Source organism: Serratia sp. NA_13 (assembly GCF_052691735.1).
This window is the reverse complement of sequence record NZ_JBQZFV010000001.1, coordinates 689,645-742,984: the sequence shown is the minus strand read 5'-3', so window position 1 is coordinate 742,984 and position 53,340 is coordinate 689,645. Positions and strand designations below refer to the sequence as shown.

General features: G+C 54.2%; 51 protein-coding genes, 2 pseudogenes and 1 riboswitch. Of the genes and pseudogenes, 26 read left to right on the top strand and 27 right to left on the bottom strand.

Annotated elements, in window-relative coordinates; genetic code table 11:
* Nucleotides 1-38: 38 nt before the first annotated feature.
* The 5 genes from mntP to manX all read right to left on the bottom strand — a co-directional run bounded on the left by mntP (nucleotide 39) and on the right by manX (nucleotide 4,304).
* The gene (gene mntP, locus ACUTSU_RS03450) at nucleotides 39-608 is read right to left on the bottom strand and encodes a manganese efflux pump MntP (RefSeq protein ID WP_445650615.1); all 570 of its coding nucleotides are present in this window, start codon (nucleotides 606-608) and stop codon (nucleotides 39-41) included.
* Between the two features lie 11 nt (nucleotides 609-619).
* A riboswitch (yybP-ykoY riboswitch) is annotated at nucleotides 620-803 on the bottom strand.
* 220 nt (nucleotides 804-1,023) lie between these two features.
* Entirely contained in the window at nucleotides 1,024-1,482 is a 459-nt protein-coding gene (locus tag ACUTSU_RS03445) for a DUF986 family protein (protein ID WP_445650616.1), read from the bottom strand.
* Nucleotides 1,483-1,618: 136 nt separating this feature from the next.
* Nucleotides 1,619-2,461 carry a PTS mannose transporter subunit IID gene (locus ACUTSU_RS03440; protein ID WP_445650617.1) on the bottom strand — a complete coding sequence of 281 codons (843 nt, stop codon included), beginning with the start codon at nucleotides 2,459-2,461 and terminating at the stop codon, nucleotides 1,619-1,621.
* 15 nt (nucleotides 2,462-2,476) lie between these two features.
* The gene (locus ACUTSU_RS03435; protein ID WP_445653768.1) at nucleotides 2,477-3,277 is read right to left on the bottom strand and encodes a PTS mannose/fructose/sorbose transporter subunit IIC; all 801 of its coding nucleotides are present in this window, start codon (nucleotides 3,275-3,277) and stop codon (nucleotides 2,477-2,479) included.
* A 55-nt stretch (nucleotides 3,278-3,332) separates the two neighbouring features.
* Nucleotides 3,333-4,304: a PTS mannose transporter subunit IIAB gene (manX, locus tag ACUTSU_RS03430; RefSeq protein WP_445650619.1), complete on the bottom strand. Its 972-nt coding sequence runs from the start codon at nucleotides 4,302-4,304 to the stop codon at nucleotides 3,333-3,335.
* Between the two features lie 576 nt (nucleotides 4,305-4,880).
* Between manX and ACUTSU_RS03425 the strand changes: the two genes are divergently transcribed.
* Entirely contained in the window at nucleotides 4,881-6,425 is a 1,545-nt protein-coding gene (locus ACUTSU_RS03425) for a TerC family protein (protein ID WP_445650620.1), read from the top strand.
* 17 nt (nucleotides 6,426-6,442) lie between these two features.
* On the opposite strand, the gene ACUTSU_RS03420 is transcribed toward ACUTSU_RS03425, so the two are convergent.
* From ACUTSU_RS03420 to pabB, 4 genes are all read right to left on the bottom strand, one after another.
* On the bottom strand, nucleotides 6,443-8,059 hold the full coding sequence (locus ACUTSU_RS03420) for an EAL domain-containing protein (protein WP_445653767.1): 1,617 nt from the start codon (nucleotides 8,057-8,059) through the stop codon (nucleotides 6,443-6,445).
* Nucleotides 8,060-8,327: 268 nt separating this feature from the next.
* On the bottom strand, nucleotides 8,328-9,692 hold the full coding sequence (sdaA, locus tag ACUTSU_RS03415) for an L-serine ammonia-lyase (RefSeq protein ID WP_445650622.1): 1,365 nt from the start codon (nucleotides 9,690-9,692) through the stop codon (nucleotides 8,328-8,330).
* A 443-nt stretch (nucleotides 9,693-10,135) separates the two neighbouring features.
* On the bottom strand, nucleotides 10,136-10,714 hold the full coding sequence (locus ACUTSU_RS03410) for a CoA pyrophosphatase (protein ID WP_445650623.1): 579 nt from the start codon (nucleotides 10,712-10,714) through the stop codon (nucleotides 10,136-10,138).
* Nucleotides 10,711-12,084: an aminodeoxychorismate synthase component 1 gene (gene pabB, locus ACUTSU_RS03405; protein WP_445653766.1), complete on the bottom strand. Its 1,374-nt coding sequence runs from the start codon at nucleotides 12,082-12,084 to the stop codon at nucleotides 10,711-10,713. The genes ACUTSU_RS03410 and pabB overlap by 4 nt, the downstream gene beginning before the upstream one ends.
* 490 nt (nucleotides 12,085-12,574) lie before the next feature.
* On the opposite strand from pabB, the pseudogene ACUTSU_RS03400 reads away from it, so the two are divergent.
* Both ACUTSU_RS03400 and ACUTSU_RS03395 read left to right on the top strand, forming a co-directional pair.
* Nucleotides 12,575-13,248: pseudogene (locus ACUTSU_RS03400) on the top strand (glycosyltransferase); the annotation flags it as partial.
* Between the two features lie 63 nt (nucleotides 13,249-13,311).
* Nucleotides 13,312-13,557, top strand: coding sequence for a YoaH family protein (locus ACUTSU_RS03395; protein ID WP_445650625.1), 246 nt, complete (start codon nucleotides 13,312-13,314; stop codon nucleotides 13,555-13,557).
* Nucleotides 13,558-13,590: 33 nt separating this feature from the next.
* Here the strand turns inward: ACUTSU_RS03395 and purT are convergent, their stop codons facing one another.
* Complete coding sequence (gene purT, locus ACUTSU_RS03390; RefSeq protein WP_445650626.1) at nucleotides 13,591-14,769, bottom strand: formate-dependent phosphoribosylglycinamide formyltransferase; 1,179 nt, start codon at nucleotides 14,767-14,769, stop codon at nucleotides 13,591-13,593.
* Nucleotides 14,770-15,010: 241 nt separating this feature from the next.
* On the opposite strand from purT, the gene dbpA reads away from it, so the two are divergent.
* From dbpA to yebF, 4 genes are all read left to right on the top strand, one after another.
* The gene (gene dbpA / locus ACUTSU_RS03385; RefSeq protein ID WP_445650627.1) at nucleotides 15,011-16,393 is read left to right on the top strand and encodes an ATP-dependent RNA helicase DbpA; all 1,383 of its coding nucleotides are present in this window, start codon (nucleotides 15,011-15,013) and stop codon (nucleotides 16,391-16,393) included.
* 88 nt (nucleotides 16,394-16,481) lie between these two features.
* Entirely contained in the window at nucleotides 16,482-16,805 is a 324-nt protein-coding gene (locus tag ACUTSU_RS03380) for a YebG family protein (RefSeq protein ID WP_445650628.1), read from the top strand.
* A 39-nt stretch (nucleotides 16,806-16,844) separates the two neighbouring features.
* Nucleotides 16,845-17,153, top strand: a complete 309-nt coding sequence (gene yqfB, locus ACUTSU_RS03375) for a N(4)-acetylcytidine aminohydrolase (protein WP_445650629.1) — start codon at nucleotides 16,845-16,847, stop codon at nucleotides 17,151-17,153.
* Nucleotides 17,154-17,223: 70 nt separating this feature from the next.
* Complete coding sequence (gene yebF, locus ACUTSU_RS03370) at nucleotides 17,224-17,583, top strand: protein YebF (RefSeq protein ID WP_445650630.1); 360 nt, start codon at nucleotides 17,224-17,226, stop codon at nucleotides 17,581-17,583.
* 94 nt (nucleotides 17,584-17,677) lie between these two features.
* Here the strand turns inward: yebF and ACUTSU_RS03365 are convergent, their stop codons facing one another.
* From ACUTSU_RS03365 to mdtH, 5 genes are all read right to left on the bottom strand, one after another.
* A complete protein-coding gene (locus ACUTSU_RS03365) occupies nucleotides 17,678-18,241 on the bottom strand; it encodes a lipoprotein (protein WP_445650631.1) in 564 nt (187 codons plus the stop codon).
* Between the two features lie 138 nt (nucleotides 18,242-18,379).
* On the bottom strand, nucleotides 18,380-20,020 hold the full coding sequence (locus tag ACUTSU_RS03360; RefSeq protein WP_445650632.1) for an ABC1 kinase family protein: 1,641 nt from the start codon (nucleotides 20,018-20,020) through the stop codon (nucleotides 18,380-18,382).
* 28 nt (nucleotides 20,021-20,048) lie between these two features.
* Nucleotides 20,049-20,696 (bottom strand): glutaredoxin 2, encoded by a 648-nt coding sequence (gene grxB, locus ACUTSU_RS03355; protein ID WP_445650633.1) that lies wholly within the window; start codon nucleotides 20,694-20,696, stop codon nucleotides 20,049-20,051.
* 129 nt (nucleotides 20,697-20,825) lie between these two features.
* The gene (locus ACUTSU_RS03350) at nucleotides 20,826-21,074 is read right to left on the bottom strand and encodes a hypothetical protein (protein ID WP_445650634.1); all 249 of its coding nucleotides are present in this window, start codon (nucleotides 21,072-21,074) and stop codon (nucleotides 20,826-20,828) included.
* An 86-nt stretch (nucleotides 21,075-21,160) separates the two neighbouring features.
* Nucleotides 21,161-22,366 carry a multidrug efflux MFS transporter MdtH gene (gene mdtH, locus ACUTSU_RS03345; protein WP_445653765.1) on the bottom strand — a complete coding sequence of 402 codons (1,206 nt, stop codon included), beginning with the start codon at nucleotides 22,364-22,366 and terminating at the stop codon, nucleotides 21,161-21,163.
* A 344-nt stretch (nucleotides 22,367-22,710) separates the two neighbouring features.
* Between mdtH and rimJ the strand changes: the two genes are divergently transcribed.
* The 4 genes from rimJ (at nucleotide 22,711) to murJ (ending at nucleotide 26,521) form a co-directional block, all read left to right on the top strand.
* A complete protein-coding gene (gene rimJ / locus ACUTSU_RS03340) occupies nucleotides 22,711-23,295 on the top strand; it encodes a ribosomal protein S5-alanine N-acetyltransferase (RefSeq protein WP_174353424.1) in 585 nt (194 codons plus the stop codon).
* 9 nt (nucleotides 23,296-23,304) lie between these two features.
* Nucleotides 23,305-23,946 (top strand): YceH family protein, encoded by a 642-nt coding sequence (locus ACUTSU_RS03335; RefSeq protein WP_445650636.1) that lies wholly within the window; start codon nucleotides 23,305-23,307, stop codon nucleotides 23,944-23,946.
* Complete coding sequence (locus tag ACUTSU_RS03330) at nucleotides 23,943-24,863, top strand: Gfo/Idh/MocA family protein (RefSeq protein WP_445653764.1); 921 nt, start codon at nucleotides 23,943-23,945, stop codon at nucleotides 24,861-24,863. Before ACUTSU_RS03335 ends, ACUTSU_RS03330 begins: the two co-directional genes overlap by 4 nt.
* 122 nt (nucleotides 24,864-24,985) lie before the next feature.
* The gene (gene murJ / locus ACUTSU_RS03325; protein ID WP_445650638.1) at nucleotides 24,986-26,521 is read left to right on the top strand and encodes a murein biosynthesis integral membrane protein MurJ; all 1,536 of its coding nucleotides are present in this window, start codon (nucleotides 24,986-24,988) and stop codon (nucleotides 26,519-26,521) included.
* Nucleotides 26,522-26,718: 197 nt separating this feature from the next.
* Here murJ and argS read toward each other — a convergent pair whose 3' ends face one another.
* A complete protein-coding gene (gene argS, locus ACUTSU_RS03320) occupies nucleotides 26,719-28,449 on the bottom strand; it encodes an arginine--tRNA ligase (protein ID WP_445650639.1) in 1,731 nt (576 codons plus the stop codon).
* Nucleotides 28,450-29,350: 901 nt separating this feature from the next.
* Between argS and ACUTSU_RS03315 the strand changes: the two genes are divergently transcribed.
* Nucleotides 29,351-29,914 (top strand): VOC family protein, encoded by a 564-nt coding sequence (locus tag ACUTSU_RS03315; RefSeq protein WP_261413644.1) that lies wholly within the window; start codon nucleotides 29,351-29,353, stop codon nucleotides 29,912-29,914.
* On the opposite strand, the gene ACUTSU_RS03310 is transcribed toward ACUTSU_RS03315, so the two are convergent.
* Complete coding sequence (locus ACUTSU_RS03310) at nucleotides 29,911-31,062, bottom strand: MalY/PatB family protein (protein WP_445650640.1); 1,152 nt, start codon at nucleotides 31,060-31,062, stop codon at nucleotides 29,911-29,913. The genes ACUTSU_RS03315 and ACUTSU_RS03310 overlap by 4 nt on opposite strands.
* A gap of 101 nt (nucleotides 31,063-31,163) precedes the next feature.
* On the opposite strand from ACUTSU_RS03310, the gene cutC reads away from it, so the two are divergent.
* Together cutC and ACUTSU_RS03300 are read left to right on the top strand one after the other, a co-directional pair.
* A complete protein-coding gene (gene cutC / locus ACUTSU_RS03305) occupies nucleotides 31,164-31,922 on the top strand; it encodes a copper homeostasis protein CutC (protein ID WP_445650641.1) in 759 nt (252 codons plus the stop codon).
* Nucleotides 31,923-32,097: 175 nt separating this feature from the next.
* Nucleotides 32,098-32,220, top strand: a complete 123-nt coding sequence (locus tag ACUTSU_RS03300) for a hypothetical protein (protein ID WP_445653763.1) — start codon at nucleotides 32,098-32,100, stop codon at nucleotides 32,218-32,220.
* 59 nt (nucleotides 32,221-32,279) lie between these two features.
* Here ACUTSU_RS03300 and cmoB read toward each other — a convergent pair whose 3' ends face one another.
* The 5 genes and pseudogenes from cmoB to ACUTSU_RS03275 form a co-directional block, all read right to left on the bottom strand.
* On the bottom strand, nucleotides 32,280-33,251 hold the full coding sequence (cmoB, locus tag ACUTSU_RS03295) for a tRNA 5-methoxyuridine(34)/uridine 5-oxyacetic acid(34) synthase CmoB (protein ID WP_445653762.1): 972 nt from the start codon (nucleotides 33,249-33,251) through the stop codon (nucleotides 32,280-32,282).
* Complete coding sequence (gene cmoA / locus ACUTSU_RS03290; RefSeq protein ID WP_445650644.1) at nucleotides 33,248-33,991, bottom strand: carboxy-S-adenosyl-L-methionine synthase CmoA; 744 nt, start codon at nucleotides 33,989-33,991, stop codon at nucleotides 33,248-33,250. The genes cmoB and cmoA overlap by 4 nt, the downstream gene beginning before the upstream one ends.
* A 102-nt stretch (nucleotides 33,992-34,093) precedes the next feature.
* The gene (locus tag ACUTSU_RS03285; RefSeq protein ID WP_135316887.1) at nucleotides 34,094-34,489 is read right to left on the bottom strand and encodes an MAPEG family protein; all 396 of its coding nucleotides are present in this window, start codon (nucleotides 34,487-34,489) and stop codon (nucleotides 34,094-34,096) included.
* A 102-nt stretch (nucleotides 34,490-34,591) separates the two neighbouring features.
* Entirely contained in the window at nucleotides 34,592-35,407 is an 816-nt protein-coding gene (locus tag ACUTSU_RS03280; protein WP_445653761.1) for a DUF72 domain-containing protein, read from the bottom strand.
* Between the two features lie 74 nt (nucleotides 35,408-35,481).
* Nucleotides 35,482-35,794: pseudogene (locus ACUTSU_RS03275) on the bottom strand (isochorismatase family protein).
* 202 nt (nucleotides 35,795-35,996) lie between these two features.
* Between ACUTSU_RS03275 and ACUTSU_RS03270 the strand changes: the two are divergent.
* From ACUTSU_RS03270 to ruvB, 7 genes are all read left to right on the top strand, one after another.
* Nucleotides 35,997-36,227, top strand: a complete 231-nt coding sequence (locus tag ACUTSU_RS03270) for an FmdB family zinc ribbon protein (protein ID WP_445653760.1) — start codon at nucleotides 35,997-35,999, stop codon at nucleotides 36,225-36,227.
* Between the two features lie 83 nt (nucleotides 36,228-36,310).
* Nucleotides 36,311-38,101: an aspartate--tRNA ligase gene (gene aspS, locus ACUTSU_RS03265; protein ID WP_445650646.1), complete on the top strand. Its 1,791-nt coding sequence runs from the start codon at nucleotides 36,311-36,313 to the stop codon at nucleotides 38,099-38,101.
* The gene (nudB, locus tag ACUTSU_RS03260; protein WP_020827265.1) at nucleotides 38,101-38,547 is read left to right on the top strand and encodes a dihydroneopterin triphosphate diphosphatase; all 447 of its coding nucleotides are present in this window, start codon (nucleotides 38,101-38,103) and stop codon (nucleotides 38,545-38,547) included. The genes aspS and nudB overlap by 1 nt, the downstream gene beginning before the upstream one ends.
* A gap of 19 nt (nucleotides 38,548-38,566) precedes the next feature.
* On the top strand, nucleotides 38,567-39,310 hold the full coding sequence (locus ACUTSU_RS03255) for a YebC/PmpR family DNA-binding transcriptional regulator (protein ID WP_044551837.1): 744 nt from the start codon (nucleotides 38,567-38,569) through the stop codon (nucleotides 39,308-39,310).
* A 73-nt stretch (nucleotides 39,311-39,383) separates the two neighbouring features.
* Nucleotides 39,384-39,905, top strand: a complete 522-nt coding sequence (ruvC, locus tag ACUTSU_RS03250; RefSeq protein WP_004945529.1) for a crossover junction endodeoxyribonuclease RuvC — start codon at nucleotides 39,384-39,386, stop codon at nucleotides 39,903-39,905.
* Between the two features lie 112 nt (nucleotides 39,906-40,017).
* Nucleotides 40,018-40,632 carry a Holliday junction branch migration protein RuvA gene (gene ruvA, locus ACUTSU_RS03245; RefSeq protein WP_445650647.1) on the top strand — a complete coding sequence of 205 codons (615 nt, stop codon included), beginning with the start codon at nucleotides 40,018-40,020 and terminating at the stop codon, nucleotides 40,630-40,632.
* 20 nt (nucleotides 40,633-40,652) lie between these two features.
* Complete coding sequence (gene ruvB / locus ACUTSU_RS03240) at nucleotides 40,653-41,657, top strand: Holliday junction branch migration DNA helicase RuvB (RefSeq protein ID WP_445653759.1); 1,005 nt, start codon at nucleotides 40,653-40,655, stop codon at nucleotides 41,655-41,657.
* 71 nt (nucleotides 41,658-41,728) lie between these two features.
* On the opposite strand, the gene znuB is transcribed toward ruvB, so the two are convergent.
* On the bottom strand, nucleotides 41,729-42,514 hold the full coding sequence (znuB, locus tag ACUTSU_RS03235; RefSeq protein WP_445650649.1) for a zinc ABC transporter permease subunit ZnuB: 786 nt from the start codon (nucleotides 42,512-42,514) through the stop codon (nucleotides 41,729-41,731).
* Nucleotides 42,511-43,269, bottom strand: a complete 759-nt coding sequence (gene znuC / locus ACUTSU_RS03230) for a zinc ABC transporter ATP-binding protein ZnuC (RefSeq protein ID WP_445650650.1) — start codon at nucleotides 43,267-43,269, stop codon at nucleotides 42,511-42,513. Before znuC ends, znuB begins: the two co-directional genes overlap by 4 nt.
* Before the next feature lie 77 nt (nucleotides 43,270-43,346).
* Between znuC and znuA the strand changes: the two genes are divergently transcribed.
* The 3 genes from znuA (at nucleotide 43,347) to lpxM (ending at nucleotide 46,770) form a co-directional block, all read left to right on the top strand.
* Nucleotides 43,347-44,312 (top strand): zinc ABC transporter substrate-binding protein ZnuA, encoded by a 966-nt coding sequence (znuA, locus tag ACUTSU_RS03225; protein ID WP_445653758.1) that lies wholly within the window; start codon nucleotides 43,347-43,349, stop codon nucleotides 44,310-44,312.
* A 21-nt stretch (nucleotides 44,313-44,333) separates the two neighbouring features.
* Nucleotides 44,334-45,656, top strand: a complete 1,323-nt coding sequence (gene mepM, locus ACUTSU_RS03220) for a murein DD-endopeptidase MepM (RefSeq protein WP_445650652.1) — start codon at nucleotides 44,334-44,336, stop codon at nucleotides 45,654-45,656.
* Between the two features lie 145 nt (nucleotides 45,657-45,801).
* A complete protein-coding gene (gene lpxM, locus ACUTSU_RS03215; RefSeq protein WP_445653757.1) occupies nucleotides 45,802-46,770 on the top strand; it encodes a lauroyl-Kdo(2)-lipid IV(A) myristoyltransferase in 969 nt (322 codons plus the stop codon).
* 61 nt (nucleotides 46,771-46,831) lie between these two features.
* Here the strand turns inward: lpxM and ACUTSU_RS03210 are convergent, their stop codons facing one another.
* The 3 genes from ACUTSU_RS03210 to ACUTSU_RS03200 form a co-directional block, all read right to left on the bottom strand.
* Nucleotides 46,832-47,716, bottom strand: coding sequence for a leucine-rich repeat domain-containing protein (locus tag ACUTSU_RS03210; RefSeq protein ID WP_445650654.1), 885 nt, complete (start codon nucleotides 47,714-47,716; stop codon nucleotides 46,832-46,834).
* 106 nt (nucleotides 47,717-47,822) lie between these two features.
* Nucleotides 47,823-49,265, bottom strand: a complete 1,443-nt coding sequence (gene pyk / locus ACUTSU_RS03205) for a pyruvate kinase (protein ID WP_012145494.1) — start codon at nucleotides 49,263-49,265, stop codon at nucleotides 47,823-47,825.
* A 187-nt stretch (nucleotides 49,266-49,452) separates the two neighbouring features.
* Complete coding sequence (locus ACUTSU_RS03200; RefSeq protein WP_445650655.1) at nucleotides 49,453-50,325, bottom strand: MurR/RpiR family transcriptional regulator; 873 nt, start codon at nucleotides 50,323-50,325, stop codon at nucleotides 49,453-49,455.
* 353 nt (nucleotides 50,326-50,678) lie between these two features.
* Here ACUTSU_RS03200 and zwf point away from each other — a divergent pair, with 353 nt between their 5' ends.
* Together zwf and ACUTSU_RS03190 are read left to right on the top strand one after the other, a co-directional pair.
* Nucleotides 50,679-52,154 (top strand): glucose-6-phosphate dehydrogenase, encoded by a 1,476-nt coding sequence (zwf, locus tag ACUTSU_RS03195; protein WP_445650656.1) that lies wholly within the window; start codon nucleotides 50,679-50,681, stop codon nucleotides 52,152-52,154.
* Between the two features lie 151 nt (nucleotides 52,155-52,305).
* Nucleotides 52,306-52,947: a bifunctional 4-hydroxy-2-oxoglutarate aldolase/2-dehydro-3-deoxy-phosphogluconate aldolase gene (locus ACUTSU_RS03190; RefSeq protein WP_445650657.1), complete on the top strand. Its 642-nt coding sequence runs from the start codon at nucleotides 52,306-52,308 to the stop codon at nucleotides 52,945-52,947.
* Nucleotides 52,948-53,340 lie beyond the last annotated feature (393 nt).

Genomic DNA, 53,340 nt, shown 5'->3' with positions numbered 1-53,340 from the left:
ACCTGCCATTGGCAGGTTTTTCTTTGGGTTCAGCGCTATCAGGCCAGATAGCCCAAATGCTCCAGCAGGATATTGAAGCCGATACCGATTAACACCACGCCGCCGAGGATTTCCGCGCGCTTGCCGAGCAACGGCCCGATAAAGCGGCCAATCATCATCCCCAGAGTGGCCATAATCATGGTAGCGCAGCCAATGGCCATGGCGGTATGGACAATATTCACCTGCAGGAAGGCCAGGCCGACACCGATAGCCATGGCGTCGAGGCTGGTAGCGATGGCGGTGGCGACTAATAGCCAGAAGCCGTGACGCTTCACTTTTTCCACTTCGTCAGGCCGGTTCCTGATGCCTTCGACAATCATGCGCATACCGAGAATAAACAGCAGCGAGAAGGCGACCCAGTGATCCCATTCCATAATGTATTGGCTGGCGAACAGGCCGATGCCCCAACCGATAATCGGCGTAATGGCTTCTACCACGCCGAAGATAAGTCCGGTGCGTAGCGCTTCGCGAAAACGGGGTTGATGCAGGCTGGCACCTTTGCCAATCGATGCGGCGAATGCATCCATAGACATGCCAAAAGCGAGAATGAGTGTAGCTGACAAGTTCATGTTGAATAACCTCGGCCGGGCGGCTCCATATACACGTAACCCACCCCCAACCATACGACGGAGTTACGTGTCTATGGTCTCGCCAACCTGACCTGGCTGCCCGTACCACGTTTTAATGTATAAAACGAGTATGTTGATACGGGCGTTTCTGGTGTTTTATTGCCCAGAAACCGGCTACTCCCCAATGACGGCGCAACCATAGCATATTAATTCCGTTACCAACAACTCTTATTCCCCATGGGTATTTTTTTTAAATTGATAATAGCTTCCATTAATGAATTGTATAAGAAGGAATATAATGTAGGCGAGTGCAACAATATTGCGTGAATAACCATCAGGTAGCCATGTGTGCTGATGATTATTTATCCGCATGCAGCGCAGGGCTATCAGGGGTTGGGGCTGATTTTTTCTTTACTCACTGATTTTCAACAAAAAAGTGGTAAATTTTTTCAAGGTCGTCTAATTGAGTGACCTGAATCAATAATCGACGCTGCTCAAGATCTATCACCAGAATGCCATCCTCGGATAAATTCATGGCCTTAATCCGGTTATAATCAATAAAGGCATTGGCATAAAAGAAACCTTGCGCTTTAAACAACATCTTGGGCCAGCGGATATAAGAAATATAAATTGCGAACAGTGCTAAAGAAATAAGCAGCCAGGTGGTTAATACCGCACCTTGGGTAGCGACATTTCGGTAGAGCAAAATGGCGAGCAGGCCGACAAAAATCAGGCAATCAATCCGATTCCGGCGCTTCAACTGCACCTTGAGCAAGGTTTTGCCCTTCAGCAGGTTCATGCCGAACTCGTCGTAAATCGCATACAGCAGCATCAGCACGGTGAAAATCAGTAATACGCCATCGGTCAGCGACATCTTTCAACTCCACAAATAAAAAACCGGGGGTTTCCCTGATGCCAGTCTTAAGCGAGCGTTTCCCTCTCCTGGGGGGAGAGGGGACAATATCGCCTTAACTGACCGGCAGTAAGGGGGCCCCCGGCGGTTAAAACGCTTACAGACCCAGCAGACCTACCCAATAGCCGAAGATACCGATGACGAAGAAGCCGATGATGATCAACAACGCATTCACTTTCCTGCGCAACAACCACATACAGCCGAAGGTCAGCAGCAGCGGCACCAGGCCCGGCATCAACTGGTCGAGGATGGTTTGCACGGTGGTCACCGTGGTATGACCGGTCTGGTCAGTGATCTTCGACACCACCAGCGGGATATTCACGTGCGTCCACTTGTTGACCAAAGCCCCCATAACAAACAGGCCAAGAATGGACGCTCCTTCCGTCAGTTTTTGCAGGAATCCGCCGCCCATATCATTAACGATATCCACCCCTTTGCGATAACCGTAGGCCACGCCGTAATAGCGGGTCAACAGGCGTACCAGGTTGAACAGGACGAAGAACAAAATCGGGCCCAGCAGGCTGCCACTCATGGCAATACCGGCCCCGAGTGCGGCAAATACCGGACGTACGGTACCCCAGAAAATTGGGTCGCCGACACCGGCCAAAGGCCCCATCAAACCGACTTTGATACCGTTGATGGCCGCATCGTCGATAGGCGCACCGTTAGCGCGTTGTTCTTCCATCGCCATGGTAACGCCAAGCACCGGCGCCGCCACGTAAGGGTGGGTGTTAAAGAACTCCAGATGGCGCTTGATCGCCTGCTTGCGCTCGTCGTTATTTTCAGGATACAGGCGACGGATCACCGGCACCATTGAGAAGCAAAAACCCAGTGCCTGCATACGTTCGAAGTTCCATGAACCCTGGAACAGATTCGAGCGCATAAACACACCGCGAATATCGGCCGGCGTGAGTTTCTTTTGAGCTGTTGTATCAACCATTTCTCTCACCTATTCCTAGTCGAGTTCGTTATCGAGGTCGTTGGCATTTGCCGGGCCAGCCTGGACTACCTGAGACTTGTTGTATTTCGGGCTGAGCTGGATATACAGCACGGCCATCACCACGCCGATCACGCCGAGGGCGACCAGGTTAAAGTTGGTGAAGGCGGCAGTAACGAAGCCGAGGTAGAAGAATGGCATCAGGTAGCCGGCACGCATCATGTTGATCACCATGGCGTAACCTACCACCACGATCATCCCGCCGGCGATGTTCAGGCCGCTGGTGACGACTTCTGGGATCGAGTTAAGCAGCGCGTGAACGCCAGAGGTGCCTACCGAGATAGCGACAATAACTGCCGGGATGGCAATACGCATCGCCTGCAGCAGCAGGGCAGAGATATGCAGCCAGGTAATGGCCCGCAAACTGCCTCGCTCCGCCGCGCTGTCTGCCGCGTGCTGGAAGGCCACGGTCAGGGTACGTACGATGATGGTCAGCACTTGCCCGGCCGCCGCCAGCGGAATGGCCAGGGCGATACCGGCCCCGACGTTTTGTCCGCCGGCAATAACCAGAATGGTGGAAATGATTGACGCTAATGCCGCATCTGGCGCTACCGCCGCACCGATGTTCATCCAGCCCAGGGCGATCATCTCCAGCGTACCGCCGATGATGATACCGGTTTTCATGTCACCGAGAATTAAACCGATCAGGGTACAGGCGACCAGCGGACGGTGGAACTGAAACTCGTCGAGAACGGAACCCATCCCGGCGATACAGGCAACGATAAATATCAGTACAATCTGAAGAGTGGTAATCTCCATTGCACTTCTCCTATGACCAAAGATCTCTGAGTAAAATAATTATTGGCTGTCGCCATTAATTGAGTTTGTTAATCAGGTCCATCATTTTTAACCGACTGTCGGACGAGACTTTACGAACTTCCAATTCAATACCGCGCTCGTTTAATTTCTTAAACGCTTCGATATCTTTTTCGTCAACCGAGACGGCATTGTTCACCTGGGTTTTACCCTGGCGGAACGCCATACCGCCGATATTCACCGACTTGATATCCACGCCGGCTTCCACCAAACGCCAGACATCGGTCGGGTTGGTGAACAGCAGCATCACGCGATCGCTGGCATATTTCGGGTTGTTCCATACCCGGATGGCTTTCGCCACGTCGACCACGTGTGCGGTGACGCCCGGAGGGGCAACCTGAGTCAGCAAGGTTTTGCGAACGTGGTCGGCGGCGACTTCGTCACTGATCACGATGATGCGGCTAACGTTGGTTTCCTTGGTCCAGCGGGTCGCGACCTGACCGTGGATCAGACGGTCATCGATACGGGCCAGACCGATTTTCATATGATCATTGGGACCCAGCGGCACCTGAGGGGCGGTGGGTTTTGCGGTGGGAGTACTTTGTGGTGCCGCGGGCTTAACACTCTCTTCGGCCGGTTTTTTCAGCGCTTTCACGCCTTCACGGCCGGTTTCCAACGCCAGCGCGACCAGTTCGTCAAAGCCAGGGTTATCGTCTCGTGCCATGAAGGTTTCAACCAGCATCGGAATGTTAACCCCGGTGACGACCTCATAGTTTTCTTTATCGACGGCGATGCGGCTGGCCGCGTTGAACGGGCTGCCGCCCCAGGTATCCACCAGGAACAGGACGCCACCACTGGTGTCTAGTCCGCTGATTTTACCCTTGTATTTCTCGATTAACGTTTCGGCATTTTCACCGGGGACGAAATCTATAAAAGCGACGTTATCCTGTTCGCCTAATAGCATTTCCGTAGTCTTCAGCAATTGTTCTGCTGCGGTCCCGTGTGTGCCGATGATAATAGCTATTGCCACTCGCTACCTCCTCATTGAACTTCATGCACGGATGGTGTGTAGGTTCAGTTCATTTTATTGCTGGCGGTCACTTCCGTGGTATCAGATAAATTATGGTAGAAATTTGGAAACCCGCCGTTAACATTTCTCGCGCAGTTTCAAAAGCCTGTGTGCGTGAGTCCACGTCAGCGCCATTTATTTTAGTGAGTGAAAAAATAAATTTTGTGACATTGCTCTGCTATTGATCGCTAGGATTACTCCTAGCCCGGTGTTTGCGGAATTAAACAACAGAGCTGTTACAAGACGGTGCAGAAGGTAAAAAAGCTTCTTTGCCGGCCCAAAAATTCCTGCTAGAGTATTTCTTCTTTCATATTCAGGAGTGAAGGGCCTCAGCCCACCCTATGGACTGTCACCGAAGTTACTGTTTTTCAAGGTTCCACCCGCCACCTGCTGGCGTAGTACAAATCATACGGCCGCTCGGCCACTCCCCGGTACTGCAATCCCGATATCTTGCTATTTCTGTCCGCGCCTTTGCTGCGTCGGCATCGTCACGCCTGAGCACCGCTCGGCCATCCTGTCTTTTTTTCGGAGTCTGATATGGAATTTTTAATGGACCCCTCAATTTGGGCTGGGTTACTGACACTGGTGGTATTGGAAATCGTACTGGGTATCGACAACCTGGTGTTTATCGCCATTCTGGCCGATAAACTGCCGCCGAAGCAGCGTGATAAAGCACGCATACTCGGTCTGTCGCTGGCGCTGTTTATGCGTTTGGGCCTGTTGTCGGTGATTTCCTGGATGGTGACGCTGACCACGCCGCTGTTTAGCGTTGGGGAGTTCAGCTTCTCCGGCCGTGACTTGATCCTGCTGTTCGGCGGTGTGTTCCTGTTGTTCAAAGCCACCATGGAGCTGCACGAACGGCTGGAAGGGCAAACGCATCAGGATGGTGCCAACCGAGGCTATGCCAAATTCTGGGCGGTGGTGGTACAGATTGTGATCCTTGACGCCGTGTTCTCACTCGACGCGGTAATTACCGCGGTGGGCATGGTGAACGACCTGCCGGTCATGATGACCGCCGTTGTCATAGCCATGGTAGTGATGCTGGTGGCTTCCAAACCGCTGACCAACTTCGTTAATGCGCATCCTACTATTGTGGTGCTGTGCCTGAGCTTCCTGTTGATGATCGGCCTTAGCCTGATCGCCGAAGGCTTTGGTTTGCATATCCCTAAAGGTTACCTGTATGCCGCGATTGGTTTCTCGATTTTGATCGAGCTGTTTAACCAAATTGCCCGCCGTAACTTTATCAAACATCAGGCTCATCGTCCGATGCGTGAACGCACCGCAGAGGCGATCATGCGCCTGATGGGGCAGCAGCGCGCGCAGCAAATGGACGAAGCGGCACCGTTACCGGTGAATGAAACCTTCGCCGAGGAAGAACGTTATATGATCAGTGGCGTGTTGACACTGGCCTCGCGTTCACTGCGTAGCGTGATGACGCCACGTACCGATATTTCATGGGTGGATTGCGATCGTTCCCGTGAAGAGGTGCGTGAACAACTGCTGGATACGCCGCATAGCCTGTTCCCGGTGTGCCGCGACTCGCTGGATGACATTATCGGCGTGGTGCGTGCCAAGGATCTGCTGGTGGCAGTCGAGCGGGGCGAAGATATCGCCGAGTTTGCTGCGCGTACGCCACCGATTGTGGTGCCGGACACCATGGACGTGATTAACCTGCTGGCGGTATTGCGCCGTGCCAAGGGACGCCTGGTGGTGGTCACCAATGAATTTGGTGTTGTGCAGGGGCTGGTCACGCCACTGGACGTGCTGGAAGCCATTGCCGGTGAATTCCCGGACGAGGATGAAACGCCGGATATCGTGGTGGAAGACGCCAGTTGGCTGGTGAAGGGCGGCGCCGATCTGCACTCACTGGAGCAGGCGCTGAACTGCGACGATCTGGTCAGTCCGACGGCGGACTTCGCCACTTTGGCGGGCCTCCTGCTGTCCCACTACGGCCAAATGCCGGCTGTGGGCGAAACGGTGGAGCTTAACCACCTGCGTTTCGAAGTCGTTGCCCTGTCCGAGTACCGCATTGAACTGGTGCGTATTACCAAAGTTGAACCTCACGACGAGGAGCATCAGTAACCTACGGGCCGGAGGCATCACGCCTCCGGCTTGCTTTCCTGCTCCTTCTGCTGTTCTTCCCGCTGATTTGCCGCCCGCAACCGAGACTCATACTGCTGTAACCACAATGGAAAGACATTGATGGGCATTGGCTTGGCGAAATAGAATCCCTGCAATGAATTGACCTCGCGCGAGCGCAGATAATCGGCCTGCTCAGCGGTTTCTACCCCTTCAGCCACCAGTTTCAGCTTAAGCCGTTGTGCCAGAGTAATGATGGTATCGGTGACGGTGGCGTTAATCGCATCGGTACCTATGGCGGCGGTGAAACCCCGGTCGATTTTCAATACGTCAGGGCTGAGTTTTTTCAGGTAGCTGAGTGAACTGTGCCCGGTGCCAAAGTCGTCAATCGCCAGCATGATGCCCATTTCCTTCAGCGTTTTGATCTGCTCGTAGTGAATTTCCGACAGGGCGGTGCGCTCGGTCAACTCGAGCATCAGCGAAGGCATCGGATGGGCGGGAAGCCACAGGCGGCGGATATCATCGATAATGGTCACCTCGTTGAAATGCTCAGCCGCGACGTTGATGCTGATATAAAACGACGGGCGTGGTGGGAACAACTGCAGGTTTTCCACCACGGTATTCATCAGGTATCGGGTCAGGGCGATGATCAAGCCATGCTGTTCCGCCAGCGGGATAAACACGTCGGGGGAGATCCAGCCCTGGCGCTTGTTTTTCCAGCGCAGCAGCATCTCGACCCCGACACAGCGGCCGGTTTCAGCATTGATGATGGGCTGACAGTAAACGCGGAATTCGCGGTGGGAAATGGCGTGGCCAATGTGATACGACAGGCTCATGCGATTAGCGGTGAGCAGATACACCACATAGGCCGCCAGCAGGCTGATCAGCAACGAGAGAGGGATATGACGTGGCAGCGCCGCCAGCGCCAGCATGCTGGCCTGCGGGCCGAACAGTGAAATAGAGAACGGATACTTGGTAGATTTTGCGGTATAGCGCAGGTCAGTGGTCAGGGTATCGCTACGCAAGATTTCCCGGCGACCGTATTCCAGGCTGTAGTTGCCGACGTTCAGCACCACCCGCTGCGCGTAGGGTTCTTGAGGTTCTAACAGGAAGTTCGCCAATAGCTCAATATTGAACACGTGCAACACGCCGTTACTGTGGTTATCAGGCTGCGCGGGAGTCCACATGATCAGGGTCGGCACGCCTTTGGTGACAGCGAGTGAAGGTCGTAACACCAGCTTCGTGCCAGCGTTTGCTACGCTGGGCAAAATAGCGCTGAAAACGTACTGACGGGTGCCAAACAGGCTGGAACAGTAAATAACTCCGTCCTTAACCAGCAGCATTGCCCTCAGGGCCTGGTTTTGTGCGGCGCGAAAACGCAGCGTTGGCATCACCTCTTCACAGGTGGAGCCCAGCAGGGGCATAGAGCGCTCGGCCTGTTGTTTTGCCGGTGTCAGCAGATCGTTAATCTTGGCGACGGTACGGGTGGCGAGCACCTGCCGGTTTTGTTCAATAGTGCCAATTTCTTGATAATAACGGGTGTAGAGCGATAACAGCAGAATAGCCAACCCGACCGCACCGGCCAGTAGCCAACGGTAATAGCGGTATTTGGTCACGGCAAGTTGGGTCATCAACATCGCTAAATCCTTGTTCGGTAAGCCAGTCCAGAATCACCGTCAGGCCAAACTGCCCTAAATGATACTTGGCTAATTCTAGCCTGTCGTTATACAAGAGTGATGTTAACCCAATAAATTATTTAAATTTAGTGAAACAGAGGGCTAAATTGCCGGTTAACTGTGGGATAGGGTTTTGAATCTCAATGTGACGTTGTCACTAAAAGGGACAATGATTTGACTGACTCAAGGGCAGAAAGAAAAACCCCGCCGGAAAGGCGGGGTTAGAGGGTCAGTCACACTGCACTTTGATCGCCAGACCGCCGCGAGAAGTTTCGCGGTATTTGGCGTTCATGTCTTTACCGGTTTCATACATCGTTTCGATCACCTTATCCAGCGAGACACGTGGCTCACTGGTACGACGCAGCGCCATACGCGCCGAGTTGATCGCTTTCACCGAAGCAATGGCATTACGTTCAATGCAAGGAACCTGAACCTGGCCGGCAACCGGGTCACAGGTCAGCCCCAGGTTGTGCTCCATGCCGATCTCAGCCGCGATGCAAACCTGCTCCGGGCTGGCACCCAGCAGTTCGGCCAGACCGGCTGAGGCCATTGAGCAGGCCACGCCCACTTCACCCTGGCAGCCCACTTCGGCACCGGAGATAGAGGCGTTCATTTTGTACAATGCGCCTACTGCGCCCGCGGCCATAAAGTAACGGATATAAATATCCGGGCTGACGGATTCAATAAAGTGGTCATAGTAAGCCAGTACGGCAGGGACGATGCCACAGGCACCGTTGGTCGGCGCGGTGACGACTCGCCCGCCGGCCGCGTTCTCTTCGTTGACCGCCAATGCGAACATGTTGACCCAGTCAATCACGTTCATCGGATCGTTGGACAGCTTGTCGGAAGACACCAGCATGCGACGCAGTGCGGAGGCACGACGTGGCACACGCAGTGGCCCCGGCAGGACGCCCTCGGTGTTCAACCCGCGATCGATACAGGCGCGCATGGTCTGCCAAATGTTGCCGAAGTAGGTTTCGATATCCTGCTTGCTGTGCAGCGCCAGTTCGTTCTGCATTACCAGACCAGAAAAGGACAGCCCGGTATCACGGCAGTGGGCGAGAATATCACGAGCAAAACTGAACGGATAAGGGACGCTCAACTCGTGCGCGTCGGCTTTGCCGAAGTTCTCTTCGTCGACGATAAAACCGCCGCCGAGTGAGTAGTAAGTCTTGCTGTAAACTTGTTTATCCCCGGCGAAGGCGTGGATCTGCATGCCGTTCTCATGCAGCGGCAAATTGTCGCTGCGGAAAACCATGCCGCCGTCACGCGGGAAATCAACCTCATGCAAGCCGTTGGCCAGCATCAGGCGTTGACGTTGTTCTACATCGCGAATAAAGCCCGGGATGCTATCGATATCAACGGTGTCGGGCATATTGCCCGCCAGGCCGAGAATGATAGCGATATCGGTATGGTGACCTTTACCGGTCAATGAGAGTGAGCCGTAAACATCTACGGCAACACGCGTGATAGAAGGCATCAGGCCTTGATTTACCAGATCGTCGACAAACTGTTTGCCGGCTTTCATCGGTCCAACCGTATGAGAGCTGGACGGGCCGATGCCGATCTTAAACATGTCGAAAACGCTAATCACGCTAAAACTCCTTAGAGGCATATTGTTATGGCTGCAGCGGTTAAAAACCGAGCAGGGAACAGCGATATTGTAAAAGGGCCGCACGGGTTTGGCTGCCTTTTTCGCATGAAATAAAATAATCCTTGGTGTTAGTTTTTACTGATTGCCGCAGGCATTTGGCCGTTCGTAGAACATCCGTTGCCTAAACTCGGTTAATGGCAATCGCGCCAGCTTCCGCTGCTGAACGCGGCCAGCTTAAACCCTGCTGAAATAGTGGTTTATTCCGGACTGCGGTATTTTACAGGTATTTCGTAAGGTTGAAGAGAGGGTTTACAGATTTTTTAAAAATCTGATAGCCAGAAAGGTAGTTTAAAAAGCAAACCAATGAAGTGATGCCGATCGCTTTACCCACGCCTGTTGAGCAGGTAACCGTTTGGCTTGTGATGGGCATCACAGTATTGGCGTTAAATGCTGACCTGTTGTGCCAGTCGTCGAATGATGGCGGCGGTCAATCCCCAGACAAATTGGCTCTGATACCAGGACAGGTAAATGCGGTGTGAATGACCGGCGCGGTGAATATCCAACGGATAATAGCGCGAAAGCGTCAGCGCTTCGTGCAGCGGCATTTCAAAAACCTCGGCCACTTCGTCTTCATTGGCGAAAAATTGCACATCGGGTGAAATCAAGCCAACCACCGGGGTCACCTGAAAACCGGTGCTGCTGTCGAGAGGGGCCAGTTGACCCAGAATGGTCACGGCCTGAGGTGGGATAGCCACTTCTTCCTGAGCTTCACGCAGGGCGGTGATAATCGCCGAGGTGTCTTCAGCATCGGTTTTGCCGCCCGGAAACGCCACCTGGCCCGGATGCTTGCGCAGCGAGTCGGCGCGGCGGGTCAGTAACAGGGTAGGTTCGGGGCGGCAGATAATCGGGATCAGCACCGCTGCGGGCCGAACGTTATGTGAAATCTGCGATGCCTGTGGCAGTTGCAGCTGAAAGCGGCTGATAAAGGCTTCCAGCGAGGCTGGATAAGTGGGTTGGTTCACGAAGCGATAAACTCCCCCAGTTGCGGCAGAATGCGACCGACCTTATCAAAGGCTTCCTGATATTCCGCCTGTTCCTGGCTATCGGTAACGATACCACCGCCGGCGGAACAGTAAATACGGCCGTTTTCGGTGATCAAGGTGCGGATAGTGATGTTGGTGTCCATGGTGCCGCAGGCGCTGATATAGCCGATGCTGCCGCAGTAGGCGTTTCGTCGCTGTGGCTCCAGCTCTTCAATAATCTCCATAGCTCGTACCTTGGGCGCCCCGGTAATGGATCCGCCAGGGAAACAGGCGCGCAACAGTTCGGTCGCCGGAGTGTGTTGCGGCAGGGTGGCGGTGATGGTGCTGACCAGATGATGTACTGCCGGGAAGGGTTCGACCACAAACAGTTCGGGAACCTGCACGCTGCCCGGTTCGGCGACGCGGCCGATATCATTGCGTAGTAGATCGACAATCATCAGGTTCTCCGCACGGTCTTTGCTGGAGTTTGCCAGGCGTTGTGCCTGTTGCGCATCCTGCCCGGCATCGGCCAGTCGCGGCAGGGTGCCTTTGATCGGGCGGGTTTGAATATGTTGGTTCTCCAGCCACAAAAAGCGCTCGGGTGAAACGCTCAGCACGGCGTTATCCGGCAGGCGCAGGAAGGCAGAGAAGGGCGCGCGGTTGCTGGCGCTCAATTGCTGAAAGGCTTGCCATTCATCGCCCTGATAATCGGCAGCAAAACGTTGCGCCAGATTGATTTGATAACAGTCGCCACTGCGAAGGTAATGCTGAATACGCTGGAACTTTTCCCCGTATTGCCGCCGCGTCATATTGGCCTGCCAGGAGCTGGTCAGGGTAAATGCCGACCGGGGCGCAGACTGCTGATTGCGGAGCCACTGCCAGCGCTGTTCCCCATTACCATAGCTGAGTAACGTCAGCGTCTGTCGGTGGTGATCGGCTATCACCGCCCAGTCGTAAATACCGACCGCCATATCGGGCAGCTTGATATCTGCCTGTGCCCGTTGCGGCAGTTTTTCAACCCGGCGGCCCAAATCGTAACCGAACAATCCGAGGGCACCGCCCTGGAACGGCAGGCAGGCATTCACATCCGGATGCAGGTTCAGCTGTTCCAACTGCTGTTGTATCAGGCTGAAAGGGTCTTCCGGCGACTGCCAATGCTCTTCACCGCAACGGATATCGGTAATGGGGCCGCGAGTGGTCAGGGTTGCACAGGGTTGCGCCACCAGAATATCGAAACGGTTATGTGAGTGTTCGGCAAAACCGGAATGTAGCAACATCGCCCAGGGCTGTGAGGCCAGCGGGGCAAACAGCTCCAGCAGGGCGGTGCGGGTGTAGGGTAAAGACTTAAGATTCGGTGCGGTTGCGCTCATGGGCCTCATAAACCTAACTGACGGGGCGGCGGTTTCTGACGGCTATTCTGCCATATTCAACCGGTTGACGCATGCTCTGGCATCAGGCGTATAAGCACAGTTCTTATAAACGATGAGTAAACAATTGTGCAAATGAAGCATTTTTTGCGAATTTGGCTATAATCCAATAGGTTAAAACGACACCAGCGAACGGTTGAGATAATTCTTGGATCGGGTGGTTTCAATTTCTAATTCTAAATTTCATTATTAGTTTCATCCAGTTATTTTTTTGCTTGTTATCACTCGTCTGTGCATGTGCAGATCTTAAAATATAAATGGTAACAAGACGTATTTTTGCCCCTGCGAAGTCCAAGGGGCAGTGCCTTATTTAATTTAATTGCCCCCTGATACTTTAAAAAAAATAGAAATATTCATTCGTTACTTTTTGCGAAGAGCTGCCTATGCCCCTAATGCTGAGTGTCATAGTCCCGTGGCACAATGTGGGTGAACTGTTGATGTCATGCAGTGTAACGGTGAACGGTATTTCACCGACCAGGATGAACTGCAGCCGATTATTCCGCTAAAGCGATTAGGGGATACCGTTGTTATTAGCGGCGTGCAATGGCTGGAGCGTGCGTTAAAATCAATAAAGTTTATTCATGTGGTCTGGTTGGCGGTATATCGCCTTGATTTTATTAAGCAGCACAGGTTGTATTTCGAACCGGGTTTGCATCATCAGGATATTCCCTGGACTACTGAAGTGATGTTTAATGCACAGCGGTAAAATACCTTAGCAAAGCGCTGTATCGCCAGCGGGTGCACGGCCAGTCGATCAGTAACCGCCGCCGTACGGGCAAGGCAAACGTTGAGTATCAACGCCATTACATAAAAATAGTCGCCATGCTGGTGGCATTGAATCGGCGTTATGCCGATAAAATTGCCATCCGCCCGGCTTTCCACTGGCAGATTACCCGTGAAGCCCTGGACATTTGCCACAGCATTCGTCGTGAGCCCGAGCTGGCGGCCTAGTGTCGCATCACCGATGAGTTCTTTCAGCTTGGCATCGATCGGGCGATGGTTGATAACGCGCGCGGCCTTAAACAGGGATGGCACGTTATTCTCTGGCTTCAACGCCTGAAGCAGTGGCGACATGACGATCCTTGTTCACTGCAGGCTACTGAATAACAGGCGTTGGGATCCGCCGCTTTAAGGCGTATACTCAGCCTCCATTTTGCCGGAGAGAAACACATGCTTGCAGGTATGCCGTCACTGAGTCATCTAGAGCAGCAGGAAGCTGCAGATCGTATCCATCTGTTGATGGAACAAGGCATGAGCAGTGGTGAAGCCATCGCGCGCGTCGCGCAGGAAATCCGCGAACAACATCAGGGTGACCAGGTTAGCGTCATGTTCGATGACGAAGACGACAATGAAGAGTATCAGGAACGGCCGGATGACCAGGCTGATGATGACTCGGAAGAAGACGAAAACTATTGATGTTGTCGGGGCCGGCAAACCGGCCCCAAAGCATTACCCTTCAATCACCACCGCAGCGGCGGCCCGTTTGGCCGATTCCACCGCCAGCTCTACATTTTCTGCCGTTGCCAGTGCAACCCCCATCCGACGTTGACCGTTAATTTCCGGCTTGCCGAACAAACGCAGTTGATTGTGACCGACCAGCGCGCGATCCAGACCGCTAAAACGTAAGTCACTGCTGATTAGCTGTGGCAGGATCACCGCCGAAGCAGAAGGGCCAAACTGGCGAATGGTGCCAATCGGCAGACCGAGGAAGGCGCGAACGTGTAGCGCAAATTCGGACAGGTCTTGTGAAATCAGGGTCACCATGCCGGTATCGTGCGGGCGCGGTGATACCTCACTGAAGATAACTTCATCGCCACAGACAAATAATTCAACGCCGAACAGGCCAAAACCGCCCAGCGCCTTCACCACATTTTCTGCAATCGCCTGTGCACGACTCAGCGCCAGGTCACTCATCTGCTGAGGTTGCCAGGATTCGCGGTAATCGCCGTCCTCCTGACGATGGCCGATCGGCGCGCAGAAATGCACGCCATCGACTGCGCTGATGGTCAGCAGGGTTATTTCAAAATCAAATTTCACCAGCCCTTCAACAATCACCCGGCCACCGCCAGCACGACCGCCTTGCTGGGCGTAATCCCAGGCGGTTTTCAGCTGTTCCGGGTTGCGGATCAGGCTTTGGCCTTTGCCGGAAGAGCTCATCACCGGCTTGATGATGCACGGGTAGCCGATTTGCTCGACCGCTTGTCGGAAAGCCTGCTCGCCATCGGCAAAGCGATAGCTGGAGGTGGGCAGCCCGAGGGTTTCGGCAGCCAGGCGGCGGATGCCTTCGCGGTTCATCGTCAGGCGCGTTGCCTCGGCACAGGGCACCACGCGGTGTCCTTGCTGTTCCAGTTCAACCAGCATGCTGGTGGCGATGGCCTCGATCTCCGGCACGATATAGTCAGGACGTTCCTGCTCGATCACGGCTTTCAGCGCGTTGCCGTCCAGCATGTTAATCACGTGGCTGCGGTGTGCCACATGCATGGCAGGGGCGTCAGCATAGCGATCAACGGCGATGACTTCGAGGCCTAAACGCTGGCATTCGATAGCCACTTCTTTACCCAGCTCGCCGGAGCCGAGCAACATAACGCGGGTGGCGGATGGGCGCAGGGCGGTTCCAATAGTTAACATAGTCTCGTACCTGGATCTGTGGAGTGTAATGCGGACTGATAATGGCCCAGCAGTATATACGAAAACGTTTGCGTGTGCAGCCGGGGGCTATGGGACTGTCGTTATGATGGTCAAAAGCCACCCTTACCGGCTTTTTTTATGCCTGAAATCCGTAATTCACCCTATCTCTGTTATCATCTGCGGCTGATTCGGTGCTGCCTTGAGCGCGCCGCCATTCCATTTGCCATAAAGAGTTATCGCCGTGAGCACAGTATCTTTTTCTTCCCTGCCGCTGCCAGCCGAACAGTTGGCCAACCTCAACGAACTGGGGTATGCCGAAATGACACCGGTGCAGGCCGCCGCACTGCCCGCCATCCTGAATGGGCAGGACGTACGTGCCAAAGCAAAAACCGGCAGCGGTAAAACGGCGGCGTTCGGCATCGGTTTGCTGGACAAAATTAACGTAGCTCAGGTGGCCGCGCAGGCGTTGATCCTGTGCCCGACGCGTGAGCTGGCTGACCAGGTGAGCAAAGAATTGCGCCGTTTGGCGCGCTTCACCCAGAACATTAAAATTTTGACCCTGTGCGGCGGCCAGCCGATGGGGCCGCAGCTCGACTCGCTGGTGCATGCCCCGCATATTGTGGTGGGGACGCCGGGGCGCATTCAGGAACACCTGCGCAAGAAAACGCTGGTACTGAATGAACTGAAAGTGCTGGTGCTGGACGAAGCTGACCGCATGTTGGACATGGGGTTCGCCGATGACATCGATGACGTGATCAGCTATACGCCGTCACAGCGCCAAACGTTGTTGTTCTCGGCAACCTATCCGAGCGGTATCGAACGTATCAGCGCACGCGTCCAGCGCAGCCCGTTAAATGTGGAAGTGGACGACGGTGAAGAACAAACCACCATCGAACAACGCTTCTATGAAACTACCCGCGATCAGCGTCCGGCGGTGCTGGTGTCGGCAATCCGCCATTACCAGCCTTCTTCCTGCGTGGTGTTCTGCAACACCAAGCGTGATTGTCAAAGCGTGTATGAAGCGCTGGAAGCTCGCGGCATCAACGTGCTGGCGCTGCATGGCGATCTGGAACAGCGCGATCGTGACCAGGTGCTGGTGCGTTTTGCCAACCGCAGTTGCCGGGTATTGGTGGCAACCGACGTCGCCGCGCGTGGCCTGGATATCAAAGAGCTGGAGCTGGTAGTCAACTACGAGTTGGCATTTGATCCGGAAGTGCACGTACACCGCATCGGTCGTACCGGCCGTGCCGGTTTGAGCGGCATGGCGATCAGTCTGTGTACACCGCAGGAAATGACGCGCGCACACGCCATTGAAGACTATTTGCAAACCAAGGTTAAGTGGGCGCCGGTATCTGAGCTGAGTGGGGCAGGGAATACCACGCTGGAAGCCGAAATGGTCACCCTGTGCATCGATGGTGGTCGCAAGGCCAAAATCCGTCCGGGCGACATTCTTGGCGCATTGACCGGCGATGCTGGGCTGACAGCGGCGGAAGTGGGCAAGATCGACATGTTCCCGGTGCATGCCTATGTGGCGATCCGCAAGGAAAGCGCCCGAAAGGCACTGCAACAGCTTCAGCAGGGTAAAATCAAGGGTAAGAACTGCAAGGTGCGATTGTTGAAATAAGTCGCGTCAGGGGTGTACTTGCATACCTGCGTAAAATCACCTTATACTGTATAAAAATACAGTATTCTAACCTTTGAGGAATGCACACATGGCCGTTGAAGTTAAATATGTGGTGGTGAGAAACGGTGAGGAAAAGATGACTTTCGCAACCAAGAAAGAAGCCGACGCTTACGACAAAATGCTGGATCTGGCGGATAACCTCGGTGAATGGCTGCAGCAGTCACCCCTGACTCTGGATGATGAGCAGCGTGAAGGGTTGAGCTTCTTCCTGGCGGAGAATAAAGACGTACTGGGGCAAATTCTGCGTGGCGCTGCGCCGACAGAAGCGCCTAAGAAACCCGTCAAAGTGAAAACGGAAAAATCTGTCGCTACCACTAAAGAGGGGGCTGCGTCAGAAAAGCAGGCAGCATAATGACTTATGTTGCGGTAATGTGATGAAAAAGGGTCTAGAATGAGCCGTGGAATAACTTTCTTCAGTCGCTTCGAGCCAGATATTTTGGCTGGCCGCAAGACCATTACCATTCGGGATGCCGGTGAATCTCACTTTCAACCCGGTGAGGTATTGCGCGTTAGCCGTAATGAAGACAACGTGTTTTTCTGCCAGATTGAAGTGCTGTCAGTCACCCCGGTGCGTCTGGACGGGTTAACCGAGCAGCATGCCCGGCAGGAGAATATGTCGCTCAGCGAACTGAAGCAGGTGATCAAGGAAATCTATCCGGGGCTGGATGAGCTGTTTGTCATCACCTTCGCCAAACGCTGATCTTTAGCCAGACCAGTTGTGAGCCAAGGGCCAGCGCCTGCGGATAGCGTTAATCACAACTGGAGGGAATATGAAAACAACGGGACTAAGTTTGGCGGTAGCACTGTTGGCCATGGCGGGGCTAACTACCCCGGTGCAGGCACAGGAGCAACGTAGCGCCAAAGTCGCGCAATGCGCGGGTCTGCAACCAACGGACGTTGCCGCTCAGGTGAAAAGCGATTTTCTGCAAAACCGCATCACGCGCTGGGAAGCAGATAAAAAGCTGCTGGGCACGGCTACCCCGATAGCCTGGATCAGCCCGGAAGCCATTACCGGTAAAGATGCCGTCTGGCAGGTTCCTTTAACGGTTCGCGGCACCAAACAGGATAAAACCTATAACGTGGTCCTGGACTGTAACGCCGGCAAGATTACCTACAGCGAACCACAGTAATAGCGCAAGTTTCAGAGGGAGGCCTGTATTGGTTACCTGACTGGAAATACTCAGCCCGCCTTATCAGCGGGCTTTTTGTTGCAAACTGTGGGGCTTAGTCGGTGAACGGGATCACTAGTTCGCCCGGTTTCACTTCCAGTCCTTTCGCCAGTTTCTTGGCCATCGCCTCGGTTTTACTGTTATCCGGGTTCAGCACGTAGGCCGGTTTTTGGTCGAAGTAGGATTTCAGCGACTGGTTCAGGTAAGGCGTCAGCGCTTTCATTACCGTCTGCATTTTCTCCGGCTGCACGCTATAGTCGGTCAACTCCATGTCCTTCAGGAATACCGCGCCTTGCTCACGGTCATAGACCGGCTGTGCCTTCAGCGTCAGCTTCAGATCCGCAGTCTGCGGGCCGAGGATCGAGGTAATATTCACTTTAGCATCGCCGGAAAGGGTGACTTTGCCCGGTTCGCTACGGCCAATTTGGCTCTGTAACTGCGTCAGCACGATATTGGCGTTCACTAATCCCGGCACGCCGATCTGCTTCTGATAATCATTATGCTTTTGCAGGTAGTCGTTCACTTCCTGCTCGCTAAGTGTGTATTGGGTCAGCTGGTTGCAGCCGACCAATGCGCCAACAAATGCCAGGGCTGCAACACCCATCATAATTTTTTTCATAAGTACTCACGTGTAGGGGGCCTATCTATCCGCCCTGATTGATATGGGCGCAGTATACCTCGGCCCTTTCGGAACTTGGGATAATATTGATAATGCGCGGGAAATTTGTCACGACCTATCGGATAACGCCGAAACTGCTCAGCGGCGTAAACGCAATGCCAGCAACAATACGCCCCCCAGACAGGCTAACGCACCCAATGTCGGAAACAGCGGGATGCCCCAAAGCCGCACCGAGGATTGCATCAGGTAGGGCGCCAGGCCCAGCGTGAAGGCAGCGGTCACTATGGCAATGGCCAGGGTGACTGCTGCCCGCTCCAGTGCCTGGCTTAACTGGCTGATGTTCTTGAGGTTGATATCGGCGCTGATTTGCCCGCGCTTTAGTCGGCGCATCAGCAGACGCAGGGTTTGTGGAAGTTCTTCGCTTGCGTCCAGTGCTTCACCGCCCAGGGCCAGCATCCTTCGACGCACAGCTTCAGGGGTGTAACGCTGCAGCATCACCTGTTGCAGCATCGGTTTTAGGGTGGCGATGATGTCGAAATTGGGATCCAGCCGGTGCAACACGCCATCTGCGGTGATTAACGCCTTGAACAGCAATACCAGATCCGGTGGCAGCGCCAACTGATGTTCACGCGCCATCACCAGCAGATCGGTCAATGCCTTACCCAGCGTCAGGGTTGCCGAAGCCTGCTTATCGAGAAAGTTTTGCGCCGCCAGTTCCAAATCCAGCAGATCCAGAGGATCGCTGTCCGACCAAGCGATCAAGGTATTGACGATACCGCCGGACTCTCGTTCGGCAATCGCCTGCAGCAACAGCAGCAACTGATTACGCCGCCGTTCGGAAAGTTGGCCGACCATACCGAAATCGATAAAGCCGACGCGGTTATCCGCCAGCGCCATCACGTTGCCCGGGTGCGGATCGGCGTGATAAAGCCGGTGCTCCAGCACCATTTTCATAAAGGCTTTAGCGCCGCGCTGTGCCAGAAGCGGGCCATCAAAGCCGGCGGTTGCCAATTGCTGTGGATTTTCCGGCGCGATGCCGGGCAGAAACTCCTGTACCAGCAGACGTTTTGACGACCATTGCCAGTAAATTTTCGGTATCACTACCTCGGGCTGTTGAGCAAATTGCTGAGCCACCCGTTCACAGTTATTACCTTCGTGAGTCAGGTCCAGTTCGTGATTAAGCGCGGTTGCCAGCGCTCGTACCATTTGGCGCGGCCGGTAGCGGGCCAGTGCCGGACTTTGCTGTTCCACGGTTTCCGCCAGATAGGCAAGCAGGCGCAAATCGGCGTGAATGGTTTTTGCCAGACCAGGGCGCAATACCTTGATCACCACGGCTTCACCGCTGTGCAAACGGGCGCGATAAATCTGTGCCATCGATGCGGCGGCTAGTGGGGCTTCATCAAACTCGGCGAACAGCTGGCGTGGGTCACCACCCAAATCGGCGGTAATTTGCGGTGCCAGTTCGCTCCAGGCCAGGGGTGTCGCCTGGCTGTGCAGGCGATCCAGTTCGTCGGTCCAGCTTGAGTCCAACAGGTCTGAGCGGGTCGCCAGGATCTGGCCGAACTTGACGAAGGTTGGCCCCAGCGCTTCCAGTGCGGCGCGCAAGCGTTGTGGTAAGGTTTGGTTATCCTGTGGCTCACCGCCGCCTTCACCGCCGCTTAGCAGGGTGCTCAGGCCCAGCAGGCGAATTACATCCTGCAGGCCGTAGCGGATCAGTACCGCAGAGATTTCTTTCAGCCTCGCCCGATCGCGGGCGGTAACCAGCACCATTTTCAACATTTGCGCGCTATATCCTAATTGCGGGGGATCACTGTTCCATATCGAACAGCAGCGGAATATCACTGCGCTGCGCCATACGGTTACGATAGGCTTCTACGTTATCCGGCAGCGTAAGCCCGGCGACGATCGACAGCGAACGCAGCAGTGGGAATAGGTGAATATCGTCTTCCGACAGGGTACCGTTCACGGCATCAGGGGAGTCTATCAGCCCGGAAAGCATCTGGAGATCGGCTTCCAGTTGAGCGATTAGATCGGCGCTGTCGGCAAGGTGCGGGGAGAAGTCACCGATTGAAGCCTGTTTTTTGTCGGTAAAATACTGGCGTGCGCTTGCTGTGGCGAACTCTTCGAAATCCGCGTTGGCAAAGCGTGGCAGCAGCAAGTTGAGGCTGTAGCTACCGACCCGCTGTAGCCAGTCGGCGATCGCCGGGTTGATTTTACCGGTCAGCAGGGGTTTACCGTCGAGTTGATCGACGTAATGCACGATATCCATGCTTTCCGGCAGGTAACTGTCGTCGTCTTTTTGCAGAATGGGGGCCATTTTCTTGCCAATCATGCCGATCGGCGTCGCTTCATCATCGTTGAGTAGGGTGACCAGGCGGACGGGCAGATTTTTCAGGCCAAAAATCATGCGGGCTTTAACGCAGAATGGGCAATGATCGTAGATAAACAGTCTCATGCTTGCTCCGGTTGTCAGGTTTTAACAGCAATAGTTATCACAGCATACTGAGATTGTCGCGAAGAGTTCTTGTTGGAAGGTGCGTTATTGTTGAATGGCCCGCGCAAAGTACGGGGGCCAAAGCAGGCGTTATTTTTTGGTTGGAACGGAGTTGATCACTTCTATCAGATGGATACGCGCCTCTTCCAGATCGATTTTATCCCGTTCGTTGCTGGCGTGGACTATCTGCAACTGCTTGATGATGTCGCTCTTCAGGTCGGCATTTCCCGCAATGATATGGGCCAGCGCTTTTTCTACCAGGGTTGAGCGCGCGTACAGCATGCGCAGGTTCAGTACCATGTGCTCCAGTAACTGCGGTAATTTTGATTCATCGGTCATCGCCAACTTCTCCTGTTTATGCTTTTACTATCAGGATAGCAGCTATGGAAAATTTGGCTGATTTTCTGGCAACTTAGAGAAAATCCTTAGCCCCCCGAGGCAATCACCGGTGCGCTGCTGCGCGGGTTGAACTGCCAGTAAAGTGCGAACAGGGTAATAAAGCCTGTGATACCCAGCAGTAGCCACGGCAGTTCCGGCATGTTCAGCGAGTGGCCGGTGTCGTACATCCAGCCGCCGCCGGTGTAACCCAGTGCGCCGCCCAACGCCAGCCCCAGGCGGCTGAACCCCATGTAGCTGCCGCGTGCGCGTGGATCGGCCAGCGAGGCACTGAGGGTTTCACGCGCTGGCTCGGCGATGATGGAACCGAGATAGAAACAGCAGATCAGGGTAAAGACGCCCTGCAGGCTGGTTGCCAGCCCAACCGGTATCAGGCTGAGGGTCATGAGCAGCAGACCGGCCATCAATCGCTGTTCCAGCCGAAAACGTTTTTCGCTCCAGCGAGCCAGTGGGTACAGCAGCGAAAGCGACAGCGCGGCTTCGATGGCATACATCCATTTTACCGCCGTGGGTGAACCGGCGATTTCATTGACCACGATCGGCAGCATCAACATCACCTGCACCGACAGCATATAGTAGCCGGTCAGCGTCAGCACGTAGGTCAGGAAACGGCGGTCACGCAGTACGCGCATCATGCCTTCCTTCATCGGGGTGCGGACCGTAGAAATACGGTATGCCGGCAGCAGCCAGGCGTTCCAGCACGCGGCCAACACGAAAATGCCTGCGCCGACCCAGCAAACGAAGTGGAAATCATATTGCAGCAGCCAACTGCCGATCAGGGCGCCAATCACCGCCCCGGCACTGTCCTGCATCATTAACAGGGAGTAAAAACGGCCACGCTCATGCGGACGAGTGAGCTTAATCACCAGCGCGGTGCGTGGTGGGTCAAACAAGGTGCCACCGAGGGCGGAAAGGGCGCAGGAGAACCACAGCAACCAGGGTTGATCGGCCATTGCCACGGTGGCGAAACCGGCCGCGCGCATCAGCATGCCAGTGACGATCATCGGTTTGGCACCAAATCGGTCGGCGATTGCTCCGCCAAAAATGCCCAATCCCTGTTGGATTAATTGCCGTAAACCCAGTGCGGCACCGACCACCACGGCCGCCCAGCCAAGCTGATCGACAAAGCGAATCGAAATAAGTGGAAAGACAACAAAAAAACCTAAAACCACTAACAGGTTATCGAGTAATAGAAAATACTTACCCAAGCTCCGAGCTTGCGATACCAGAGACATGCTTCACCACGGGCAATTAAGGGGAGAGGAGTGCGACCGCCCTAGTTTGTACCCATTCCCGGATTGCCGATAGGGGCGAGGAAGATAATATTTTTTTATCGTCAATACGTTACCTGCACGGCAAAACAGCACGAAAATAGCCGTAAAACGGCCAATCGCTTATTTACTGAGCTGTCGGGATTTTACCTCCGGGGCAGGCTACGGTTATATTAAATGAGGGTAAGTGCGGTTCTGCGCCGCTGTTTAAAAAATAATGGCCCAGGATAGGTTCGTCGCAGGATGAATATCCAGACATGCGCCCAATAAATACTTCTTATCGAACCGTTCTGACCGCGGGGGAAATGATGTTTGGCTATCGCTCTGCATCACCAAAAGTACGCCTCACCACCGACCGGCTGGTTGTCCGTTTAGTTCATGAACGCGATGCCTACCGGCTGGCGGAATACTATGCCGAAAATCGAGCCTTTCTTAAGCCTTGGGAACCGGTTCGGGATGAAAGCCATTGTTATCCTTCCGGCTGGCAGGCACGGCTTGGGATGATCACCGAAATGCAAAAACAGGGCAGCGCCTACTATTTTATCCTGCTCGATCAGGAAGAACATGAAGTGCAGGGCGTGGCGAACTTCAGCAATGTGCTGCGTGGTTCTTTCCATGCCTGTTTCCTCGGTTATTCATTGGCCGAAAAATGGCAGGGGCAAGGACTGATGTATGAAGCGCTGCAGTCCGCAATCCGCTATATGCTGCGTCAGCAGCGAATGCATCGCATTATGGCCAACTACATGCCGCACAATCAGCGCAGCGGCGCGTTGTTGACCCGCCTGGGATTTGAACGTGAAGGCTATGCCAAGGATTATCTGCTGATCGACGGGCAGTGGCAGGATCACGTACTGACGGCATTAACCAATAAAGAATGGCTACCGCCACGCTGAGGCCAGAAAATGAAATATGAATTAAGCGCTAAAGAAGCCAGGGTAATTGGTTGCCTGCTGGAAAAGCAGGTGACTACCCCGGACCAGTATCCCCTTTCTCTCAATGGCATCCAGCTTGCCTGCAACCAGAAAACCAACCGCGAACCGGTGATGGAGCTGACGGAAAGCGAAGTGCAGCAAATTCTCGACCTGTTGCTAAAGAAACATTTTCTGCGCACCCTCAGCGGCTTCGGCAATCGAGTGGTCAAATATGAGCACCGTTTCTGTAATTCGGAGTTTGGTCAGCTAAAACTGTCTGCCGCCGAGGTGGCGGTGGTTGCCACCTTGTTGCTTCGTGGCGCGCAAACTCCCGGTGAACTGCGCACTCGCACTAACCGTATGCATGAGTTTAATGACGTTACTGAAGTGGAGCAGGTGCTGACGAATCTGAGCGCCCGAGAGGATGGCCCCTTTGTGGTGCGTCTGGCGCGCGAGCCGGGCAAGCGTGAAAGCCGGTTTATGCATTTGTTCTGCGGCCAGATTGACGAGGAACCGGCAGAAGCAGCTCCGGCCAATGACACTGAATTGAGCCAGCGCGTCAGCGTATTGGAAAACGAAGTGGCACAGTTAAAACAGCAAGTGCATGCGCTTTTGCTGCGGGAGAGCGAATGACTAAATTACGTGTTGGCGTCGTGGGGTTGGGCGGTATTGCGCAAAAAGCCTATTTGCCGATCCTGAGTCAGGCAGCGGACTGGACGCTGGTCGGCGGTTTCTCCCCCAACCAGCAAAAGGCGCAACCGCTTTGCGACAGCTATCGGATGGCCTGTTTTTCCGGGCTGGACACTTTGGCTCAGCAATGCGATGCCGTTTTCGTGCACAGCAGTACCGCCAGTCATTTTCAGGTTATTAGCGAATTACTGCGTTACGGCGTTCATGTCTATGTCGACAAGCCGCTGGCGGAGACGGTTGAACAAGGCGAGCAGTTGATCGCCCTGGCTGAAAAGCAGGGCAAAACGCTGATGGTGGGTTTTAACCGTCGTTTTGCGCCGTTATATCGTCAGTTGAAGCAACAGATGCAGCAACCGGCCTCGGTTCGCATGGATAAACACCGTGCCGACAGCGTCGGGCCAAATAGCCTGCGCTTTACCCTGCTGGACGATTATCTGCACGTGGTGGATACCGCGCTGTGGCTGGGTGGCGATGTGGGAAAATTACTCAGCGGTAGCTTGCGAGCCACGGCGGCCGGTGAGTTGATGTATGCCGAGCATCATTTTGAGTGCGGTGAAACGTTGGTGACCACCAGTATGCATCGCCGCGCCGGCAGCCAGCGCGAAAGCGTGCAGGCAGTAACCGATGGCGCAGTCTATCAGTTGAGCGATATGCGCCAGTGGCTGCGGGAAGACTCACAAGGTGTGCTGGAGCAACCGGCGCCAGGCTGGCAGACCACTCTGGCACAGCGCGGCTTTGACGGTGCAGTTCGTCATTTTATTACTTCTGTCAGCAACCAGACGCAGCCGGAAACCGCCGGAGAACAGGCGATTGCAGCTCAAAGGGTGATTGAAAAACTGTTGTGCGATACCGGCTTATAAGGTAACTCCATGTAACATATGGCGGTAGCTATTCTGCCGGGGATGAGTAAACTTAGCCGATAGTTTTACTGACGCCTGCTGATGCAGGCGTCGACATTTACAAGGCACATCAGAAAAACCACATGAACCTACTAAAATCGTTGGCCGCCGTCAGCTCTATGACGATGTTTTCGCGGGTGCTGGGCTTTGCTCGTGACGCTATCGTGGCGCGGGTATTTGGCGCCGGAATGGCAACAGATGCCTTCTTCGTGGCGTTCAAGCTGCCTAACCTTCTGCGGCGTATTTTTGCCGAGGGCGCATTTTCTCAAGCCTTTGTACCGATCCTGGCCGAATATAAAAACCAGCAGGGTGACGAGGCGACACGTACCTTTATTTCCTACGTTTCTGGTCTGTTGACGCTGATACTGGCGTTGGTCACGGTGTTGGGTATGCTGGCCGCCCCCTGGGTTATCTACATTACCGCTCCGGGTTTTGTCGATTCACCGGACAAATTTGCTCTGACGTCATCATTGCTGCGCGTTACCTTCCCCTATATTTTGCTGATTTCGCTGGCTTCGCTGGTCGGCTCGATCCTCAATACCTGGAACCGTTTCTCGATCCCGGCGTTTGCGCCAACCTTGTTGAACATCAGCATGATCGGTTTCGCGCTGTTTGCCGCGCCATACTTCAATCCACCGGTGATGGCGCTGGCCTGGGCGGTGGTGGTCGGTGGGGTACTGCAGCTGGGTTATCAACTGCCGCACCTGAAGAAAATCGGCATGTTGGTACTGCCGCGTATCAAACTTGGTGATGCCGGGGTATGGCGTGTGATGCGTCAGATGGGGCCGGCAATTTTTGGCGTTTCGGTTAGCCAGATTTCACTGATCATCAACACCATTTTTGCCTCGTTCCTGGTCTCGGGCTCGGTTTCCTGGATGTATTATGCCGACCGTCTGATGGAGTTTCCTTCCGGGGTGTTGGGTGTGGCATTGGGCACTATTTTGTTGCCGTCGCTGGCAAAAAGCTTCTCCAGCGGTAACCACGACGAATATTCCCGACTGATGGACTGGGGGCTGCGTCTGTGCTTCCTGCTGGCGCTGCCGAGTGCTATCGCGCTGGGTATTTTGGCCAAGCCGTTGACCGTTTCGTTGTTCCAGTACGGCAAGTTCAGTGCCTTTGATGCCGCCATGACTCAGCGTGCGCTGGTGGCCTATTCGGTCGGGCTGATGGGGTTAATCGTGGTTAAGGTGTTGGCGCCAGGATTCTATTCACGCCAGGACATTAAAACGCCGGTTAAAATCGCCATTATCACGCTGATTTTAACCCAGGTGATGAACCTGATGTTTATCGGTCCACTGAAACATGCCGGGCTTTCGCTGTCGATTGGTCTCGGGGCCTGCCTTAACGCTTCGCTGCTGTACTGGCAGTTGCGTAAGCAGAAGATTTTCCATCCCCAGCCGGGTTGGGCGATGTTCCTGACCAAGCTGATGATTGCGGTAATGGTGATGTCGGTGGTGCTAGTCGGTGTGATGTGGCTAATGCCGGCCTGGGATCAGGGCAATATGCTGGAGCGCTTGCTGCGTCTGGCGGTCGTGGTAGTCACCGGCGTGGTGGCTTACTTTGGCGTATTGGCTGGATTGGGCTTCCGGCCACGCGACTTCGCCCGCCGGGTGGCATAAACGGATATTGCCGTTGCCAAAGCATAAAAAAGGGTCGCCTCTCGGCGACCCTTTAGGTTGCTGACAAAGCAGGAAAAAGCGTGGTTTTTCCTGCTTTTTGTTTATCGGCCTCTACTCGCTCTGGGCAGGAATGAGGTTTGTCATCAGTCTGAAGGGTCGCCTCTCGGCGACCCTTTTTCGTATTCAACCCCGAGAGGTTACATACGTTCGACGGTTTCGATGCCCAGCGTATCCAGACCGGCTTTCAGCGTTTTGGCGGTCAACAAGGCCAGTTTCAGGCGGCTCTGACGCGCTTCTTCGCTGTCCGCATTGAGGATCTGGCAGTGCTCGTAGAAGCCGGAGAACAGGCCCGCGAGGTCATACAGGTAGCTACACATCACGTGTGGGGTGCCTTCGCGCGCTACTGTGGTGATCACTTCTTCAAACTGCAGCAGACGGGTTGCCAGCGTGATTTCACGCTCTTCGGTCATCACCAGTGGCAGGGTCAGATTGCTTTCATCGACACCGGCGCGTTTGAACACCGAGGCAACGCGGGTATAGGCATACTGCATATAAGGTGCGGTATTGCCTTCAAACGCCAGCATGTTGTCCCAGTCGAAGATGTAATCGGTAGTCCGGCTTTTCGACAGGTCGGCGTATTTTACCGCACCGATGCCAACGGCATTGGCCAGGCTTTGCATTTCTTCTGCCGGCATATCCGGGTTTTTCTCGGCGATCAGTTTACCGGCGCGATCCACCGCTTCATCCAGCAGATCGGACAGTTTCACCGTGCCACCTGAGCGGGTTTTGAACGGCTTGCCGTCTTTACCCAGCATCATGCCGAACATGTGGTGTTCCAACGACAGCGAGTCCGGTATATAGCCGGCTTTGCGCACGATGGTCCAGGCCTGCATCAGATGTTGGTGCTGACGCGAGTCGATGTAATACAGCACACGATCGGCACCCAGCGTTTCATAACGGTATTTGGCACAGGCGATATCCGTAGTGGTGTACAGGTAGCCACCATCCTTTTTCTGGATGATGACACCCATTGGCTCGCCGTCTTTATTCTTGTATTCATCGAGGAATACCACGGTGGCGCCTTCGCTTTCCACCGCCAGCCCCTTGGCCTTGAGATCGGCAACAATCCCCGGCAGCATCGAGTTGTACAGACTTTCACCCATCACGTCGTCTTCGGTCAGGGTGACGTTCAGACGGTTATAGGTCAGCTGATTTTGCGCCATGGTAATGTCGACCAGCTTGCGCCACATCTTCAGGCAGTACTGATCGCCGCCTTGTAGTTTTACCACATAGGCGCGAGCGCGCTCGGCAAAATCGGCGTCTTCATCGTAGTGTTTCTTTGCTTCACGGTAGAACTGTTCCAGGTCGGACAGAGCCATATCGCTGGCGTTCTCGTTCTGCATTTTTTCCAGATAGGCGATTAACATGCCGAACTGGGTGCCCCAGTCGCCAACGTGGTTAGCGCGGATCACCTTATGGCCCAGGAACTCCTGGGTACGTGCGGCGGCGTCACCGATAATGGTGGAGCGCAAGTGGCCAACGTGCATTTCTTTCGCCACGTTGGGGGCAGAGTAGTCAATAACGATAGTCTGTTGCTTGACCGGTGCAATATCCAGTTTTGGCGCACTCAGCACGCGATCGGCTTGCTGGGCAACCCATTGGCTGTTCAGGAAAATATTGATAAAGCCGGGACCGGCGATTTCCACTTTGCTGGCGACGTCGCCGAGGTCAAGCAGTTGCACCACTTTTTCCGCCAACTGGCGCGGCGGCATGCCGAGTTTTTTGGCGACGGACATCACGCCATTGGCCTGATAATCACCGAACTGTGCTTTTGCTGATTGACGGACCTGCGCTTCGCAATCGGCTGGAGCGCCTGCGGCAATCAGCGCCTGGCTGACTTTATCTGAAAGAAGAACCTGAATATTCACCGGGTTACCTTAATGACGAACGAGGGGCCGTATGCCATGCCCCTGCGGGATTCAAAGGTGGTTTTTTTGGCTGCGCGTCAACACGGCGGCCCACCACAAAACAGCCTGTAATTGTAACTGATTTGATGGGTTACGTCAGCAGTTGGCGTGGGAGGATTGGGGGAAAGTCTTGGTTCATTAATGCCCGTCTACAATGAGTGACGGAGGCAGAGTGAACGGCATACGAGAAAAACATGGATGGGATAAAATGGAATCAGCAGAACTAGTGTTTTTTGTTTCGGCGGCCGACATCCAGCGTGTTATTGCGACGTGATTTAAAATGACGATATATCGCATAGGCAGCAATAACTACCAATAGCAAAGAAACTATTAAAAGGAACATAAATGATTATCTCTGACTCAATTTTCACTAAAGTAGCTCAATTGATATTTCCAAGCAATTACCGTACTCTTGTTTAGGAAGAATCTCATGCTGGTTTTATTGCAAAGTCTTTAGTTAACAGGTGGTTGGTTTTTATTTTTGAATGGATGTTCATTCCTGGGTGTTTTTGCCACGTATGAATTAACTATTTCTTAAGCATTTATGAATGTTGGCAGTGGTGAATTATTTTGCTTAATAAGTTAGCAATATTTTCAGTGCTCTGGTCATAAGAAAAAACTATAAACTTATGCCATAGCCTTTTTCGGGAATTAAAGGTTGAAAAAGTAAAATCTGCAGTGTAATAAAAACGCGAAAAATTATTCTTTTGTGCTTTTTATGTTCAACAAATAGCCACTTTATCTTGGCGTTCTAGTTGAGAGCAAAAAATATTAACTTGCCGCGTCAGCCGGGTGGCTAGCAGCGCCTCAGCCGTGTAAATTACACCTCCTGAAAATCGCTTTCCGCAGTATCGAGGACGCTATGACCACTTTCCCGGCGATGGCCGAACTTAACGATTTAGCGCTGGATTTACCCCGCTTTGAACTGGCGTTGAGCCGGTTCGCCGAAAAACTGCATTTAGATTTGTCCCAGTTTACTGCGGATCATATCTCGGTACGTTGCCATCAAAACACCACGGCCGATCGCTGGCGGCAGGGGTTTGAACACTGTGGCTCACTGTTGTCAGAATCGATGATTAATGGCCGTCCTATATGCTTGTTTGATCTCCAGCAACCGCTCAAGGTCGGGCCATGGTTGATCGACTGCGTGGAGCTGCCCTATCCCGGCGATAAACGTTATCCGCACGAGGGCTGGGAACATGTGGAGCTGGTGCTGAGTGGCGAACCGGCCACTTTGTATGCGCGGGCGTTAAGCCATCTGCCCGATGAAGCGTTGCTGGCTCCTGGGATTAAATTGAAGCAGAGTTCACCACAGGGTGAGGGCGAACGTTTACCTAACCCGACACTGGCGATCACCGATGGGACTGTGACTATCAAATTTCATCCTTATTCCATCCGGGAAATCGTCGCCAGCGAGCAAGCCTAATTTGGCATCAGCGCCTGGGTCGCCAGCATCATGCGATCCAGCGCCTGACTCAGCAGTTCGCGCCGGCAACCAAAATTCAAACGCACAAAATGGCGGCTGCCAAAATCCAGCCCCGGACTTAACCCGACGCCAGCCTGTTCAAAAAAGGCGTGCGGGTTATCGACCTTCAGTTGGCTGCAGTCGATCCAGGCCAGGTAAGTGGCTTCGATGGGTTGCAGCAACAGTCCGGGCATGGCATTAATACGCTCGGTCACCAAATCACGATTGGCGCGCAGATAAATCAGCAGCGCGTCCAGCCAGTCTTGGCCATGCTGGTAGGCGGCTTGGGCGGCAACCAGCGCCAGTACGTCCACCTCTGGCACGATGCCGCTGCGAGCACGGGTCAGCTTCTGGCGTAACTGCGGGTTGGGGACAATCGCCATCGAAGCCCCCAGCCCGGCAATGTTGAAGGTTTTCGACGGCGACATCAGTGTGATGCTGCGCTGGGCCGCATCTTCATTCAAGGTGGCAAAGGGGATGTGCTCGCAGCTGGGCTCCAGCAGCAGGTCGCAATGAATTTCGTCCGAACAAACTGTCAGATCATGGGCAAGGGCAAACTCATGATGCTGCAGTAACTCCTGTCGACGATAAACCGTACCGCCCGGATTTTGCGGATTGCACAACAACAGTAATTTATCTTTGCCACTGAGCTGTCCGGTAATGGTGCTGAAATCCAACAGCCAGCGACGGTCGTGCAGCGTCAACGGCACGGGCAACTGGGGGCGTCCGGCGAATTTCGCAGCTTTGCGAAACGGGGGATAAATTGGTGACGGTGCCAGAGTGCCTTCTCCTTCTGCGGTAAAGGCACGCACGCATAAATTAAGGCCGCAAACCAGGCCAGGCAGGAAAATCAGCCATTCGGGTTTGATACGCCAGCCGTAACGTTCCAGCATGCGGCGGGTAAAGACCTCAATAAGTTCTGATGAGGGATGGCTGTAGCCGAATACCGCATGTGCTACACGCTGCTGTAATGCGTCGATGATGGCCGGCGGTGACAGGAAGTCGGTATCAGCGACCCAGAGTGGAATAATGTCGCGGTCGCGATATTTATCCCACTTAACACTGTCACTGTGACTACGGTCTACCCATTGATCAAAATTGAATGCCATAGTTACTACCCTGTATAGGTTGATACCTTTTTATCAGCCTAAGAGATAAATTGAAAAATTAACAATTGCCGTCGCAGGTTAGCCGTCATCTGGGGGTGACAATGATAAAATTGGAAGTTTGTTGCTATAGCGTCGATTGCGCGCTGACGGCTGAGCGGGCAGGTGCCGATCGCATAGAATTGTGCTCCAGCCCGAGTGAGGGCGGTTTGACACCCAGCTACGGCTCATTGCGCCTGGCGCGCGACAAAGTCAGCGTGCCGGTGCATCCTATTATTCGTCCGCGCGGTGGGGACTTTTGCTACGGGGCGGTGGATTTTGATGTGATCAAGCATGATATCGCACAGATCCGCGATATGGGTTTTGCCGGCGTGGTGGTCGGCATGCTGGATGAAGAAGGGCATATCGACCTGCCGCGCATGCGCGAAGTGATGCGCTTGAGTGGCAATATGGCGGTGACCTTTCACCGCGCGTTTGATATGTGCCAGAACCCGATGGTCGCGCTCAATCAACTAACCCAGTTGGGCGTTACGCGGATACTGACTTCTGGCCAGCAGCAAAATGCGGAGCTGGGTTTACCCTTGCTGCGTGATCTGTTGCAGGCCAGTCAGGGGCCGATAATTATGGCCGGTGCCGGCGTGCGCTTGAGCAATCTGCATAAATTTGTCGATATCGGTATTCAGGAGCTGCACAGTTCATCCGGTCATGCGGTGCCTTCGACCATGCGTTATCGCAAAGCCGGCGTGACCATGTGTTCAGACAGTGAGTTTGATGAATTTAGCCATTATTGCGTGGATGGCGAAATGGTAGAAGCCATGAAAAACTCGTTGGCGTTGGTCGATCCACTGGTGCAAAGTGCCTAGCTAAGCTGTTTTCAAACCGAAAGGTCGATGGATCAGTAAGTGCACATCAGAACCCGGCAAAACCGAACTGGCAGCGCTTTATTTGGATTGTGCCGTTCAAACGACCCCTTCCAATCTGACGCAGGAGTACCGAATTCTGATACAGGTTTATTCTGCCGGGTAAGGTAGCCATGTCATGGTGCAGATTAACGGTGTGGCAGGGCTGGCCACGCCGGACGGTAATGACAAGGTTAAACCATTGGAATGCAAATCCAGCGGTGTGTTGGAAAAGGATTTACTGGAAGCCTTGCGAAAGTAAGAGAGGATGACGTCATCCCCCGCTAACATCGAGGGGGATGATGCTGTTTTCATTTTGGCTTAAGGTTTTTTCGCCACCAGCACGGCGCGCAGCGGGGCGGGGTAGCCCTCGATGGTCTTAGCAGGATCTTCAGGATCGAGGAATTCGGCCAGTGATTCGCTGGTCATCCAGTCGGTACGGCGTTGTTCTTCAGTGCTGGTCACACACATGTCGGCGATTTTTACGTCGACGAAACCGCACTTCTCCAGCCAGCACTTCAGCGCTTCGGCAGACGGAATAAAATAGACGTTACGCATTTGCGCATAGCGATCGCCGGGTACCAAGACCTGATTGTGGTCGCCTTCTATTACCAGCGTTTCCAACACCAGTTCACCTTCGCTGACCAATTGGTTTTTCAACTGGTAGAGGTGATCCAATGGCGAGCGGCGGTGGTACAGCACACCCATCGAAAATACCGTATCGAAGGCGGCCAGTTCCGGCAGTTGTTCAATGCCGAGCGGCAACAGATGAGCGCGCTGATCGCCGCCCAGCAGTTTACGCACCGCTTCAAACTGACACAGAAACAGCTGCATCGGATCGATGCCGACCGCCAACTGGGCGCCGGCACCAAGCATGCGCCACAGGTGATAACCGCTGCCGCAGCCGACATCAAGAATAGTGCGACCGGTCAGCGGTGAAATGTGCGGTAAAACGCGATCCCATTTCCAGTCGGAATGCCATTCGGTGTCAATATCGATGCCATACAGCGAGAACGGCCCTTTACGCCACGGCATCATGGTGCGCAGCATCTTTTCGATGCCTTCCAACTGACCTGGTGACAGAGGGGTGTCCATCTCCGCATGCACGCCATCGAGTAAATCCAGACGGGTCGGCGTCAGTGCCGGCAGGTGTTCAACCGAATTAAACCACTGTTTGAACTTGCCGTGCAGCGACTCACGCTGCCAGGCGCTAAGCTGCGCGGGCAAGGTATCGAGCCAGTGGCTGAGGTTGCTTTTTGCGATGCGTTGATAAAAATCACCAAACTCAATCATGCTGCCACCCCCGATTTCAGGGCGATCAGTGAACCGAAGTTAAAGCACTGGAACCAGACTTCCGCATGTTCAAAACCGGCCTGCTTCAAACGCGTCTTGTGGGCGTCTACGGAGTCGGTCAGCATGACGTTTTCCAGCATGCTGCGCTTCTGGCTGATCTCCAGTTCGCTGTAGCCGTTGGCGCGTTTGAAATCGTGGTGCATGTTGAACAACAACTCGCCGACGTCGGCATCTTCAAAACTGAATTTCTCCGACAGCACCAGTGCGCCGCCCGGACGCAGCCCGCGATAAACCTGTTCCAGCAGGCGCAGTCGGTCAGCCGGCTCCAGGAATTGCAGGGTGAAGTTCAACACCACCATAGAGGCATTTTCGATTTTGATATCGAGAATATCCGCCTCAATCACTTCTACCGGGGTGTCGGCGCGGAAGGCGTCAATATGGCGACGGCAGCGTTCCACCATCGCCGGGGAATTGTCGACGGCAATGATGTTACAGCCCGCCACCTTGATATTCCTTCGCATCGACAGCGTTGCTGCGCCCAGTGAACAGCCGAGGTCATACACCTGGCTGTCGGGCTGAACGAAACGTTCGGCCAGCATACCAATCATCGAAATGATATTGGAATAGCCGGGAACGGAACGCTGGATCATGTCAGGGAACACTTCAGCGACGCGTTCGTCGAAGGTCCAGTCGCCCAGTTTGGCGATTGGGGCAGAAAAAAGAGTATCGCGGTTTGGCATGGCGGCAAATCAGTTCAGAATTCGAAGGCGCATATGCTAACAGAAAATGGCAAGAAAGAGCAGCGGAAGCAGGCGGCGTAACCGCCTGAGGTCGTGCGGGGTTTAATGAAGGCTGAAAATAATATCCCACGGCAGATAGAAAATATTGGCCAGCACCATCAACACCAACGAAAGGTAGGTGGCAGCCATGCCGGAACGACGCCAGCGGACTTCACGATTACGTAAACCGTAATAATGCACCAGTCGGCCGGCCATCAACATCAGGCCACAAATATGGATCATCCATACTTCAGCGCCGTTCATCTCCATGATCACCAGCAAAACGGCGGCGATAGGAATGTATTCTACGGCGTTGCCGTGAACGCGGATGGCGGTCTGTAGCTCATAAAACCCGCCGTCTCCGTAAGCGACACGGTATTGCATCCTTAACCTAACCACGTCATAAGAGAGTTTGATCAACAACAGTGCGCCGAGCACGACATAAAGCGCGCTTACCATTTTTAACTCCATTCCCTAACCAAAACTGGCAGCCAGCATCATAGCCGCCATTGCATTCACTGTCGCGAGAAAAAATCTGATGTTATTGGTCAGATTAATAGGTCAAAACAGTGCATCCTGCTCGGGCCAGTCAGGTGGGGGCGGTAAATTCGGAATAGCCTGATAAAGCTGTTGCCAGATTTTCTGGGCCTGTTGCGGGGAATCGCCGTTATCCGGCGTATGGATAAACAAGAAGGGCTGATGTTGAGATTGCCAACTGGGCAGTTTCTGTTGCCACGCGTCGAACCAGCGCAGGTTATCCTGCAGAACATCGCCACCGATAAAACGCACCAGTGGATTGTTGGCGGTGACCAGTGCGTGTACCGGCAATTTGGGTTTTTTCTGCTGTGCATCGCGCACAGCCGCGCTGTTGGGCTCGGCGTGATGTATCGGCCGGCTGTCGAGGATCACCCGGTTGATACCACGTTGATGTAACCCCTGATTCAGCAGTCGTTCGTCTTCGCCCTTGCCAAAGAATGCCGGGTGGCGGACTTCCACCCCGTAGGTAAACTCTTTGGGTAAGGCGTCAAAAAATTGCCACATTGCCGGTAATTCCGCCGGGCCGAACGCGGCGGGCAACTGCAGCCAAAGTTGGCCGATACGTTGATGCACCGGGCTCAGGCACTGGTAAAAGGCTTGTAGCTCGGCGTCACAGTTGCGCAGTGCGGCCTGATGACTGATGGTGGCGGGAAATTTGAAACAGAAGCGAAAATCATCGGTGGTCATGTCGCGCCAGCGCTGGACTATTTCCATTTTCGGTAACGCGTAGAAGGTGGTATTGCCTTCCACGCAGTTAAAGTAACGGCTGTAATCTGCCAGATCGCGCAGCCCGATACGGTTCCAGGCCGGGTGTTGCCACTGTGGGAGTCCGATATACATCAAGCTGGCATCTTCCTTAATTATCCCTGTCAGTCAAACGTGGGCGCAGTAGGTGGTGCCCCTACAACTTAACGTTACTCGTCGATGGCGGCAAGAATTTCACAGGTGCTGCGAACGCGCGCCAGACGCGGGAAGATGTTGTTGAAAGCAAACTGGTGCATTTCAGCGTTGGGTGCGCTGCACAGGTCTTCGGCGATCACCAATTCATAGCCGTGTTTCCAAGCGTCACAGAACAACCGGCGCACCCAGCGAACGAAAGTGTGTTGCCAACTGGGCACCATGTGCAACCACGCTCTCGGCGCTGTGCGGCCCACCGGCATAAGGCAGAATAGCGTTTTGCAAATCAATCAATACCAGGGCCGTGATTTTAGCATCAAGCTTTAACATGGGGATATCTCGTCACGAGGTGGATAAAATACGCGCAGGTGAGCTGGCGCGATAAACAGGCGTCGATTCAGGCTACGTGAAAAAAGCGTCACGGGTTAATGGGAAATTTGTTAATCAATGTGTTACTTCGGGCAAAAACACGTCATTTAGTGCTGCAACAAAGCTGTGTTCGCACTTATCTGGCGCATGAATTTCCTTTATAATGATCCCCTTTTTTCAACACATTTTACTCCGACGACCTATGCCGATTTATGAATATGCATGTGGTGCTTGCAGCCTTCGGTTAGAGAAACTGCAAAAATTTTCCGATGCGCCGCTGACAGATTGTCCGGCGTGTGGGCAGCCCGCATTAACCAAGCTGATTTCGTCCACCGGTTTCCAGTTAAAGGGTACGGGTTGGTATGCAACAGACTTCAAACCGGGTAATAAGTAGAGTTCATCAGAAATTATCAGAAAACAGCCGCGTGGCAGGCGCTAAAGCCCGCGCGGCATCGGCTTAAGCCAAAAGGATAGCGTATGCGTACTGAATATTGCGGGCAGTTGAATCTGTCTCATGTGGGCCAGGAAGTCACTTTGTGTGGTTGGGTCAACCGTCGTCGCGATCTGGGCGGCCTGATCTTTATTGATATGCGCGACCGCGAAGGCATCGTGCAGGTGTTCTTCGATCCCGACCAGAAGGCCGCGTTCGACAAGGCGTACGACCTGCGCAATGAATTCTGCATCCAGATCGTCGGCACCGTGCGTGCCCGTCCGGACAGCCAGATCAATAAAGATATGGCTACCGGTGAAGTAGAAGTGTTCGCCCATGCACTGGAGATCATCAACCGTTCCGAGCCTCTGCCGCTGGACTCCAACCAGGTCAACACCGAAGAAGCTCGCCTGAAATACCGCTACCTGGATCTGCGTCGCCCGGAAATGGCCGATCGCCTGAAAACCCGCGCCAAAATCACCAGCTTTGTGCGTCGCTTTATGGACAGCCACGGTTTCCTCGACATCGAAACCCCGATGCTGACCAAGGCCACGCCGGAAGGCGCCCGTGACTATCTGGTTCCGAGCCGCGTACATAAAGGCAAGTTCTATGCGTTGCCACAGTCGCCGCAGCTGTTCAAACAGTTGTTGATGATGTCCGGTTTCGACCGCTACTACCAAATCGTCAAATGCTTCCGCGACGAAGACCTGCGTGCCGACCGTCAGCCTGAATTTACCCAGATCGACGTGGAAACCTCTTTCATGACCGCCGATCAGGTGCGTGAAGTGATGGAGAAACTGGCGCGTGAACTGTGGCTGGACGTGAAGGGCGTAGATCTGGGTGATTTCCCGGTCATGACCTTCGAAGAAGCCATGCGTCGCTATGGCTCAGACAAGCCGGACCTGCGTAACCCACTGGAGCTGGTGGACGTTGCCGATCTGGTGAAGGACGTGGAGTTCAAGGTCTTCTCCGGCCCGGCTAACGATGCCAAAGGCCGCGTTGCCGCTATCTGTGTACCAGGTGGTGCGCAACTGACCCGTAAGCTGATCGATGAATACGGCGCTTTCGTTAACATCTATGGTGCTAAAGGCCTGGCTTGGCTGAAGGTCAATGACCGCGCCGCCGGCATGGAAGGCGTACAGAGCCCGATTGCTAAATTCCTCAGCGCAGAAGTGCTGGAAGCAATTCTGGCGCGTACCAACGCGCAGAGCGGCGACATTCTGTTCTTCGGCGCCGACAGCTTCAAGATTGTCACCGACGCGATGGGCGCGCTGCGTCTGAAGCTGGGCCGTGATTTGGAACTGACCAAGCTGGACAGCTGGGCACCGCTGTGGGTCGTGGACTTCCCGATGTTCGAAGAAGACGACGAAGGTGGTCTGGCGGCGATGCACCACCCGTTCACCGCACCGCGCGACATGAGCCCGGAAGAACTGGCCAACACGCCAATCAATGCCATCGCCAACGCTTACGACATGGTTATCAATGGCTATGAAGTGGGTGGCGGTTCGGTGCGTATTCACCGTAGCGAAATGCAGCAGACGGTATTTAGCATCCTCGGCATTAACGAGCACGAACAGCGTGAGAAGTTTGGCTTCCTGCTGGACGCGCTGAAGTACGGGACGCCGCCACACGCCGGCCTGGCTTTCGGCCTGGATCGTCTGGTGATGCTGCTGACCGGCACCGACAACATTCGTGACGTGATCGCCTTCCCGAAAACCACCGCTGCGGCCTGCTTGATGACCGAAGCACCAAGCTTCGCGAACCCGGCTTCGTTGCAGGAGCTGGCAATCAGCGTGGTAAAGAAAGCGACTGACGATTCAAATGTAGAGAACCAGTAATGAACTACAAGCGTCCCGAGTCTATTCTGGTAGTGATTTATGCCAAATCCAGTGGTCGGGTGCTGATGTTACAGCGGCGCGATGATACCGAATTCTGGCAGTCGGTGACCGGCAGCCTGGAGGAAGATGAGTCGCCGCCGCATGCCGCACGGCGTGAGGTCATGGAAGAAGTCGGCATCGATATCGAAGCAGAGAAACTGCCGTTGTTCGATTGCCAGCGCTGTGTGGAGTTTGAACTCTTTGTCCATTTGCGACATCGCTATGCCCCGGGAACCACGCGTAATAAAGAGCACTGGTTCTGTCTGGCTTTGCCTGAAGAGCGCGATCCGGTGATTACCGAGCATCACGCCTACCAGTGGCTTGAGGCGGCGGAAGCCGTGAAGTTGACCAAGTCCTGGAGCAATCAGCAGGCGATTGAAGAGTTTGTGATTAATTCAGTCCAGTAATTTTTTTCGGAGATTTTTTATGGCAGGTCATAGTAAGTGGGCCAACACAAAGCACCGTAAAGCAGCGCAGGATTCCAAGCGCGGTAAAATTTTCACCAAAATTATTCGCGAGCTGGTGACCGCCGCGAAACTGGGCGGTGGCGATCCGGGGGCTAACCCGCGTCTGCGTGCGGCGATCGACAAGGCGCTGTCCAACAACATGACGCGCGACACCCTGAACCGTGCCATCGCGCGTGGGGTAGGCGGTGATGATGATACCAATATGGAAACCATCATTTATGAAGGCTACGGCCCTGGCGGCACTGCCGTCATGATCGAGTGCCTGAGTGACAACCGCAACCGTACCGTGGCGGAAGTGCGTCATGCCTTCACCAAGTGTGGCGGTAACCTGGGTACCGATGGCTCCGTGGCTTACCTGTTCACCAAGAAGGGCGTCATCACTTACGCACCTGGCCTGGATGAAGACGTGGTGATGGAAGCGGCGCTGGAAGCCGGTGCCGAAGATATCGTTAGCTACGACGACGGTGTGATCGACGTATTCACAGCCTGGGAAAACCTCGGCGAAGTGAAAGATGCTCTGACTGCTGCCGGTTTCACTGCCGACTCGGCAGAAGTTTCCATGATCCCATCGACCAAGGCCGATATGGATGAGGAAACTGCGCCCAAGCTGTTGCGCCTGATCGACATGCTGGAAGACTGTGACGACGTACAGGAGGTTTATCACAACGGTGAGATCTCCGACGAAGTTGCAGCAACGCTGTAATCGGCTTGAAGTACGGCGCTGCTCTATGGCAGCGCCTGGCGATGTTAATGCTTAACGCAAGGTGGGTGTAGGGATGACGATCATACTGGGTATCGATCCCGGATCGCGCGTCACCGGTTATGGCCTTATTCGCCAGCAGGGCCGTCAATTGAGCTATATCGCCAGTGGTTGCATTCGCACCGTGGTGGATGACATGCCGACGCGGCTGAAATTGATCTACGCAGGTGTCAGTGAAATCATCACCCAGTTTAAACCGGATTTCTTCGCCATCGAACAGGTGTTTATGGCGAAGAACCCGGATTCTGCGCTCAAACTCGGGCAGGCGCGCGGCGTGGCGATTGTTGCTGCCGTGAACCAGGATCTGGAAGTGTTTGAATATGCGGCGCGTCAGGTGAAACAAACGGTGGTCGGCACCGGCGCGGCAGAGAAGGCGCAGGTGCAGCACATGGTACGCTCGCTGCTTAAGCTGTCGGCCAATCCCCAGGCGGACGCCGCCGATGCGCTGGCTATCGCCATCACTCACTGTCATCTCAGCCAAAACGTGCTGCGGATGAGCGAAGGGCGGTTAAACCTGGCTCGTGGCCGTTTAAAGTAGCGTGTGAACAGTGGCAACTCAGGCTGGATATTCATCCAGCCTTTTTTATGTTATAAGCTTTACCAGCACGGCATGGCAGTCGGTCATGCTCAAGAATTCTGCAGGAGGGTAAATGATAGGTCGTCTCAGAGGAGTTATTCTGGAAAAGCAGCCGCCGCTGGTGTTACTGGAGGCAAATGGCGTGGGGTATGAAGTGCATATGCCCATGACCTGCTTTTATGAGCTGCCGGATCTGGGGCAAGAGGCTATCGTGTTTACCCAATTCGTGGTGCGCGAAGATGCACAGTTGCTGTACGGTTTTAATGATAAACAAGAGCGTGCGCTGTTCCGCGAGTTGATCAAAGTCAACGGCGTAGGGCCAAAACTGGCGCTGGCGATCCTGTCCGGGATGTCCGCGCAGCAGTTTGTCAGCGCGGTAGAACGCGAAGAGATCACCTCGCTGGTGAAATTGCCGGGGGTTGGCAAGAAAACCGCTGAGCGCCTGGTGGTCGAAATGAAAGACCGCTTTAAAGGGCTTAATGGCGATCTGTTCAATAACAGCAGCGAAATCGCGCTTCCCGCCACGGCAACGCAGGCCGCCGAGCTGGACGCGGAAGCAGAAGCAGCTTCTGCGCTGGTGGCATTGGGCTATAAACCGCAGGAAGCCAGCCGTATGGTCAGCAAAATCGCCAAGCCTGGCGCCGATTGCGAAACCCTGATCCGCGACGCGTTGCGCGCCGCGCTGTAAGCGCCGATAAGGGATAGAGAATGATTGAAGCCGATCGCCTGATTTCTGCCGAACCGATCAATGAAGAAGAAATTCTTGATCGCGCCATCCGGCCGAAGCTGCTGACGGAGTACGTCGGTCAGCCACATGTCCGCGAGCAGATGGAAATCTTTATTCAGGCGGCCAGGCAGCGTGGCGACGCGCTGGACCACCTGCTGATTTTCGGTCCGCCGGGGCTGGGTAAAACCACACTGGCCAACATCGTTGCCAATGAAATGGGCGTTAACCTGCGTACCACTTCCGGACCGGTTTTGGAGAAGGCGGGCGATTTGGCGGCGATGCTGACCAACCTCGAGCCACATGACGTGCTGTTCATCGATGAAATCCACCGTCTCTCTCCGGTAGTAGAAGAAGTGCTGTACCCGGCGATGGAAGATTACCAACTGGATATCATGATCGGCGAAGGCCCGGCCGCTCGCTCGATCAAACTCGATTTGCCGCCGTTCACGCTGGTGGGGGCAACCACACGTGCCGGTTCACTGACATCGCCATTGCGTGACCGCTTCGGTATTGTGCAGCGTCTGGAGTTTTATCAGATCGCCGATTTACAGCACATCGTTTCACGCAGCGCCAATTGTCTGGGACTGGATCTGTCGGAAGAGGGCGCCCATCAGGTAGCTCGTCGCGCGCGCGGCACTCCACGTATTGCCAACCGTTTACTGCGTCGGGTGCGTGATTTTGCCGAAGTTCGCGCCAATGGCGTAATCAATGGCGAAGTGGCGATGCAGGCGCTGGATATGTTGAACGTCGACGCCGAAGGTTTTGACTACATGGATCGCAAGCTGTTGCTGGCGATTATCGACAAGTTCACTGGCGGGCCAGTCGGCCTGGACAACCTGGCGGCGGCGATTGGCGAGGAGCGGGAAACTATCGAAGACGTTATCGAACCCTTCCTGATTCAGCAAGGGTTTATCCAGCGTACTCCGCGTGGGCGCATGGCGACCAATCATGCCTATAAACACTTTGGCATGGTGCGAGAAGAGTAAGAGAACTCGTGCATTAAAAAGGGCCGCAATTGAATCAATTGCGGCCCTTTTGATATCTGTAGCTGCCGGGGTCAGGCTTGCTGCTTCCTGCACAGGCTTAAAACAAACAGTACCGCAGCGCTCAAGACGACCGACGGACCGGCCGGGGTGTCGTAGAAGGCTGAAAAGGTCAGCCCGCCGGTTACGGCAAGCACCCCAACCAGCACCGCGAATCCGGCCATTTGCTCCGGCGTGCGAGCGAAGCGACGTGCAGTTGCCGCAGGAATAATCAACAGTGAAGTGATGATCAGCGCACCAACGAATTTCATCGCCAGGCCGATGGTCAGGGCCGTCACCAGCATCAACACGGTGCGCGCACGCACCAGATTAACACCGTCGACATGCGCCAGTTCCGGGCTGACGGTCATCGACAGCAGGTTACGCCACTGCCACCACAGGATCAGCAGCACGACGGTCACGCCAATGCCAATCATCCAGATATCTGTGAGGGTGACCGACAGCAGGTCGCCAAACAGATAGGCCATCAGATCGACCCGCACGTTCGACATTAGCGCCACTACAACCAGCCCCAATGAAAGTGCGCTGTGCGCCATAATGCCGAGCAGGGTATCAACGGAAAGCTGCGGGCGACGTTCCAGCCACACCAGCACCAGAGCCAACACCAGCGTCACGGCAATCACCGCATAGAAGGGATTGATGTCCAGCAGCAGACCAAAAGCCACGCCAAGTAACGAGGCATGCGCCAGGGTATCGCCGAAATAGGACATCCGCCGCCAGACCACAAATGAGCCGAGCGGACCGGCGGCGCAGGCCAACAGGACGCCGGCCAGCCAGCCGGGTAATAACAGTTCGATCATGCCTCACGGCCCCCGGTTTTCTTCAACACAATTCGTCCTTGCAGGTCGTGACGGTGGTTATGGTGGTGGCGATAGACCGCTAGTTGTTCCGCACCGCGATTGCCGAACATGGCGATAAATTCAGGATGCATCGAAACCACTTCCGGCGCGCCGGAACAGCAGATGTGTTGGTTGAGGCACAGCACGTCATCGGTTTTCGCCATCACCAGGTGCAGGTCATGGGACACCATTAATACCGCGCAGCCCAACTCTTTACGCAACTGATCGATCAGGTCATACAGCGCCAGTTGGCCGTTAACATCAACCCCCTGGGTTGGTTCATCCAGCACCAGCAGCTGTGGCTTGTTCAGCAGCGCCCGAGCCAGCAATACGCGCTGGTTTTCACCCCCGGAAAGTTTCTGCATCGGTTGATTGAGCAGGTGGGCCGCCTGTACGCGTTTAAGCGCTGGCAGAATATCGGCCTTTTTGACGCCGGGCTTCAGGCGCATAAAGCGGCTGACGGTCAGCGGCAGGGTGGCATCGAGGTGCAGTTTTTGCGGCACATAGCCAATGCGCAGGCCAGGCTCGCGCTCCAGTGTTCCTTCGGTGGGCGCAATCAGCCCCAGCACTACTCGCACCAGCGTGGATTTGCCCGCGCCATTGGGGCCGAGCAGCGTCAGAATACGGCCCGGCTGCAGGCTGAGCGAAATATTCGACAGCACCTTGCGGTTACCAAAGGAGACGGAGATATTTTTTAGCGTTGTCAGTGTGGACATCTCATGATTACATTTGCAGAACTAACCGAATGTTATAATATCACGCATCGCTAATGAAAACGACGGGATTACAGATAATGGCACAGAAAAATAAATGGCTGCAGCGCACGTTGCTGGCCAGCGCATTGATGATGGCCGGGGCGCTGAGCAGCGCGTCTGCGGCGGTGGTGACTTCTATACGGCCAGTGGGTTTTATCGCTGCGGCGATAGCCGATGGCGTGACGTCGACCGAAGTGCTATTGCCGGATGGCGCATCACCGCACGATTTCGCGCTGCGGCCTTCCGATATCCAGCGCCTGCGTGCCGCCGATCTGGTGGTGTGGGTGGGGCCGGATATGGAAGCTTTTCTGGCCAAGCCCTTAATCTCGGTGTCGACTAACCGCCAGGTTGCCATCAGTGGATTGAGTGGGGTCAAACCGCTGCTGATGAAGGGTGAAGACGACGATCACGACCATGAGCATGGTGATGAACATGCAGCGGATGCGCATAATCATGCTGGAAGTGATGAGGGGGATGGACACCACCACGGCGAATATAATATGCACGTTTGGCTGTCTCCAGAAGTGGCAAAAGTGACCGCGATCGCGATTCACGACAGGTTATTGGAACTTATGCCGCAAAATAAAGACAAATTAGACGCAAACCTGCGCCAGTTCGAGAATCTACTGACGCAAACTGACAAAAATGTTGGTAACATGCTCAAGCCTGTGCAAGGCAAGGGATATTTTGTTTTTCATGATGCTTACGGCTATTTTGAGAAACACTTCGGTTTGAGCCCGCTGGGCCATTTTACCGTTAATCCCGAAATCCAGCCTGGGGCACAGCACTTACACCAAATTCGAACACAGTTGGTTGAGCAGAAAGCAGTATGCGTTTTTGCTGAGCCACAATTCAGGCCAGCCGTAATCAATGCGGTTGCAAAGGGGACCAAAGTGCGTTCTGGAACGCTGGATCCGCTGGGCACCGGCATCGCACTGGGGAAAGACAGCTACGGGAACTTCCTGACACAGCTGTCAAACCAGTACGTGAGCTGCCTGAAGTAAAGATTACGAGGATAAAATCGAGTGCAGCAGATAGTCAAAACTATCGCTCTGGCGTATAACAACCTGCCACGGCCCCACCGCGTTATGCTGGGGTCGTTGACAGTGGTTACATTGGCCGTTGCCGTTTGGCGGCCTTTTGTTTATCACCCAGAACATAACCCCATCGTTAAGAGTATCGAATTAGAATCCAGCCAGTTACGCTCCTTGCTGCCAGAAGCCAGTGAGCCGCTCGATCTTGACCAAGCCACCCCCGATGATGACATCCCACAGGATGAGCTGGACCAGAAGGTCGCTGGCGAGGATGGAGTGCATGAATATGTGGTTTCCACTGGCGACACTCTGGGCAGTATCCTGACCCAATATGGCATCGATATGTCGGACGTCGCCCTGTTGGCATCGCAGAACCGCGATTTGCGTAATCTGAAAATTGGTCAACAGCTGTCATGGACAGTGAACGAAGCTGGCGATCTACAGCGTTTAACTTGGGAAGTATCCCGGCGTGAAACCCGCACTTACGAGCGTACGGGCAACAGCTTCAAAGAAAGCCAGGAATCTCAACAGGGTGAATGGCGTAATAATGTGATCAGCGGCCGACTCAACGGCAGCTTTGTCACCAGCGCCGCCAACGCCGGTCTGAGCCGTGCTGAAATTAATGCGGTGAGCAAAGCGCTGCAGTGGCAGTTGGATTTCCGCAAACTGCGCAAAGGCGATCAATTCTCGGTATTAATGTCCCGTGAACACTTTGATGGCAAGAGGGCGCAGAGCCAGTTGTTGGGGGTGCGCATGCGCACCGGCGGTAAGGACTACTACGCTATTCGTGCCGAAGACGGTAAATTCTACGATCGTCAGGGTTCCGGTCTGGCGAAAGGCTTTATGCGTTTCCCAACCATGAAGCAATTCCGTATTTCCTCAAACTTCAACCCACGCCGGGTTAACCCGGTCACCGGGCGCATTGCGCCGCATAAAGGCGTCGACTTCGCGATGCCGGTTGGCACCCCGGTGCTGGCCGTGGGTGACGGTGAAGTACTGATCGCCAAACGTAGTGGCGCTGCGGGTAACTATGTGGCCATTCGTCATGGTCGCCAGTACACCACCCGTTATATGCATCTGAAAAAACTGTTGGTTAAGCCAGGTCAGAAAGTGAAGCGTGGCGATCGTATTGCGTTGTCCGGTAATACCGGCCGCTCTACCGGCCCACATCTGCACTTTGAAATGTGGACAAACCAACAGGCCGTGAACCCATTGACGGCGAAACTGCCGCGTTCTGAAGGGCTGACCGGTAAAGATCGCAGTGATTATCTGGCGCAGGTGAAGGAAGTCACCCCGCAGCTGCAGTTGGATTAATCCTTTGTTCGGGCGCTGTGCGCCAGTGATACCATCGGCCTGATTTCGGGCCGATGTTGTTTTATATTGGCGCTTCGCCGTGGTTAATTGCAAAATCAACCATTGCAATTATGATTAGCCGAACCGCTAAGTTAAGAGTTTGTGCATGCAAAACGAAAAAAAATCTAACTCAGAGTTCATCCCGCAATTTCAGAAAGCCTTTTTCCACCCGCGCTACTGGGGCGTTTGGCTGGGAACCGGGCTGATGGCCGGTATTTCATTGGTGCCTGCGCGCTTGCGCGATCCGGTGCTGGGTGCCGTTGGCAAGCTGGCCGGCAAGGTGGCTAAAGGCGCACGACGTCGTGCGCGCATCAACCTGTTGTATTGCCTGCCGGAAGTGCTGGAAAACGAGCGTGAGCACATCATTGATGAGATGTTTGCCACCGCGCCGCAGTCGATGATCCTGATGGCCGAACTGGCCTGCACCAAACCGGAAAAAGTGTTGAAGCGCGTTCGCTGGCACGGTGAAGAGGTGCTGGATAAAATCCGTGAGGAAGGCCGTAACGTGATTTTCCTGGTGCCGCATGGCTGGGCGGTGGATGTTCCGGCGATGTTAATGGCGGCTCGCGGTCAGCCGATGGCGGCGATGTTCCACAACCAGAGCAATCCGTTGGTCGACTACCTGTGGAATACGGTGCGCCGTAAATTTGGTGGCCGGATGCATGCGCGCAATGACGGCATCAAGCCATTTATCAGCTCGGTGCGCCAGGGCTATTGGGGCTATTATCTGCCCGATCAGGATCATGGTGCCGAACACAGTGAGTTCGTCGACTTCTTCGCTACCTATAAGGCGACGCTGCCGGCGGTGGGCCGTCTGATGAAAGTCTGCCGTGCGGCCATTGTACCTTTGTTCCCGGTGTATGACGGCAAAACCAGTATGCTGGATGTTTACATTTGTCCGCCGATGGACGATTTGGCCACCGCTGATGACCACACTATTGCGCGTCGGATGAATGAAGAGGTGGAGAACCTGGTGGGGCCGAACCCGGAACAGTACACTTGGATCCTCAAACTATTGAAAACGCGTAAAGAAGGTGAAATTGAACCTTATTCACGCGATGATTTATACCGTTAAGCGAGCGTTTCGTTTGCCTGGCGTCAGGGGCCAGTCATCTCAGGGTGACTGGCCCTTTGTTTTAAATATGTACCATGCAACCCTGAGCTATGAGCGGCTCCAGTACGGCGGGTATCTGGGCAAAGTTGTTCCAGCGCAGGTCTAACCGTCGCAAACGGGTCAATGCCGCCATGCTGTCAGGCAGGGTAGTCAGACGGTTAGCGCGCAGGTCTAGCGTGCTCAGGGCTGCCAACTGGCCAAAGTCCGCCGGTAACTGCTGTAGCTGATTCGTACGCAGGTTGAGCTGAGTCAGGTTGGCTAACTGGCAGAATGCAGCCGGTAGCTGATTGATGGCGTTGTTTTCCAGATCCAGTACGGCCAGTTCAGATAACTGAGCTATTTCATCCGGCAGCGTGGTCAGACGGTTTTTCATCAGATGCAGTTCCCGCAGTGCGGTCAACCGACCGATGGTGGCAGGCAACGCACTAATTTGATTGTTGTAAAGCCGCAGTTCTTGCAGATTACTGAGCTGCGCAATAGCCGCCGGCAGCTCACTGATCTGGTTATCCGTCACGTTCAGATAGCGCAGCTTGTGCAGCTTCCCCAGCTCAATGGGCAGGTCGCAAAAGGCGTTGTCGCTCAAATACAAATAGGTCAGCTCACGCAGTTCACCCATGCTTGCAGGGATACTGGTGGCTTTATTGTGGCCGCAATCCAGCATGGCCAGCCGTTTAAGTTGACCAATTTCGCTCGGTAACTCATTGAGCTGGTTGCAGGAGATATTCAATACCTGCAGGTTGCGATGTTGCAAAATTTGCATTGGGAACTGGTGAAGTTGATTGTCGTACAGACTGATTTTCAGCAGAGAGTTGCCCCGTAGGCTGGCATCCTCCAGATTCTCCAATCCCTGGCCGTCGAGATCCAGTGCTTGCGCATTGGGGTTTTGCTGTGGGTGTTGATGAAGCATCGGTGGCTCTCCATTTGCCGTAACGGCGACTGGAGCTGAGTTTATCAGGGGGGAGGGTGGAGCGTAAAAAAATGCCGACCGCGTTAACGGCCGGCAGCAGTATATTTTACTCGACGCGCAGGATACGACTGGTATTGGTGGTACCCACGGTTTCCATCACGTCACCCTGGGTGACGATCACCAGATCGCCTGAGACCAGGAAGCCTTTATCACGCAGGCGGTTAACCGCGTCATTGGCCGCGATAACGCCGTCATTATGGCTGTCGAAGTATACTGGCGTAACGCCGCGGTACAGCGCAGTCAGGTTCAAGGTGTGTTCATGGCGTGACATGGCGAAGATCGGCAGGCCGGAGCTGATACGTGACATCATCAGCGCGGTGCGGCCTGACTCGGTCATGGCGATCAGTGCGGTAACGCCTTTCAGGTGGTTGGCAGCGTACATTGAAGACATGGCAATGGCTTCTTCAATGTTGTCGAACTGCACGTCCAGACGGTGTTTGGAGACGTTGATGCTTGGGATTTTCTCTGCACCCAGACAAACGCGTGCCATAGCCGCCACGGTTTCTGCCGGGTACTGGCCAGCGGCAGTTTCAGCAGACAGCATTACGGCGTCGGTACCATCCAGCACGGCGTTCGCCACGTCCATCACTTCGGCACGGGTAGGCATCGGGTTGGTGATCATCGACTCCATCATCTGGGTCGCGGTAATCACGGCGCGGTTCAGGGTACGGGCACGGCGGATCAGTTTTTTCTGGATGCCTACCAGTTCCGGATCGCCGATTTCGACGCCCAGATCGCCACGAGCCACCATCACTACGTCTGAGGCCAGGATAATGTCATCCATGGCTTCGTCGCTGCAAACGGCTTCGGCACGTTCAACCTTGGATACGATCTTGGCGTTGCAGCCTGCATCACGCGCCAGTCGACGTGCGTAGTTCAAATCTTCGCCGGTACGCGGGAAGGAAACCGCCAGGTAGTCGACGCCGATTTTTGCCGCGGTGACGATATCGGCCTTGTCTTTCTCGGTCAGGGCTTCAGCGGACAGGCCGCCACCGAGTTTGTTGATGCCTTTGTTGTTGGACAGAGGGCCGCCAACGGTGACTTCGGTAAACACTTTCATACCCTGAACTTCGAGCACTTTCAGTTGTACGCGGCCGTCATCAAGCAGCAGTACGTCGCCGGGTACCACGTCGGCAGGCAGGCCTTTATAGTCGATACCGACTTTTTCTTTATCGCCTTCGCCCTTGGACATGTTGGCATCAAGCAGGAATTTATCACCGATGTTAAGGAAGATTTTGCCTTCCTTAAAGGTGGAAACACGAATTTTCGGCCCTTGCAGGTCACCCAGAATAGCGACGTGGCGTCCCAACTTGGCAGCAATTTCGCGCACTTTGTCAGCGCGGATCTGGTGGTCTTCTGCAGTGCCGTGGGAAAAGTTAAGCCGAACTACGTTAGCGCCGGCAGCAATGATCTTTTCCAGATTATTGTCGCGGTCTGTAGCCGGACCCAGGGTGGTAACAATTTTGGTTCTTCTGAGCCGTCTGGACATGTATTACTCCGTTGACTGGTGAAGCAAATTATTGGTGTTGCGATAACGTCGGATAACGAAACCAGGAGCGAAATGTAATTTTACTACACTGATATTTCACCCGGGTTACCCGCATGAGCGTTTTTTAGGGTACTGCCTCTAATGCTGCCGTTCAGATGACTTTGAACGACAGTTTTTTTCACATCGGTTACGAGTCGAAACTGTTGGGGATAACCACACCCTTATCAAAGCGCGATTCTTTCAACGCTTCCTTGACCCGCTTCAAGTTATCTCTGAATTTGGCCCCTCTACGCAAGGTAAATCCGGTGGCTAGCACGTCGATGAGCGTTAATTGTGCAATTCGCGATACCATCGGCATATAAACGTCGGTGTCTTCCGGGACATCGAGCAATAATGCCAGCGTGGCTTCATGAGCCAGTGGGGTGTCGTGTGAGGTAATGGCTATGACCGTGGCATCGTTTTCACGCGCCAGTTGCGCCATTTCCACCAGGTTCTTGGTGCGGCCGGTATGGGAGATGAGTACCACCACATCCCCCTCGCTGGAATTCATGCATCCCATGCGTTGCATGACGATGTCGTCGAAATAGACCACCGGAATATTGAAGCGGAAAAATTTGTTCATCGCGTCGTGGGCCACGGCTGCCGAGGCACCCAAACCGAAGAAAGAGATTTTTTTTGCCTGGGTAAGCAAGTCAACCGCACGATTGATTGCTGCAATATCCAAATTTGCCTTTACTGTATCAAGACTGGCCATCACGGATTCGAAAATTTTACCGGTATAGGAAGCAACGCTGTCATCTTCCTCCACGTTACGGTTTACGTACGGGGTGCCGTTGGCCAGGCTTTGGGCAAGATGCAGTTTAAAATCGGGAAAACCCTTGGTATCGAGACGGCGACAAAAGCGGTTGACGGTGGGCTCGCTAACATCCGCCATCCGGGCCAGCGTAGCGATACTGGAGTGAATGGCGGTCTGCGGGGAGGCGATGATCACCTCGGCGACTTTTCGTTCAGATTTGCTCAGCAGCTCCAGATGGCTCTGGATTTTTTCCAGCGTATTCATATAACGAGAGTCCACTCATGGGTTTTGTCGATTTCAATCAAAGGAGAAATCAATGCCGGTTTAGTGAAAATATACTACGTGCTGGTAACCGTTGGCAGTGTCGACAGAGGGTATGCAGAGTTTTTTCATCAGAACATGACCTGTGTCTAACTTTCATAATGGTAAAAGAGCATCAAAAAAGACTGAAAATTACAGTTTTTAGTTCAGCCAGCGACGTTTACTACCGATAGCGCATAACACTGCAATTTTTGGGGCTTTTTTTCTACTTTTGATCCGGGTTTACTGGCCGTAGTCAAAGAGAGTACATTAGTAATGTAAGAAAATTACAAATATCCTGCAACGAGGAGATGAACATGGCGGTAACCTCTACAGCCCAGGCGTGTGACCTGGTTATTTTCGGCGCGAAAGGCGATTTGGCGCGTCGTAAGCTGTTGCCTTCCCTGTACCAGTTAGAGAAAGCCGGTCATATCCACCCGGATACCCGCATTATTGGCGTCGGCCGTGCCGAGTGGGATAAAGAAGCCTACATCAAGGTGGTCAAGGAAGCGCTTGGCACCTTTATGAAAGAAAAACTCGATGACGAACTTTGGGCCACGCTGAGTGCGCGCCTGGATTTTTGCAATTTGGATGTGAACGACAGCAAAAATTTTGCCAAATTGGGCAAAATGCTGGACCAGAAACATCGCACCACTATCAACTACTTTGCGATGCCACCCAGCACTTTCGGCGCGATCTGCAAAGGGTTGGGCGAAGCCAAGCTGAACCACGAGCCGGCACGCGTAGTGATGGAAAAACCACTCGGTACCGATCTGGCGTCTTCGTGCGTGATCAACGATCAGGTGGCGGAATATTTCAACGAATCTCAGGTTTACCGTATTGACCACTATCTTGGCAAAGAGACGGTATTGAACCTGCTGGCACTGCGTTTTGCCAACTCACTGTTTGCCTCCAACTGGGACAATCGTACCATCGACTCGGTGCAAATTACCGTAGCGGAAGAGGTGGGTATTGAAGGTCGTTGGGGTTACTTTGACCAGGCTGGCCAGATGCGCGACATGATCCAGAACCACCTGTTGCAAATTCTGACCATGATCGCCATGTCACCTCCGGCGGATCTGACCACTGACCGTATTCGTGATGAGAAAGTAAAGGTGCTGCGCTCACTGCGTCGCATCAATCAGACCAATGTGCGCGAAACCACGGTGCGTGGCCAATATACTGCCGGTTTTGTGCAGGGCAAAAAGGTCCCTGGTTACCTGGAAGAGGAAGGGGCGAACAAAAGCAGCAACACCGAAACCTTCGTCTCTATCCGTGTCGATATCGACAACTGGCAGTGGGCCGGCGTGCCGTTTTACCTGCGTACCGGTAAGCGTTTGCCGACCAAATGCTCAGAAGTGGTGGTCTACTTCAAGAACCCACCGCTGAACCTGTTCAGCGATTCTTACCAGCAACTGCCGCAGAACAAATTGACCATTCGTCTGCAGCCGGATGAAGGCATCGAGATCCAGGTGTTGAACAAGGTTCCTGGTCTGGATCACAAGCACCGCCTGCAAACCACCAAGCTGGATCTGAGTTTCTCGGAGACCTTCAACCAGGAGCACGTGGCAGACGCCTACGAGCGCCTGTTGCTGGAGACTATGCGTGGTATCCAGGCGCTGTTTGTGCGCCGTGACGAAGTGGAGGAAGCCTGGAAGTGGGTAGACTCCATCATGGACGCCTGGAAAGCGGATAATGAAGCGCCGAAGCCGTATCAGTCCGGTACCTGGGGCCCGGTAGCCTCGGTGGCGATGATCACCCGCGATGGCCGTTCCTGGAACGAGTTCGAATAACGACCCGGCCGGCAGTTTATCTGCCGGCATTTTTTTGCCCGCACGTCTGGGCGCAACATCACTTGGGGTACGGCCGGACGCCCGCGAGACTCCGTGGCCCCCTGTGGCAGGGGCGTGCCATTGATAACCTGTAAGTAATGGAGAAGTAACGATGAAAAACTGGAAAACCAGCGCAGAACAGATCCTGACCGCCGGTCCGGTAGTTCCGGTGATTGTGATTAATAAGCTGGAACATGCGGTGCCGCTGGCCAGGGCGCTGGTCGCCGGTGGCGTGCGCGTATTAGAAGTCACTTTGCGCACTGCCTGCGCGATGGACGCGATCCGCGCTATCGCGGCAGAGGTGCCGGAAGCGATTATCGGTGCCGGTACAGTGCTTAACCCGCAGCAGTTGCAGGCGGTGAGCGAAGCCGGTGCGCAATTCGCTATCAGTCCGGGCCTGACAGAGGCGCTGCTGAAAGCCGCTACCGCAGGCAGCATTCCATTGATTCCGGGTATCAGCACTGTTTCAGAACTGATGCAGGGCTTGGATCACGGCCTGTGTGAGTTCAAGTTTTTCCCGGCTGAAGCCAACGGCGGCGTTAAGGCACTACAGGCGATCGGCGGCCCATTCCCGCAGGTACGTTTCTGCCCGACCGGTGGTATCACCCCAAACAACTACCGTGATTACCTGGCGTTGAAAAGCGTGTTGTGTATTGGTGGCTCCTGGCTGGTGCCGGCCGACGCGTTGGAAAATGGCGACTACGAGCGCATTACTGAACTGGCACGTACTGCGGTGAGTGGCGCCACGGCATAACCCGCGCCGGGGCTGGTTTTGACGATTATTTGTTCGGAAAAACTTAAACGGAGGTTCAACGGCTCGTTGGGCCTTTTTTTATTTTTAAATTCCTTAACTTTCTTATTTATAGACTATTTTTTTGCTGTTTTTGTGAAAATGGCGGTTTGCTTTATGATTGTTGCTATGGTAAAACTATTGCAGTTGAAATTTTACTTGATGAGGATATTGGGCAAATCGCACCCGTGTAACAAGATTATGTGCGACTGAGAATAGAGAATACTTATGATGACAACTAATGGAATTACCCTCAGAACCTCTACTTGCCAGCTTTTCCTGTCTGCCATCCTTGCCAGTGAGCATCACTGGTGCAGCGAGCTATAGCGTCTTTCTCCCTTAACCGGTGCTGATGAC

Excerpts from the sequence above, each read along its gene's own strand:
- mntP (WP_445650615.1), bottom strand. The coding sequence starts at position 608 with ATGAACTTGTCAGCTACACTCATTCTCGCTTTTGGCATGTCTATGGAT.
- ACUTSU_RS03445 (WP_445650616.1), bottom strand. The coding sequence starts at position 1,482 with ATGTCGCTGACCGATGGCGTATTACTGATTTTCACCGTGCTGATGCTG.
- ACUTSU_RS03440 (WP_445650617.1), bottom strand. The coding sequence starts at position 2,461 with ATGGTTGATACAACAGCTCAAAAGAAACTCACGCCGGCCGATATTCGC.
- ACUTSU_RS03435 (WP_445653768.1), bottom strand. The coding sequence starts at position 3,277 with ATGGAGATTACCACTCTTCAGATTGTACTGATATTTATCGTTGCCTGT.
- ACUTSU_RS03425 (WP_445650620.1), top strand. The coding sequence starts at position 4,881 with ATGGAATTTTTAATGGACCCCTCAATTTGGGCTGGGTTACTGACACTG.
- ACUTSU_RS03420 (WP_445653767.1), bottom strand. The coding sequence starts at position 8,059 with ATGTTGATGACCCAACTTGCCGTGACCAAATACCGCTATTACCGTTGG.
- pabB (WP_445653766.1), bottom strand. The coding sequence starts at position 12,084 with ATGAGCGCAACCGCACCGAATCTTAAGTCTTTACCCTACACCCGCACC.
- ACUTSU_RS03395 (WP_445650625.1), top strand. The coding sequence starts at position 13,312 with ATGCTTGCAGGTATGCCGTCACTGAGTCATCTAGAGCAGCAGGAAGCT.
- purT (WP_445650626.1), bottom strand. The coding sequence starts at position 14,769 with ATGTTAACTATTGGAACCGCCCTGCGCCCATCCGCCACCCGCGTTATG.
- ACUTSU_RS03380 (WP_445650628.1), top strand. The coding sequence starts at position 16,482 with ATGGCCGTTGAAGTTAAATATGTGGTGGTGAGAAACGGTGAGGAAAAG.
- yqfB (WP_445650629.1), top strand. The coding sequence starts at position 16,845 with ATGAGCCGTGGAATAACTTTCTTCAGTCGCTTCGAGCCAGATATTTTG.
- yebF (WP_445650630.1), top strand. The coding sequence starts at position 17,224 with ATGAAAACAACGGGACTAAGTTTGGCGGTAGCACTGTTGGCCATGGCG.
- ACUTSU_RS03365 (WP_445650631.1), bottom strand. The coding sequence starts at position 18,241 with ATGAAAAAAATTATGATGGGTGTTGCAGCCCTGGCATTTGTTGGCGCA.
- ACUTSU_RS03360 (WP_445650632.1), bottom strand. The coding sequence starts at position 20,020 with ATGTTGAAAATGGTGCTGGTTACCGCCCGCGATCGGGCGAGGCTGAAA.
- grxB (WP_445650633.1), bottom strand. The coding sequence starts at position 20,696 with ATGAGACTGTTTATCTACGATCATTGCCCATTCTGCGTTAAAGCCCGC.
- ACUTSU_RS03350 (WP_445650634.1), bottom strand. The coding sequence starts at position 21,074 with ATGACCGATGAATCAAAATTACCGCAGTTACTGGAGCACATGGTACTG.
- mdtH (WP_445653765.1), bottom strand. The coding sequence starts at position 22,366 with ATGTCTCTGGTATCGCAAGCTCGGAGCTTGGGTAAGTATTTTCTATTA.
- rimJ (WP_174353424.1), top strand. The coding sequence starts at position 22,711 with ATGTTTGGCTATCGCTCTGCATCACCAAAAGTACGCCTCACCACCGAC.
- ACUTSU_RS03335 (WP_445650636.1), top strand. The coding sequence starts at position 23,305 with ATGAAATATGAATTAAGCGCTAAAGAAGCCAGGGTAATTGGTTGCCTG.
- ACUTSU_RS03330 (WP_445653764.1), top strand. The coding sequence starts at position 23,943 with ATGACTAAATTACGTGTTGGCGTCGTGGGGTTGGGCGGTATTGCGCAA.
- murJ (WP_445650638.1), top strand. The coding sequence starts at position 24,986 with ATGAACCTACTAAAATCGTTGGCCGCCGTCAGCTCTATGACGATGTTT.
- ACUTSU_RS03315 (WP_261413644.1), top strand. The coding sequence starts at position 29,351 with ATGACCACTTTCCCGGCGATGGCCGAACTTAACGATTTAGCGCTGGAT.
- ACUTSU_RS03310 (WP_445650640.1), bottom strand. The coding sequence starts at position 31,062 with ATGGCATTCAATTTTGATCAATGGGTAGACCGTAGTCACAGTGACAGT.
- cutC (WP_445650641.1), top strand. The coding sequence starts at position 31,164 with ATGATAAAATTGGAAGTTTGTTGCTATAGCGTCGATTGCGCGCTGACG.
- ACUTSU_RS03300 (WP_445653763.1), top strand. The coding sequence starts at position 32,098 with ATGGTGCAGATTAACGGTGTGGCAGGGCTGGCCACGCCGGACGGTAAT.
- cmoB (WP_445653762.1), bottom strand. The coding sequence starts at position 33,251 with ATGATTGAGTTTGGTGATTTTTATCAACGCATCGCAAAAAGCAACCTC.
- cmoA (WP_445650644.1), bottom strand. The coding sequence starts at position 33,991 with ATGCCAAACCGCGATACTCTTTTTTCTGCCCCAATCGCCAAACTGGGC.
- ACUTSU_RS03285 (WP_135316887.1), bottom strand. The coding sequence starts at position 34,489 with ATGGTAAGCGCGCTTTATGTCGTGCTCGGCGCACTGTTGTTGATCAAA.
- ACUTSU_RS03280 (WP_445653761.1), bottom strand. The coding sequence starts at position 35,407 with ATGTATATCGGACTCCCACAGTGGCAACACCCGGCCTGGAACCGTATC.
- ACUTSU_RS03270 (WP_445653760.1), top strand. The coding sequence starts at position 35,997 with ATGATCCCCTTTTTTCAACACATTTTACTCCGACGACCTATGCCGATT.
- aspS (WP_445650646.1), top strand. The coding sequence starts at position 36,311 with ATGCGTACTGAATATTGCGGGCAGTTGAATCTGTCTCATGTGGGCCAG.
- nudB (WP_020827265.1), top strand. The coding sequence starts at position 38,101 with ATGAACTACAAGCGTCCCGAGTCTATTCTGGTAGTGATTTATGCCAAA.
- ACUTSU_RS03255 (WP_044551837.1), top strand. The coding sequence starts at position 38,567 with ATGGCAGGTCATAGTAAGTGGGCCAACACAAAGCACCGTAAAGCAGCG.
- ruvC (WP_004945529.1), top strand. The coding sequence starts at position 39,384 with ATGACGATCATACTGGGTATCGATCCCGGATCGCGCGTCACCGGTTAT.
- ruvA (WP_445650647.1), top strand. The coding sequence starts at position 40,018 with ATGATAGGTCGTCTCAGAGGAGTTATTCTGGAAAAGCAGCCGCCGCTG.
- ruvB (WP_445653759.1), top strand. The coding sequence starts at position 40,653 with ATGATTGAAGCCGATCGCCTGATTTCTGCCGAACCGATCAATGAAGAA.
- znuB (WP_445650649.1), bottom strand. The coding sequence starts at position 42,514 with ATGATCGAACTGTTATTACCCGGCTGGCTGGCCGGCGTCCTGTTGGCC.
- znuC (WP_445650650.1), bottom strand. The coding sequence starts at position 43,269 with ATGTCCACACTGACAACGCTAAAAAATATCTCCGTCTCCTTTGGTAAC.
- znuA (WP_445653758.1), top strand. The coding sequence starts at position 43,347 with ATGGCACAGAAAAATAAATGGCTGCAGCGCACGTTGCTGGCCAGCGCA.
- lpxM (WP_445653757.1), top strand. The coding sequence starts at position 45,802 with ATGCAAAACGAAAAAAAATCTAACTCAGAGTTCATCCCGCAATTTCAG.
- ACUTSU_RS03210 (WP_445650654.1), bottom strand. The coding sequence starts at position 47,716 with ATGCTTCATCAACACCCACAGCAAAACCCCAATGCGCAAGCACTGGAT.
- pyk (WP_012145494.1), bottom strand. The coding sequence starts at position 49,265 with ATGTCCAGACGGCTCAGAAGAACCAAAATTGTTACCACCCTGGGTCCG.
- ACUTSU_RS03200 (WP_445650655.1), bottom strand. The coding sequence starts at position 50,325 with ATGAATACGCTGGAAAAAATCCAGAGCCATCTGGAGCTGCTGAGCAAA.
- zwf (WP_445650656.1), top strand. The coding sequence starts at position 50,679 with ATGGCGGTAACCTCTACAGCCCAGGCGTGTGACCTGGTTATTTTCGGC.
- ACUTSU_RS03190 (WP_445650657.1), top strand. The coding sequence starts at position 52,306 with ATGAAAAACTGGAAAACCAGCGCAGAACAGATCCTGACCGCCGGTCCG.